Raw genomic sequence first — 56,240 nt, 5'->3', positions numbered from 1 at the left:
GTTCGAGCCCGACTCGGCGAACGATGCTGCGCAGGACCGCGACCACGATGATCGCGTCGTCGGCGTACCCGAGGACGGGGATGAAGTCGGGGATCAGGTCGATCGGGATCGCCAGGTAGGCCATCAGCAGCACCAGCCTGATCCGGACGCCGCGCGGCTGACTGCTGTCCGTGGCGAGGTCCTTGAGCAGCCTGATCAGGTCGGGCAGGATGCGCAGCGCTTCGCGCAGCACGTTGCCCTTGGGGCGGACAAGCAGCAAGGCAATCACCAAGGCGAGCCAGGCAACCACGATCGCGGCGCCGAGCCCGACCAGCAGGTCCTTCCACATCCTCGAACGCTACTTCGGGCCCGCTACGGCGTGTGGACGTACGGCGTGGTGGTGGTGACCGGGAGGAAGCCGAGGCGCTGCAGGATCGGGGAGCTGTCGTCGGAGGCGTCGACGTGGAGATACTTGTAGCCGCGGGCAACGGCTTGGGCGGCGCGAACGGCGACGAGGGCCTTGTAGATGCCCTGGCCGCGCCATTCGGCCAGGGTCGAGCCGCCCCAAAGACCGGTGAACTCGGTGTTCTGCTTGTAGACCGCCCAGGCGGCCGAGACGACCTGGCCATCGGCTTCGGCGACATAGATGTCGGTGCGGCCGGTCTCGTGCCGGCGCTGCAGGTCGTCGGTGAGCCAGGACCAGTCGTCGTTCCAGACCGTCGACTCCATCGCGGTGATCCGCTCGAAGTCGGCACGTTCGGAGACCAGGCGAATCGTCACGCCGTCGACAACATCGCGCCCCTGCAGGCGGTTCGCGATGTCCGCGCTCTCTGCGATCAGGACCGTCTCCTGGTCCTCCGGCTCGAAGCCGGCCGCTCGCAGCCGCTCGGGCAGATCCGTCGGCAGGTCGTGCGCGCGGAACTTCCACTCCACCGGCTGGCCCTTGGCCGCGAAGAAGTCCCGCTGCCGGGCAATCAGCGCGTCGAGCTCAGCGCCGTCGAGTCCCGCGACGGAGCGGTAACTCACGAAGCCGCGATTCGGGTACTCGACCCGGATCACCGGCCCGTCGGTACTCGTCGGAACGCCGGCGGTCTCGTTGGTGCCGCGCAGTTGATCGTCGTACGCCGCGAGTAGTCGGGCGAGCTGCTGGTCATCAGTCACAGGAGGACTCTGTCACGAAGTGGCTTGCAGAAGGATTCGGAGGAGCGATTCGAGCTGATCCTGCTGAGCTTCCGGGAGAGCCCTCACCAGGGATTGCTCGACGTCCTGGATGTCGCCGATACCGCGTTGCCAGATGTCGAGCCCGGCCGGGGTCAGGCGGGCGAGCACCTTGCGGCGGTCGTCGCGGTCGTGGTGGCGCTCGACGTACCCGCGACGCTCGAGCGCGTCGAGCCGGTTGGTGAGCGCGGCGGGCGACATCGAGAGGTGCTTGGCGAGCTCACCGGGAGTCGCCTGGTACGGCGAGCCGTTGCGGCGCAGCAGGTGCAGGGTCTTGAACTCCCACCACTGCATCTCGTACTTCGCCAGCACGGCATCGCGACTGCGGTCGAGGTACTGACCGAGCGACTGCAGCCGGACCGCGATGCCCTCGACGCGGCGATCGAAGCCGGGGATCTCGCGCTCCCACTGGTCGACGTGCCAGGCCACGAAATCTTCTTTCACCCGATTGATCTTTCACCGGCTGAAGCTTAGTTGTCAAACATTTCGACGTCGAAGTACTTTCGGTGCACCAGTTCGGGATCGGTAAGGGGACTTCACATGGTGCAGGTCGAGGTATCGGCGGTAGTCGCTGCGGCGCGGCAGTTGATGTTGGCGGGTCAGTGGGGTGTGGCCCGCGGGTTGCTGGCGGCGACCCAGGCTGCGGAGCCGGCGGACACTCGGAGGGTCGCGCTCGCCCTCGCCGAGGTGTCGGTGGACGAGGACTTCGCCCGGCAGACGCAGTCCGGGACGGCCGCGTTGGAGGCACTCGGCCGCGCAGTGGAGACGTTGCCTGATGCAACGACTCGCTGGGACGCCGCCCTGCTGCAGCTGCGGTCCGACTATGCACCGGCGCTGTTTTCCGGAGCGGCTGAGCTTGGGGACTCGTTACTGGCTCAGGCGCTCGTCCTGCGAGACACCGCTCCTGACGACGGCCGGGCCGGTATGGCGGCGTTCTACGCCGGCGCGATCGCCGACAACCTGCTCGCCGATTCGGCGACGGCCTTCACGCACTACACCGAGGCGCTGAAACGGGGAGAGACCGCTGCCGATGATCTCGTCATCTCTCTCGCGCTGCGGCACCTCGGCGATCACGCCCACACTGCCGGCGACCTGGAGCTCGCGCGGGCGCAGTGGGAGCGGTCGACGGAGTTGCGCCAGAAGATCGGACATCTCCTGGGAGCGCTTGCTCAGCAGGTCCTGCTGTCGGTGCTGCTCAAAACCGAGGGCGACGAGGCCGGAGCGCGTGCGCTGGCCACGGAGGTCAACCGGTGGGCGGGCCAGGCCGGCATCCCGTTCATCGAGAAGCAGACCGCCGCAATGCTGGATTGACTGGCAGCCCGAACTCCGCCGGTACGCCGGGGCTGTACAGCACGTGGTCGGGTGGCCCGGCCGGATCGGGCAATCCGACCGACGGGAACAGACCCGGCATGTGCAGCTTGGTGAGCGTCGCGGAGTGGAGCTCCCACGTGGGATGCCAGTTCGGCAGGTACCACGTGCGGCCCGCTCGGTAGGTGTGCAAACCCCAGCGGGCCGTGAGGAAGTCAGCCAGCGGGTCGGTGGAGACTGCCGGCCCGGTGTCGACCGCGATCTGGGCGGCCGCGGAAACACCGGGCCGGCGCAGTGTCGAGGCGTAGGTGTGCGTGTCCCCACTGCGAGTGTGGGTCATCCGGGCCCAGCGATACGGGAGCGCGAAGACCGCGCGAGCGATCGAGACCACGGCGAGCCGGTTCGCATCGAGGCTGAGGAAGACGACACCGCGGCGGCCGGCGGTGTCGACCGAGTAGAGCCGGATGTTCGTTTCGAGGAACGTGCCGAAGTACGGGACGGCGGGACCGTGCGGAAGCCCGGTACCAACCATGCGGAACGGGACAAGACCGACGTACGTGCGTCCCTCGAAGACATCCAGCCTAGTGCCGGGCGGGAAGAAGTGCGCGACCGCGGCGGGATCGACCGCCCAGTGCAGGAAGGTCAGATCCAGCCACTGCTGCCGGAGGATCCGGGGACGCCGGAGCGCGGGCGCGTCCGGCCAGACGACAGCCATGCAACGAGCGTAGCCGCCCTGGAGGCCCCCGACCTGGTCGCCGGTGACCTCCAGGACTTCTTCACCAACTAGGAGGAGAAGGCCGCGTCGAAGGATGCGGTGGGTGGGTCGAAGGCCAGGGTCTTGACGAACTGGAGGGCTTCGGCGGCGCCGACCAGGCGGTCCATGCCGGCGTCTTCCCATTCGACCGAGATCGGGCCGGTGTAGCCGATCGTGTTGAGCATCCGGAAGCAGGCTTCCCAGGGGACGTCGCCGTGGCCGGTGGAGACGAAGTCCCAGCCGCGGCGGGGGTCGCCCCAGGCGAGGTGGGAACCCATCCGGCCGTTGCGGCCGTTGCCGACCTGGCGCTTCGCGTCCTTGCAGTCGACGTGGTAGATCCGGTCCTTGAAGTCCCAGAGGAAGCCGACCGGGTCGAGGTCCTGCCAGACGAAGTGGGACGGGTCCCAGTTCAGGCCGAAGGCCTCGCGGTGGCCGATGGCGTCCAGGGTCGCGGTCGTCGACCAGTAGTCGTAGGCGATCTCGGACGGGTGCACCTCGTGGGCGAACTTGACGCCGACCTCGTCGAAGACGTCGAGGATCGGGTTCCAGCGGTCCGCGAAGTCGCGGTAGCCGGCCTCGATCATCGCCGGCGGGACCGGCGGGAACATCGCGACGGTCTTCCAGATCGACGAGCCGGTGAAGCCCACCACGACGTCGACGCCGAGTGCCCGCGCGGCGCGGGCGGTGGTCTCCATCTCCGCGGCGGCCCGCTGCCGGACGCCTTCGGGATCGCCGTCGCCCCAGATGTGCGCCGGCAGGATCGCCTGGTGCCGCTGGTCGATCGGGTCGTCGCAGATCGCCTGGCCGAGCAGGTGGTTGGAGATCGTCCAAACCTTGAGGTTGTACTTCTCCAGGATGTCCAGCCGGTTCCGGACGTAGCCGTCGTCCTCGGCGGCGCGGCGGACGTCCAGGTGGTCACCCCAGCAGGCGATCTCCAGGCCGTCGTAGCCCCACGACGACGCCAGCCGGGCGACTTCCTCGAACGGCAGATCGGCCCACTGGCCGGTGAACAGGGTGATCGGTCGTGCCATCACAAACTCCTCGTTTCAAGGGATGGTGTCCCCGGCGACACCGGAGCGCGAGGTGCCGCCGGGGACGGGGACCGGATGGTCCCCCGCCGGCCGTGGGAGAGCGCTTGTGTCCCGTTCCCGGGTGGGGCCGAACCACCCGGGGCGGAAGCGCTCTCTCACGGCGACGTCTTGGGTCCCGCTCCCGCGGGACAGCTAGCGGATCTTGCTCCTCAGGTCCTGGCCGACGGCGGTCAGGAGCGTCCGGGTCGGCACGTCCTTCACCGACTTGGCCTGGGTGAGGTACAGGTCCATGGCGATCCGGGCGACCAGAGGCTGCTTCCGCGCGACAGCGCGTTCCGCGAGCCCGAGTTGCACCTTCATCACCGTGGCCTGCGCCTGGGTGAGCTTCCCGGCGGCACGGAAGCGCTCGACGAGCTTCACCGCCTCCGGGTACGACGTGACGACGGTGAACGGCACCGTGGTCGACGACTTGTTGCCTGCGGCATCCAACGCGGTCGCGGTCAGCTTGTGCGCGCCGAGCCCGAGCACGGCACCGTCGAGCTTCCCGCCGGCCGGCACCGGCTTCCCGTCGATCGCCAACGTGACACCGGCCGGACCGGAGCCCGCATCGGCGGCCTTGGCACTGACCGTCGCGAACGACGCGACCCCGAGCGATCCGCCCGACTCCAGACCGCTCACTGTCGCGGTCGGCGCCGTACGGTCGATCTTCACCGTCACCGACACAGGCTCCGACACATTGCCGGCGGTGTCCGAGGCTCGCACCTGCAGCGTGTGCGTGCCATCAGCTGAGAAGGTCACCGGAGCTGTGTACTCGGACCAGTTGCCGTCGCCGACCTTCTGCTCCAGGTACGTCTGACCACCTTGGTCATCGGTCCCGAGAGCGGTGGCAACCACCGGATCGATCCACCAACCGGCTTGTCCCGAAGGAGCCGACGGGTTCAGCGACAGCGCCACCGTCGGCGCGGTCGTGTCCCGAACCAGCTTGAAGTAGTCGAAGCGAGCCGTCTTCGACGCCGCCTGATCCACCCCGAACGCATAGACCCCGAACTTCGCCCCGGTCGCCAGCGCAGCGTTCGCCACCGACTGCATCGCCGTCCAGGTCACGCCGTCCGAGCTGTAGGACCCTGTGAAGCTCGATCCCTTCTTGGCCAGCCGGAACCACCACACACCCTGGGTCGCCCCGGCACCAGGCTGCGGCTGCTGCAGGACGTCGCCGACCTCACTTCGCAGTTCCAGACCCCGCGCGACCGTAGAACCCGGCGGGTTCGTCGTCAGGTAGTCCAGCTTCACGTAGTTGGCGTCGTCCTTGTAGACCATCAGTCCGGCCTGCTGGAACGCCTCGTCGAACGTCGACGCATCGACCTTCGTCTCGATCGTCCAGTCGCCGTCCGGCGCCGGCTGCAGCATCAGGTTCTTCGGGTTCGTCGCCGTCCCCTGGTAGATGTCGCCCTTGCTGGTGTCGATCTCGAGCTTGTCCCCGGTCACCCGGTACGCCGCCGGGTCCGGCCGGACGACGTCCGACCAGCGGCACGCGTCGAGCGTCGTACCGGTGAACTCGTCGTCCGGTGCCGGCTGCTCGGCGGTGTCGTCCGGCGTCAGCTGGAAGTAGTCGAACGACGCGGTGATCGGCAGTGCTTCGGTCCGGTTCGCCAGCCCGAAGACGCCGATCCGCGGGTTCGTGATCCCGGCCAGCTGCTTGGTCTCCGGCATCTCGGTGAAGGTCGCACCATCCGCCGAGTACGCCGCCTTCAGGTTCGCGCCGTCGGACGTGAACCGCACCCACACCGTGTCCGGGTACGCCGCACCCAGGCTGGCCGTGTTCGACCCGGTGACCTCGTTCGGTGCGCCGTTCTCCTCGCGAATGAACTGGAAGATCCGATCGGCGGCCGACGGCGCACCGGTGGACCGGCCTTGGATCACCATCTTCGCGTAGTTGTCGTCGTCGCCGTAAAGCAACAGACCTGCCTGCTGGTAGGCCAACCGCGCCGGGAACGTCAGCTTGGTGGTCGCCTGCCACGGGCCCGCCGGCAGCGGCTGCAGCACGAGGTTCGGAGTGCCGGTGTTGCCGGTTCCGTAGATGTCCGTTGCGGTCAACGGGATCGACAGCTTGCCGTCGGCAACCGAGAGCTCCTGGTTGCCACGGACAACCGACGACCAGCGGCTGGTGTTCAGCGCGGTGCCGTCGAATCCGTCGGACCGTCCGGTCAGACAGGTCGGCAGCGACGGCGAGTCCACCGTCACCACGACCTTCGCCGTACCGGCTGCTCCTCGGGCGTCCGTGACGGTCGCGACCGCGGTATGCGTCCCGGCCGTCGTGTAGGTGTGACTGACCGAGGCTCCGGTCGCCGTACCACCATCACCGAAGCTCCACGTGTAGGTGAGCGGCAGATCGCCTTCCGGATCGGTCGCAGCCGCCGTGAAGTCGACCTTCAGCGGCGCCTTGCCCTGCGTGGTCGAAGCCTCGACAGTCACCGCCGGGCGCTCGTTGTCCGTGACGCCCTTGCCGATGAACTTCACCCAGTTGACGTTGAGCTGCCCGGTCGTCTTGACGAAGTACAGCGGGCCGCTCGCCAGCGACGCACCACTCACCGACGCGGTGAAGTTGCCGTACGTCTGCCAGCCGCCGGTCGGCGTGACCTGAATGGTCGCGATCACCGGACCGTCGGTCGGCGACCCCTGCCGCACCTGCACGGTAGCGCCGAGGTCCGGCGATGCAGCCCGCAGCTGGATCTGATTGATGTTGGTCAGGTTGGTGGGCTTCCAGCCCCACCAGTCGCCGTCCTCGATGAAGCCGATGTTCTTGCCGCCACCGGCAGTGTCACCGGTGTCCTCGACCTGTACGCCGCCGCTCGCGCCCGGACCGCCGGTCTCACTGAAGAACTCGGCCTCGCGCGTCTTCGGCTGCAACTGCAGGATCTTCTGCGTGGTGATCCGGCCGGTGCCCGGCGCGCCCTTGTCGGTGTAGGTCACCTTGACGACGCCGAAGATGTTCGCGCCGACATGGCCCTGGTCACCCGGCAACGGGAACGTGCCCGCACAACCGTGGTACTGCTCGTAGTCGTGCGCGTGCTCGTCATGGCCGAGCCCCGGCTGGGTGACGACGTCGTTGCAGTCGATCGTCCCGTCCTCGGGATCGGTGACCGTCACCTTGTAGCGGATCGTGTCGCCGAACTCGAAGAACCCGCCGTCGACCGGCGCCTCGATCGTGATCGTCGGTGCGGTGTTGCCGGCCGTGATCGTCTTGTTCGAGACTGCGGTCCGCCCGTCCGAGTCCGTCACCGTCAACCGCGCCGTGAAGACGCCCGCGGCCGTGTACGTGTACGACGGCTTGGGATCGGTGCTGTCCGTCGTACCGTCACCGTTGAAGTCCCAGGCCAGTGTGATCGGCTGCCCGTCCGGATCGCGCGACCCGGTGGAGTCGAAGGCAACTGTCAGCGGTATCGGCCCGGAGGTCTTGTCCGTCGAGAACTGGGCGAGCGGAGCCCGGTTCCCTTGCACGTAGTCGATGCGGTAGAGCCCGGAGTCGGCGTTGTTACCGCCGAACCCGCTCCCCCACTCGATGACGTACAGAGCACCGTCCGGTCCGAACTGCAGCGCGTGCGGCCGGATGAAGTTCAGCTTCTCCAGCATCCGCGACACGTCGCTGACACCGGTCCGCTCGTCGTTCAGCTGGAGCGAGAACAGCCGGCTGTCGTTCCAGTCGGCGAAGACAGCCTTCCCGTCGAAGTACGCCGGCCACTTGCGGTCCGAAGTACTGGCGGCGTCGAACTGGTAGGCACCACTCGTCATCGGCGCGCCGCTGCCGCCGATCTCCGGGACGCCGGTGGTGGATTTGCCCATCCACAGCGAGGCCGGGATTGCTGCCGGCAACTGGTTGATCCCGGTGTTGTTCGGCGAGTTGTTGACTGGCGCGTTGCAATTGAAGGTCGCGCCCGACGTACCGGTCGCGAAGTCGTAGTCGTTGTACGGCGTGTTGGCGCCGACACAGTACGGCCAGCCGTAGAAGCCGGGCTTGTCGAGGACGTTCCACTCGACCCGGCCGTCCGGTCCGCGCGTGGGCGAGACCTGACCGGCGTCCGGACCGTAGTCGGCGACGAAGAGGTGGTTGGTGGTCGGGTCGATGCCGATCCGGAACGGGTTGCGGAAGCCCATCGCATAGATCTCCGGCCGGGTCTTCGCGGTCCCAGGGGCGAACAGGTTGCCGGTGGGGATCGTGTAGCTGCCGTCGGCCTCCGGGTGGATCCGCAGCACCTTGCCGTTCAGGGCGTTGCTGTTCGCGGCGCTGCCCTGGGAGTCCCAGGCCGCGCGGCCGGCGCGCTCGTCGAGCGGCGAGTAGCCGTCGGAGTCGAACGGGTTCCGGTTGTCGCCGGTGGCGACGAAGAGGTTGCCGTTGCCATCGAACTCGAGGGCACCGCCGGCGTGACAGCACTGGTCGCGCTGCGTGTCGATGCGCAGGACCTGCTTCTCGCTGGCGAGGTCCAAAGTGTCACCAGTCACCTTGAACCGCGAGACGCGGTCGTGCGGATCCGCCGCGGCCGGCGAGTAGTAGAGATAGATGAAGCCGTTGCTGTCAAAGGCCGGGTCGAGGGCGATCCCGAGCAGACCGAACTCCTGACCGGTGTAGACGTTCAGCGTCGCCGCGGTCACCACGCTGCCGTCGGTCTTGACGATCTTCACGGCGCCGTTGCGGTCGATGTAGAAGACCCGGCCGTCCTTCGCGATCGTCAGCTCCATCGGGTTCGACGTGTTGTCGTCGAGCGTGACCTTCTGGTAGCTGTCGCTCAGCGAGGCGCCGCAGTCGGCCGGCTGCACACCGGCGGCGGTCTTGATCCCGCCCAGCAGGACCTTCTGGAACGCCGGGTCGGCAAACGACTCGATCGTGTGCCCCATGCCCGTGTACCAGGCGCGGCCGCCGTCGTAGTCCTGGCACCACGTGATCGGGTGCTCGACGCCCATGTTCCCGCCGCTGTACGTCGATTCGTCCAGCGACTCGAGCACGTGGACGGTGCCGCGGGGGTTGGTCTTGTAGTTGTACCACTCGTCGGTCCGCGTCCACCTGGTCGGCGCCTCGGCCGTCGACGGGTGCGCGTGGTCCTCGGTCTTCACGGTCGCCGTCGGCGTACCGGCGGGGTGGCTGTCGAAGTAGCTGCCGACGAGCTTGCCGTACCACGGCCAGTCGTACTCGGTGTCGGAGGCCGCATGAATACCGGCGTACCCGCCGCCACCGCGGATGTAGCGCTCGAACGCCGCCTGCTGGTCGGCGTTGAGGACGTCACCGGTCGTGGACAGCCAGATCACGACCTCGTACTTGGCCAGCTCGGTGTCGTTGAACAGCGAGGCGTCCTCGGTCGCGGTGACCGTGAAGTTGTTGCCGGCAGCAAGATCCTTCACGGCCTGGATGCCGGCCGGGATCGAGTCGTGCCGGAAACCGGCGGTCTTGCTGAAGATCAGGGCGTTGAAGGTCTCGTCACCGTGGCCCGGATGGGCCTGGGCGGGTAAGGGGGCCAGTAACGCCCCGAGCAGGGCGAGCACGAGAGCACACACAGCGGTGCCGTGCCTGCGTAGCTGGATCATGCGGAGCTCCTCATGGGTCGGATAAGGTGCGCGCTCCATCGATTCCCGTGCTCTGCCCTGCGCGGGATGTGGGTACTGCTACTGCTACGCGATCAGCGAACGCCGAGCAGGTGCTCCATCGCCAGCTGATCGAGCTTCTCGAACCCGAGACCACGCTCGGCCAGCGCCTCCCGGTCGTACGTCTGAGCCCGGAGATCGGCCAGTGACTCACCCTCGGCCAGGGTGGGCTCGGCCAGCTCCGGCACGCGCGCCGCGGCCAGCGCCTCGGCAACCTCCGGGTCGGCCCGGAACGCGGCCACCTTCTCCTTGAGGATCAGGTAGTTGCGCATACAGCCCCGAGCGGTCTCCCAGACGCCTTCCTCGTCCTCGGTGCGCGGCGGCTTGTAGTCGAAGTGCACGTAGCCGTCGTAGCCGGGCTGGCCTTCGCCGCCCTGCAGGACGTCGACGGTCCAGAACGCCTCGCGCAGGTTGCCGGCGCCGAAGCGCAGGTCCTGGTCGAACCGCGGACCGTGCTGCCCGTTGAGGTCGATGTGGTACAGCTTCCCGTGCCACAGCGCCTGGGCGATCCCGTGCGCGTAGTTCAGGCCGGCCATCTGCTCGTGCCCGATCTCCGGGTTGATGCCGACCAGTTCGGGGTCCGCGAGATCGTTGATGAACGAGATCGCGTGCCCGATCGTCGGCAGCAGGATGTCACCGCGGGGCTCGTTCGGCTTCGGTTCGAGTGCGAACCGGATGTTGTAGCCCTGCTCGCGGACGTACGCGCACAGGATGTCCATCGACTCCTTGTACCGGTCCAGCGCGGACCGGACGTTCTTCGAGCCGCCGGACTCCGCGCCCTCCCGACCACCCCACAGCACGTACGTCGAGGCGCCGAGCTCGGCGGCCAGGTCGACGTTGCGGAGGATCTTGGCCAGCGCGTACCGCCGGACCTGGCGGTCGTTGGCGGTCAGGCCGCCGTCCTTGAAGACCGGGTGGCTGAACAGGTTCGTGGTCGCCATCTCGACCACGATGCCGGTGTCGGCCAGGGCCTTGGTGAAGCGTTCCAGCGTCTGGGTCCGGGTCTTGTCGTCCGAGACCAGGTCGTCGTCGTGGAACGAGATCGCGGCCGCGCCGAGCTCCGCGAGCTTCTCCACGGTGTGGACCGGGTCCAGCGCGGGACGGACCGCCGTACCGAAGACGTCGACGCCTTCCCAGCCGACCGTCCAGAGACCGAACGAGAACTTGTCGTCTCTCGAAGGGGTATATGCGTTCATGCGGGAATCTCCTGCCATTGTCGGGACACCGAACTGGCCTCCACCGCGGCCAGCACACGCTGGACTCGCAGGCCGTCCGCGAACGACGGCGCCGGATCGACGCCATCGGCGATCGCGGTGACCAGGTCGACGACTTGATGGGTGAATCCGTGCTCGTAGCCGAGCAGGTGGCCGGGCGGCCACCACGCCTCGACGTACGGGTGGGTGGGCTCGGTCGCGAGGATCCGGCGGAAGCCGGCCGTGCGGGAGTCCTCGCCGGCGTCGTAGAAGTGCAGGACGTTCATGTCCTCGAAGTCGAACGCGAGGCTGCCCGCACTGCCATTGATCTCGATCCGGATCGCATTCTTCCGGCCGGTCGCGAACCGGGTCGCCTCGAATACGCCGAGGGCGCCGGAGGCGAACTTCGCCAGGAAGACGGCCGCGTCGTCGACGGTGACCGGTCCGCGCTCGGCGCCCGCCGTACCGGACAGGCCGGAGTGCTCGGCGGCGATCGGGCGCTCCTTGACGAAGGTCTCGAGCTGACCGCTCACCTCGGCGATGGTGTCACCGGTGATGAACTGGGTCAGGTCGATGATGTGCGCGCCGATGTCACCGAGCGCGCCGGAGCCGGCCTTGTCCTTGTCGAGGCGCCACGACAGCGGCGCCTCCGGGTCGGCGATCCAGTCCTGCAGGTACTGCGCGCGGACGTGCCGGATGGTTCCGAGCTTGCCCTCGGCCACCAGTTGCCGGGCCAGTGCGATCGCCGGCACGCGGCGGTAGGTGAAGCCGACCATCGACCGGACGCCCTTGGCTGCGGCTTGTGCAGCAGCCTCGGTCATGGCTTCGGCCTCGGCGACCGTGTTGGCCAGCGGCTTCTCGCAGAGCACGTGCTTGCCGGCTTCGAGGGCCGCGATCGCGATCTCCGCGTGGCTGTCGCCCGGCGTACAGATGTCGATCAGCTGGACGTCGTCACGAGTGAGCAGCTTGCGCCAGTCGGTCTCGGTCTCCTGCCAGCCGAGCTTGGTCGCGGAGGCCTGTACGGCGTCAGCGTTCCGGCCGCAGAGTACGTTCATCGTGGGGTTGATCGGCAGGTCGAAGAACCGTGGTGCGCTTCGCCAGGCTTGCGAGTGGGCGGCGCCCATGAACGCATAGCCGATCAACCCGATACCCAAATTTGTCATGTGTCAGCTTTCGAAGGCAGTAGGCAGGTACTGGTCGACGTTGTCCTTGGTGACGACCGGCGCGAACAGCTGGACCTTGCGCGGCACCTCGACCTCCACCAGGTCGCCGAGGGCCTTCTTCTGGACCAGCAGCCGGGCCAGCCGGACACCGTCGGCGCCCTGCGTGGACGGGTAGACGACGGTGGCCTTGACCAGCGACGTCCCGCTCTTGATGTCGCGCATGACGTTCGCGGAGCCGGCGCCGCCGACCAGGAAGAAGTCCTTGCGGTTGGAGTTCTTGATCGCCGCCATCACGCCGACACCCTGGTCGTCGTCGTGGTTCCAGATCGCGTCGATCTTCGGCGCCGCCTGCAACAGGTTGGCGGCCGCCTTCTCACCGGACTCGACGGTGAACTCCGCCGCGACCCGGTTGTTCACCTTCAGGCCGCAGTCGGCCAGCGCCGTCTTGAATCCCTTGCTGCGGTCCTGAGTCAACGGCAGCGAGTCGATCCCGGCGATCTCGGCGACGATCGCGTCCTTCTTGTCCTTCAGCTGGCTGCACACGTACGTCCCGGCGGAGACGCCCATGCCGTAGTTGTCGCCCAGCACGGTGGTCCGGGAGGCGTCCGGGTTGTCGAACTCGCGGTCGACGTTGACGACCGTGATCCCGGCCTCCATCGCCTTGGTGGCCACCGCGGTCAGCGCGGCGCCGTCGAAGGGCAGCAGCACGATCGCGTCGACCTTCTGGTTGATGAAGGTCTCCACCTGGCTGATCTGCAGGTTCACATCGTTGGTGCCTTCGGCAACGATCAGCTCGACGTCGGAGTACTTCTTCGCCTCGGCCTGGGTGGCCTTGGTGATCGCACCCATCCAGCCGTGGTCGGCGGCGGGCGCGGAGAAGCCGATCTTGACCTTCTTGCCGGGCTCGTCGTTCTTGCCGGCCGCCGCGGCCTGCGGTGCCGGGTTGTCGTTCGTCTCGGCCTTCGGGGTGTTGCTGGTACACGCGGCCAAGGCGAGGACTCCGAGTCCGGCAATGGCGATCGTACGGGCGGAACGGGACATCTTTGTCTCCTTGGCTATGAACCGGTGGTGCGACTCGCCAGCCGCTGCTGGAGCAGGACCGCGATCACGATGATCAGGCCCTTCGCGACGGACTGGGCGGAGATGCTCAGGTTGTTGAGGGTGAAGACGTTGTTCAGGGTGGTGAAGATCAGCACGCCGAACACCGTGCCGACGATCGTGCCGCGGCCACCGGACAGCAGCGTGCCGCCGATCACCACCGCCGCGATCGCGTCGAGTTCGTACAGCTGACCGTGGGTCGCGCTCCCCGTCGTCGTGCGCGCCATCAGCATCACCGCGGCGATGCCGCAGCACAGACCGGCCAGCACGTACAGCGCCACCGTGTGCCGCTGCACCTTGATGCCCGCCAGCCGGGCCGCCTCGGCGTTCCCGCCGACGGCGAAGGTCCGCCGGCCGAACGTGGTCCGATTGAGGACGATCCACCCCGCCGCGGCGACCAGCAGGAAGATCCAGACCAGCACCGGTACGCCGATCAGCGAGCCGCCGAAGAAGTCGACGAACGAGTGGTCGGTGATGATCTGGGTCCGGCGGTCGGAGATGATCTCGGCCAGACCGCGCGCCGCCGCGAGCATCGCCAGCGTCGCGATGAACGGGACGATCTTGCCGTAGGCAACCAGTAGGCCGTTCACCAGTCCGCAGGCGGCGCCGACCACGAGCGCCGTGCTGACCATGAAGATCCAGTGATAGTCGGTAGCGAGTTGCTGGGTCGCCAGCGTGGTCGCCCACACCGAGGACAGGGCGACCAGGGCCCCGACCGACAAGTCGATACCGCCACCGGTGATGACGAACGTCATTCCGACGCTGACGACGCCGATGACCGCCGCGAGCCGCAGGATCGTCAGCACGTTGGGTCCGGTCGCGAACGTGTCCCCCGCGGTCACCGCCCCGACGATGCACAGCACGACGAGAGCGACCACCAGGCCGAGGTTCCGGCCGATTCCAGTGCTCAGCAGACTCGTCGAACGGGGCGCCGTCGGCGGGACGACCGTTGCCTGAGTCGATGCTGTTGTGTCCGAAGGTGCCTCACTCACACTGAACTTCCCTCCATCACCAGGTCGAGGACCTGGTGTTCGTCAATGTCTTGCGCGGGCCCCGTGTGGACGGCTCGCCCCTCCCGCAGTACGACGACCCGGTCGGCCAGACCGAGCACTTCTTCGACCTCGCTGGAGACCAGCACGATCGCGACGCCACTGGCGGCCAGCGTGCGGACCAGGGCGTAGATCTCGGAGCGGGCGCCGACGTCGACACCGCGCGTGGGCTCGTCGAGCAGCAGCACCCGGCACTCCCGCAGCAGCCAGCGGGCGAGCACGACCTTCTGCTGGTTGCCGCCGGACAGGTTGCGTACGGGCTGATCGACACCGGGCGGACGAACGTCGAGCGACTCGGCGAGCTTGGTGGCGGCCGCTCGCTCGGCGTGGTTGTTCAGGAAGCCAGCGCTGGCGAAGCGCTGCATCGTCGAGACGGTGATGTTCTTGTAGACGGCTTCGTCCAGGAGCAGTGCCTGGCTCTTGCGCTCCTCCGGGGCCAGCCCGACTCCGGCCTTCACGGCCGACTGGACCCAGCCGGGGCGCAGCACGGTGCCGTCCACCCGGACCGAGCCGGTGGCCGCTCGGCGCGCGCCGTACACGGTCTCGAGGACTTCGGAGCGGCCGGAGCCGACGAGGCCGGCCAGGCCGAGGATCTCCCCGGCGCGGACGCTGAAGCTGATCTCGGCGAACTCGCCGGGGCGGGACAGGTCGGTCACCTCGAGGACAACCGGGGCAGTGCTCAGGATCTCCGCGCGGGGCGGGAAGACGTACTCGATCGAGCGACCGGTCATCAGCCGGATCAGCTCGTTGGTCGGCGTCTCGCGGGCATCCAGACCGGTCGCGACGGTCGCGCCGTCCTTCAGCACGGTGACGCGGTCGCCGATCTCGCGGATCTCCTCGAGCCGGTGCGAGATGTAGACCACGGCCACGCCGCGAGCGGTCAGTCCGCGGATCACGCGGAAGAGGTTCGCGACCTCTTCGGGATCGAGGACCGCCGAGGGCTCGTCCATCACGATCAGGCGGGCATCCCTGGACAGCGCTCTCGCCATGCTCACGACCTGCTGCCCGGCGGCCGGCAGGGAGCCGACTTCACGCCGTACCGGGATCTCGCCGTGGCCAAGGCCCTGGAGGATCTCGCGGGCCCGGTCGGCCGCCTCGTGGCGACGGCTGAAGCCGAACCGGGCCGGCTCGTGGCCGAGGAAGATGTTCTCGGCCACGGACAGACCGGGGACGAGGTCGAGTTCTTGGTAGATCGCGGCGATCCCGCGCTGGATCGAGTCCGTCGGGCTGTTCAGCTGGACCTCGTCGCCGTTGATCCGGATCGTGCCGGCGTCGGGCTGGTGGGCACCGGTCAGCACCCGGATCAGGGTCGACTTGCCGGCGCCGTTCTGGCCGAGCAGGCAGTGCACCTCACCCGCGCGGACGTCGAGGTCGACGCCGTCCAGGGCGCGCACGCCGGGGAACTCCTTGACGATCCCGGTCATGGTGAGGAGAGCAGTTGCGGTTCCCGCACCGGCTGGCGGCAGTGGGGTGACCTGACTCATGGGGCCTCCGGACCTGGACTGAGGAGCGTAGGGAGCGAAGCGACTGGAGCGACGAGGGAAGGGACGGAGTCACAGCCCCATGAGCCGCGGCGCGGAGCGTCGCAATGTGTACAGCTCATGGGGTGACTCCTGATTCGACGCGGCCGATCATGGTGGGGTCGACGAAGACCTGGTCGAGCGCGATCTGCGCACCACCCCGTACGGCGGCGGCGAAGCCGAGCTCGGAGCGGACTACGCGGCAGCCGCCGCCGTCCGGTGCGATCACGCGATCGCGGAGTGCTTGTTCGAGCGGCTCCTTCAGCCAGGGGCCGAGGGCCGCGAAGTACCCGCCGAGTACGAGGACGTCGGGGTTCAGGATGTTGACCAGGATCGCGCCGCCGATGCCCAACCAGGCACCGACGTCCTTGAGTGCGGCCAGGGTGCGGGCGTCACCGTCCTCGGCGCGCTGGGTGATCGCGGCCAGCCGCTGCTCGACATCCAGCGTCGGGTTCCGGACCGGGTCGTCCTGCTCTGTTGCCTGATGCAACAAAGCGCTCAGGCCGACGACGGTCTCCCAGCAGCCGGTGCGACCGCAGCCGCAGACATGGCCGGGCGGGGCGACCGGCATGTGCCCGACCTCACCGCTGAAGCCGTGGCCGCCGCGGAGCAGGTGCCCGTTCGACACGACGCCGCCACCGACACCGACGGCGCCGGTCAGCAGCACCAGGTCCTGAACCGGCTTGCCGTCCTGGGCCGGCGTGTCCTCGTGACGCAGCTCCGAGTAGGCCGCGAGCGCCGCGAGGTTGGCCTCGTTGTCGATCAGCAACGGGTACGAACCGCCGCCGAGCCGCTCGCGCATCTCGGCGGCGACCTGCAGCTCGCCCCAGCCGAGGTTCGGCGCGAGGCTGAGATCGCCAGTGTCGCTGCGCACCAGACCGGGGACGGCCAACGCGACACCGGCGAGCTGGCCGGAGCGCGCTTCCACCGCGACCAGGGCTTCCCGGACCAGGTCGGCCAGCCGGTCGAGCGTCGTACCGGGATCGAGGTGGGCGACGTCGACGGGGACGCGGCGCTCGAAGACTGTATCGCCGGAGAGGTCGAGTGCGGTGATCGCGAGGTAGTCGACGTTGATCTCGGCGCCGACACCGCAGACGCCGCTGCCGTCGAGCTCGACGAGTTGGCCGGGCCGGCCGAGTGCGCGAGTGGAGTCGGCGGAGCCTTCGCGAAGCAGACCGCGCTCGACGAGCTCGGCGACCAGGCTGCTCACGGTCGCCTTGTTCAAGCCGGTGTCGGCAGCGATCCGGGCCCGGGACTTCGGGCCTGATTCGCGGACGTGGCGCAGGACGACTGAAAGGTTGTTGCGGCGCAGCGACACGTGGTCGGCGGCGACCGCGCGATCGCCGGGACGGCGTCCGTCAGTCAGTGCCATGCCGCCCTCCCCCACGCCCAGTTGTGAGCCCCATCACAGACTTTGTCTGTTGAACCAACAAACTAAGTTTCCGCGAAGTTCGCGTCAAGGGGTTGTCACGATCGATTTTTTGCAACACTCTGTTCGCAATTTGCTACTCTCCGCCCCTTTTGGAGACCTCGATGAAGCTCTCCCGACGTACCCTGCTCGCTTCGGCCGCCGCGACTGCCGCCGCCGGATCCCTTCCACAGTTCAGTTATGCGGCCAGTCCGCCCGGTGATGTCGTCGGCAAAGTGACTGTCGGCTACCAGGGTTGGTTCGCTTGCCCTGGCGACGGCGCGCCCATCAACGGCTGGTGGCACTGGAGTAACAACTGGGGTCAGCCGCCATCCCCCGGTAACACCGCGATCGTCAGCTGGCCGGACGTGCGCGAGTACAGCGCGACGTACCAAACGGCGTACTCGAATCTCGGGAATGGACAGCCGGCGCGACTGTTCTCGTCGTACGACCAGCAGACGGTGAACACGCACTTCCAGTGGATGCAGCAGAACGGCTGCGACACGGTCGCCCTGCAGCGGTTCAACCCGACCGGCGGCGAGGGACCGACCCGGGACGCGATGGCGGTCAAGGTGCGCCAGGCCGCGGAACAGTACGGGCGCAAGTTCTACATCATGTACGACGCCACCGACTGGACGAACATGCAGTCGGAGATGAAGACCGACTGGATCAACAAGATGCGCACGTACACGTCGTCGTCGGCGTACGCGTATCAGAACGGCAAGCCGGTCGTCTGCATCTGGGGCTTCGGCTTCAACGAGGCCAACAAGGCCTGGCCGGCGTCGGTCTGCCTGGATGTCGTGAACTGGTTCAAGTCCCAGGGCTGCTACGTGATCGGCGGCGTACCGACGCATTGGCTGCCTGGTAACGAGGATTCACGTCCCGGGTATCTCGAGGTCTACCACGCGTTCAACATGTTGTCGCCGTGGATGGTCGGCCGGATCAGCGACATCGCGGGCGCGGATCACTACTACAACAACGTGAATCAACAGGACCAGGCCGACTGCAACGCGCACGGGATCGACTATCAGCCGTGCGTGATTCCGGGCGATCTGTCGTCGGGACACCGCCGGCACGGCGACCTGATGTGGCGGCAGTTCTACAACCTGACGCGGGTCGGCGTACAGGGTCTCTACATCTCGATGTTCGACGAGTACAACGAGGGCAACCAGATCGCGAAGACCGCGGAGAGCGCCGCCTGGGTTCCGGCCGGATCGGGGATCCGCGCCCTCGACGAGGACGGTACGGCGTGCACGTCGGACTACTACCTGCGGTTGACGAACGACGGCGGGCGGATGTTCAAAGGCCAGGCACCGTTGACGGCAACCCGGCCGACGGTGCCGTGGCCCGCTCAGGGCGGCAGCGGCGTGATCTTCTACGAACACGTCGACTACCTGGGCGCGGCCGGCGCAATGCTTGCTAAGGGCAACTACACTCGGGCGCAACTGGTGGCCGCCGGGGTGCAGGACAACTGGGCGTCGTCGGTGCGGGTGCCGGCCGGCTGGACCGTCACGATCTACGCCGAGGACAACTTCGGCGGCCAGAGCTGGGTCCGGACCGCCGATACGCCGAACTTCACCACGCTGTCCCCGAACGCCAACGACCAGTTGACGTCGGTGCGGATCACCTAGAACAGTTCCAGGCTGTCCTCGGCCGCGGTGATGACCGGGTTCTCCAGGTACAACCGGCAGGCGATCGCATGCCCGGCGCAGGTGAGCAGCGCCGGGCCTGCGGCGTCGACGACGCGGTAGGCGACCGGGTGCTCGCAGCGCTCGACCGCGCCCTCGTTCGGCCGGTTGCAGCCGAGGATGTGGCAGCTGACGGTCTCCCCGACGTTCATCAGCGTGAGGCCGTGCTCGGGGCAGACACCCCAGCCGACGCCGCAGGTCTCGCCGTCGTTCGCGGCCAGGCGGACCAGGCTGCCGGCGGTCTCTTCGAGCCTGCCCGCGAGCATCCGGAAGGTGCTCGCGGCCTGGTCGAGTTCACGGCGGAACTCGCGCAGGGCAACGGATTCCGGCATCCCGCGGGTGGCGGCGTCGAGGTTCTCGGACAGCGCCATCGCGGCGACCGCGATCTCGTCGACGCGGACCGGCGTACTGAACTCGCCGAGCGGTGGCACCTCGACACGGGCGATCGGCCGCTCCGACCAGTGCGCGCTCTCCGGGGCGGCTGCCTCGGGTTGCCCGTTCGCTTGGTCGTTCGGCCGGCCGTTCGGTTGGCTGTTCGTTGCCGGGTGGCCGTTGGTCGCTGTGCCGGTCTTACCGTTCTTGCTCCGGTCCGTCGTGCCTTCCGTTTCGTCAGCCTCATCGGCTGGGTTCGCCGGAAGCCGGCTGTCCTGTGCTGTCCGCCCGTTCATAGAGCCTCACTCGTCAAGTGCCTGGCTTGCGCCATCCCCGCCCCCTGGAAGTGCCCCTAGGTGTGCACCGGGCCGATCGTCCCACGTCATCGTCGCTTCAACCAGAGGAAATCACCGAGCGTCACCCACCGCTCTTCCTCCTTTGCACACCGCAACGAACGCGGTGTCTTCCCCAGGCCCTTTCTGGTGCCCACCGCGGGCCCGGGGCAATCACATCCAGGAGATTCCTCAACGCTGCTTTAACATTTCCGCACGCAGGGTGAGGGAGACCGGACAGTCCGGTGACATCGGGTGCCGATGATCAGCTCAGTCGCTCCCGGAAGAACTCGATCGTGCGGGCGCGGGCGCGGAAGGCCGAGTTGGGTGGGTTCTCCTGGATCTCGCGCGTCAGCACCGAGTGCGCGGACCGGCCGTAGCCGTCCGGGTTGCCAGGTCCGGAGTCGAGCTCGATCACCTCGAAGGCCTCCCCCAGCTCGGCACGCAGCGTAGTGAAACGGTCGGTCGGCGCCATCCGGTCGTTGCTGAAGCGCAGACCGAGGACACAGAGGCCGTCGGTCTGGGTGCGCTCTTTGACGATTACAAGCTCGCGGCGAGACAGCCCGGGGTCTCGGCGCAGCTTCGCGGTCAGCGGGAGCGGAACCGACGGCTGGCTCAGAACCGGTGCCCGCACCACCTCGTCGACCGCGGTCGCGAGCCCGAAGCCGCCGGTGAAGCACATGCCGATCACGCCTACGCCCCGGCCGGGGGTGCGGGCGGCGAGATCTGCCGCTACCGCCCGGAGGTACTGGGTGATCGGGCGTTCCGCGTCGGCCGCGAACGCCCGGAACTCTTTCGAGACACAGAGCCGAGACAGCGTGTTCAGAACGTAGAGAGCGGTCTCGGGCTTTCCCGGCGTACCGAAGGGTGAGGCGATGACCACGGTGAAGCCCGCGTCTACCAGGTGTTCGGCGTACCCGAGGACCTCCGGGGTGAGACCGGGGATCTCCGGGATCACGAGGATGCCCGGGCCGGCACCCTTCTCGAAGCAGTCGTAGGTCAGCCCGGCGCCGGTGAACGGCGCGCGCCGCCAACCGGCCTCCTCGGGACTCGTTGCCATGTCAACTCCCTGCATCGATGTAACACCTAGGTCGAAAGGCTTGAGGTCGGTCGTGCTGGGCAGTGCACTGAGACGACCTACTCCCGCCCCCGAGGAAGTGCCCATGCTCCGTCCTGTCACCCTACTCACCGGCGCCGCGCTGATACTCACCGCAGCCACCGCCGTCGGACCGGCCCAGGCCACGCCGGACGAACGGACTGTCAGCTACCACGGGTACCAGGTCGCCGTACCGAAGTCGTGGCAGGTCGTCGACCTGACCAAGGACCCGTCGGCCTGTGTGCGCTTCGACCGCCCGGCGGTCTATCTCGGCCGGCCCGCCGAGCAGCAGAACTGCCCGGCCCACCTGGCCGGACGCACCGCCGGTCTGATCCTGGAACCGCTCTCCGGCTCCGCTCCCCGTGCTGCCGCGGTCGCAGCATCCACGAGTACGGCGGTCGCCGCGGCACCGTCGGTCGATCACCAGATCCAGGTCGGCGTCGAGGAGGCCGGCGTACTGGTGACGGCTGTGCATGGTGCTTCCGAGGAGGGCGTCGTACGTCAGATCCTCGGCCGCGGACGCGTCACCTCGAAGGCCGCCGGCGCTCAACTCGTCCGGCCGAAGGCAGCCGCGATGGCGCCCGCCGCATCGATTGTTGCCCCCGGCACCATGATCAACCAGCAGGCGTTCGACCAGTGCACCGCGCCGTCGCTCGGTGCGATGAACGCTTGGAAGGCGTCGCCGTTCAAGGCCGTCGGCATTTACATCAGCGGCTCGTCGCGGTCCTGCACGCAAGCGAATCTGACCGCGTCCTGGGTCGCGTCGAACGCCGCCAACGGCTGGTCGTTCATCCCGATCGACGTCGGCTATCAGGCACCGTGCGGCAGCCGGAACCCGAAGATGTCCTTCGACCTCGGCACCGCCCGCAGCCAGGGCGCAAGCTCCGCGAACGTCTCGGCCGACGCGGCGAGCGCGCTCGGGATCGGCCCGGGGAGCGCTCTCTACTCCGACGTCGAGGCGTACACGAGCACCGTCGCGTGCCGCGACGCGATCATGTCCTACATCTCCGGCTGGACCGAGACCCTGCACTCCCGCGGCTACCTCAGCGGCGTCTACAGCAGCGCCGGCTCCGGCGGCCGCGACCTCGCCAACTCCGCCGGTGACAGCCGCTGGCTGATGCCCGACCACCTCTGGTTCGCGTGGTGGAACGGCGCCGCCGACACCAACGGTGGTCAGTACATCCCGGCCGGCCTCTGGACCAACCACCAGCGTCTGCACCAGTACAAGGGCGACCACAACGAGACCTGGGGCGGCGTCACGATCAACATCGACAGCAACTTCCTCGACGTCGCCGGCAACCCGCCGCCCCCGATGACGGACGGCGTCTACCGGATCAAGGCCGAGGTCGGCGGCTTCGACCTCGACGTCCAGGACTGCCAGTCCCAGAACGGCGCCAACATCCGCATGTGGGACCGCATCCTCACCAGCCCCTGCCAGCAGTGGCACGTCGTCCGCACCACCGGCAACACCTTCAAGATCGTCGACGGCAACACCGGCAAACCCCTCCAGGTCTCCGGCTGCTCCACCGCCGACACCGCCCCCGTCGACCTCTCCGACGACGTCAGCGCCGACTGCCAGACCTGGACCATCGAACCCATCACCGCCGGCGCCTACAAGATCATCGGCACCGGCTCCGGCAAGTCCCTCGACGTAGCCGGCTGCTCCGCCGATCGCGGCGCCGACGTCATCATCTGGCCCTTCCACGGCGGCTCCTGCCAGCGCTGGTACTTCACCGCGGTCTGACCGTGTGTGCGGCCGCGATCCCGGCCATCCGCCGGGATCGCGGACCACAGCCTCACCGCGGGTTCTTGTCCTTCGCGCACAGCGCCGCCAGCAGCCCGAAGGGGCCGAGCACGAAGTACTGCGGGTGGTACACGTTCTTGCGGCGGGCCACGCGTTCAGCCCAGACACCGCAGCGCCACCAGAAACCGATGATCAGGGCTGTGCCGACGGCGCCCAGCGCCCAAGCGAGGACGCCGTCGACCGCTCGGACTGCGAAGCTCTCGACGACCAGCGCACCGATGATGAGTGCTATCTCGACCCACATGGCCCATGGCTTCCGGGCTGTGGCGTTCTGCGTTGTAGACATCTCCGGGTCCATCGCCCAGCGCACCCTGTTCGTTACAGACCCTCAAAATTGCACGTTTTGTCATCGGAGTCATAAAGCGGCGTGGACCGAAATGCTGTAATACTCCGCCTACTGACACTCTGAGACCCTTGGGGGGGTCCCCTTGAAGTTCCGCCCTGCCCACTTGCTGCGTGTAGGTGTTCCCGCGGCCCTGGTCGCCGGCTCGCTCGTCGTGCTGACCAGCTCCTCCGGCTCCGCCGCCGAGCCCGGCCCGTACCGGCCGAAGTTCACGTCCCACCAGCAGCTTGCGAAGAAGGCCGAGTTCGAACCGAACACGGTCATGGTCAAGTTCAAGCCGAACGCGACCAAGTCCGCCCGCAAGGCGGCGCTGACGAAGTTCCGCGCGACCAGCGAGCAGCCCCTGACCGACGATCTCGTCAAGATCACCGGCACCGCGTCCGCGCCCGAGCTGCTGAAGAAGGCGAAGGCCGACCCGACGGTTGCGCTCGCCTCGCTCAACTACAAGCGCCACATCGACGCCGTACCGAACGACGAGTACTACGGCACCGACCAGAAGGCGTACCTGAACACGATCCGGATGCCGCAGGCCTGGGACCTGGCCAAGTCGACCGGTAGCCAGATCGTCGCCGTCCTGGACACCGGCGTCGACGCCGGCCACCCGGACCTCGTCGGTCACCTGGTCGCCGGCGTCAACACCACCTCCCCGAACCGCGGCCCGATCGACGACAACGGGCACGGCACCATGACGCTCGGCATCATCGCCGCCGGCGCCAACAACGGAGCCGGTGTCGCGGGCATCGGCTGGAACGTCAAGGCCATGCCGGTCAAGGTCCTGTCGGCTGACGGCAGCGGCTACGACCTGGACATCGCCGAGGGCATCGACTGGGCGACCGCCCACGGCGCCAAGGTGATCAACATGTCGCTCGGTGGCCCGGGTGACAACGAGGTTCTGCACGACGCCGTGAAGCGCGCCGCCGCCAAGGGCGTCGTGATCGTCGCCGCGGCCGGCAACGACGGCAACAACGTGCTGCACTACCCGTCCGCCTACCCGGAGGTCATCTCCGTCGGCGCGACCGACGCCGCGGGCGCCCTGACCAGCTTCAGCCAGTACGGCGACTCGGTCGACGTGGCCGCTCCGGGCTGGGACATCCTCAGCACCGGCGTGCGCTCGATGACGCCGTCCGGCTACGAGCCCTACTGGTACTGCACCGGCACGTCGTGCTCGTCCCCGATCGTCGCCGGTATCGCGGCGCTGGTCCGGAACAAGTGGCCGTCGTACACGTCCGCGCAGGTGACCGCCCGGATCAAGAACCTGGCCCGGGACGCCGGCCCGCGCGGCACCGACCCGTACTACGGCGCCGGTATCGTCGACGCGTACGCCGCCCTCGGCGGCAAGTGGACGACCGACTTCGCCCAGGGTCCCGTGGACAGCGACGACCAGCCGGCTCGGGCTACCGCGATCACGACCTCCGGCACCGGCGCCACCCCGCTCGAGGGTGACGTCGACTGGTACAAGGTGAGCGGTGGAACCGCGCGCCGGATCCGGGTTTCCGTCACCGGCCCGAAGTTCGACGAGTCGACTCGCACCACCAACTTCGCTCCGCGCGTCCAGGTCTACAACGCGGATCTGGGCGCGCTCGCCCTGTCCGAGAAGGCCTACCCGGACCTCGATGGCGCCGGTAACCCGATCTGGGCGCCGTTGACGGCAACGGTCGAGACCATGGTTCCGGACGGCGATGTCTACATCGCGGTGCGCAACGCCAACGGCTCCCGCGACGTCCGGACCTACAGCGTGTCGGTCGGCACCGGCACGAACAGCCTCGGCGAGCTGGGCAAGTCGTACCCGGTGCGGGACGCGCTGCCGAAGGACCAGTCGGCTGGTCAGGCACTGACCACGAAGCCGTCGATCACCTTCACGACCGCCCTGAACGCGGTGACGGTCAACACGTCGACGGTCCAGCTGCTGAACAACAAGACCGGCGCTGTCGTCGCGAGCACGGTCGGCTACGACGCCGACACCAAGACCGCGGTCATCACGCCGGCCGCGCCGCTGCTGGACAACACGCCGTACCGGATCGTGGTGAGCGGCGTCCAGGAGGCCAGCGAGGGCATCACGCTGGAGCCGTTCAGCAGTGGGTTCTCGACGGTGAACACGGATCCGCAGCCGGTCGAAGGGTTCGACGCCAGCGGTTCGTTCCTGAAGGCGAACCTGACCTGGAAGATCAAGCCGACCACCGACATCGACCAGGTCATCGTGCGCCGGTTCAACGGCACGTCGGTGCCGACGCTGACGACCGGGACCCTGGTGTACGCGGGGACGGCCTCGAGCCTGCAGAACACGGGCCTGGCGCAGGGAACGACGTATACGTACGCCGCCTGGGTCAAGGACCGCACCGGCAAGGTCAGCGCGCGGAACTCGTCGCAGCTCAAGGGGATGAAGTCGGGGATCTCTACGACGTCGACGAAGCTGAACATCGGCGGGTCGATCACGCTCAAGGGCAGCACGCTGGGGATCGACGGCAAGGCGTACCCGACGTTGCCGATGAGCATCTACTCGCGGCCGGCGAACGGGACGACGTTCAAGCTGCTGACGACGCTGGGGTCGTCGTCGACGGGGACGGTCAGCTACACGTTCAAGCCGGGGTACTCGGCGGTGTACATGCTGACGTTCGCCGGGAACGGTGACCTGATGGGGACGCGGACCAACGACATCACGGTGCTGGTCACGCCGACCATCTCGTCGACGCTGTCGCCGTCGACGGTCAAGCTGGGTTCGACCACGAAGCTCAGTGGTGTCGTGAACCCGGCGCACTCGGGCAAGTCGGTGCAATTGCAGCGGCTGGTCGGGAAGACGTGGACTGCGGCGGGCTCGGCGAAGCTCAGCACCACGGGTGCCTACGCGTTCGGGATCAAGCCGCCGTACAAGGGGAAGATCGCCTACCGGGTGTACTTCCCGAGCGACGGTGACCACACGCTGGCCTACAGCGCGATCCGGACGCTGACGATCACCTGATCATCAGCTGACATGTGTGCCCCGGTCGATTGCGGCCGGGGCACACGCATGTCGGGCGGACTCCAGCCACTCACCAACCCGCTGGGAGGCGGGGTTGCCGGCTCGACTTGAGCGTGGCGGGGTGGGTGCTCGTGAGGTTGGTGAGTGTTGGCGGTCCGCCGGGCGCCCAAGCCCGGGACCGGGGGCGCTGGGTCAGGGGGCATAGTGCTGGACGGCGCCGCCGCGCGAGAGGTCGACCAGGGTGTGGGCCAGAGAGCGGGCGTCGGCCAGTACTTCGGCGAGGTCGAGGTTGGCGAGTTGGCGGTTGCGGACTACTACCTCGCCGGCGACCAGGACTGTGTGGACGTCGGAGGCTCGGACGGAGTAGACGAGGGCTGCTCGGGGGTCGTGGAGGGGCTGGTTGTGTGGGGCGGAGAGGTCGAGGAGGGCGATGTCTGCTTGACGGCCTGGTTCTAGGGCGCCGAGGGTGTCGGGGCGGTTGGCTGCGGCGGCGCTGTGGCGGGTGGCCAGGCGGAGGATGTCGGAGAGGGGCATCGATTCCGCGTTGTTTTGCTGGTGTTTCTGGGTGAGAGCCAGCAGGCGGAGGGACTCCCAGACGTCGAGGGTGTTGTGGACGGCGGCGCCGTCGGTACCAATGCCGGTGCGGATGCCGATCGCGTGGAGTTGCTCGATCGGCGTGCCGTTGCCCATGGCAAGCTTCAGGTAGACCTTGGGGCAGGTGGCGACGGTGGTGCGGTCGGCGTGACGGGCGAGGATCGGGAAGTCGGTGTCGCGGAGGCCGCAGGCGTGGGCGATGAGGGCGCCGGCGTCGAGGATACCGGTGCGGTCGAGGATCTCGATCGGGGTGGCGCCGTGTTTGTCCAGTGTGGCTTGGGTTTCGGCGTCGGTCTCGGCGGCGTGCAGGTGGACGCGGAAGCCCTCGGCGCGGGCGAGGTCCGCCGTACGGCGGAGGTCTTCTTCCGAGACTGTGTACGTCGCGTGCGGGCCGAAACTCGCGGTGATCCGCGGATGGATCGTGGCGAGGTCGCGGGTCGTGGCGATGGCGGCGTCGATGCCTTCCGGGCCGGCGGAGGAGAAGTACGTCGGGGCGAGGTCGGCACGGATGCCGGACTCGATGGCGGCCTGGGCGATCTGGTCGGCGTGGAAGTAGTGGTCGACGAAGGTGGTCACGCCGGCGAGGAGCATCTCAGCGCAGGCCAGGCGGGCGCCGACGCGGACGCGCTCCGGCGTGAGGTTGACCTCCATCGGCCAGATGCGCTGGTTGAACCAGTCGTTGATGGAGAGATCCTCCGCGGCGCCGCGCATCATCACCATCGGGCTGTGCGTATGCGAGTTGATCAGCCCGGGCACGGCGAGCAGCCCAGTGCCGTCAATCACCTCAACCCTGGCGGTCGAGTCGAGCGGGGGCGTGCCGGCGGAGTGGGCGGTGGTGTCGGCCGACGGCGTGCCGACGGAGGCCGCCGTTGTCGCGGGCGGGGGTGTGCCGGTGGGGACTATGGCGGTGATGACGGCGTTGGCGACGTGGATGTCCTGGGCCTCGTGTACTTGGCACTCCCCTGTTTCGGGGACGATCAGGACGTCGACGTTGCGGATCAGCGACTGCCCCATACCGGAGCCTCTCACGGGTGGCGGCCGGCGAGGACGCAGAACTCGTTGCCTTCGAGGTCGGCGAGAACGACCCAGGTCACGTCGGGGCCCTGGCCGACGTCTACGTGGCGGGCGCCGAGGGCGAGGAGGCGCTCGACCTCTTCGGCTTGGTTGCGGTCGGTGGGATTGACGTCGAGGTGGATCCGGTTCTTGACGGTTTTGCCTTCCGGGACTGGCCCGAAGGTCAGGACCGGCGGCACCGGGCCGGGGTGCTTGCGGCCGTCAGCGGCCGCCGGGGAACCGATGGTGATCGCACCGTCCTCGTCGATCAGTTGCACCTCGTAGTCGAGGACCGCGCACCAGAATTCGGACAGGGCGCGGGGGTCGGCGCAGTCGATCGCCAGCTCGGTGAGCTTGCTCGCCATGTCGGAACCTCCTGGTGGTGGTGGAGTGCGGCAGCGGACATTTTGCCATCGAACCCATGGGAACAAGTGTTCGAATCTCGGGTATGGTGGGTCGCATGGGTGCTGATCTTCAGGGCTCGTTGCTGGATGCGTTCGAGGATCCTGGGTTGGGATCGCTGGACGGAATCACACGGGCGGAGCTTGGGCAGGGCGCTTGGGTCGACGTGCTTCCGGGCTGGTTGAGCGGAGCAGACCAGGTGTTCGAGCGGCTGGTGCGCGAGGTGCCGTGGTATGCGGAGAAGCGGCAGATGTACGACCGGGTGGTGGATGTGCCGCGGTTGCTGTGTTTTTACGAGGAGAGCCAGGATCTGCCGCTGCCGATTTTGGATGAGGCTCGGGATGCTCTGAGCGAGCACTACGGCGAGGAGCTTGGTGAGCCGTTCCGGACGGCTGGATTGTGCTACTACCGCGATGGGCGGGACAGCGTTGCGTGGCACGGCGACCGGATCGGTCGCGGGAATCACGAGGACACGATGGTGGCGATCCTTTCTGTGGGTGAGCCGCGGGTGCTGGCACTGCGTCCGCGGCCCGGTGGTCTGAGTAGGCCGGTGAGTTCGGCGCTGCGGTATCCGCTTGGGCACGGCGATTTGATCGTGATGGGCGGTTCCTGTCAGCGGACCTGGGAGCACGCCATCCCGAAGGCCAGCGGTCGGGTTGGGCCGCGGATCAGCATTCAGTTCCGGCCCCGCGGAGTCCGCTGAGCCGGCCACTGCTCGTGGCTACTGACGAGCCAGGGCGGCCGGGTCCAGTTGCATCCGATACGGCTCCTCGATGGTGGCGGGGGCTCCCCCACGCGCTGTAAGCGTCTGGCGGTACCTGCCGTTCCTGAGCTTGGAGGCGATCAGGTGCGGCTGATCCTCCAGCTCGAGGCGCCAGTAGTGCTCGATACCGCCTTCGGCGTAGAGCTGGGGTTTGATGATCCGGTCCTGCGGCTGAGTGTGCGGTGAGACGATCTCCACCGCTAGCAGCACGGAGGCACTCTGGCAGCGGGTGGCGTCGGTGGCCGTGGCAGCTTGGTCGATCACCACGAGGTCCGGCGCTGCCAGCCGACCGCCGGGGAACTCGAGGTTGATGACGGCGAGAACCTCGTAGGGCGTCTGAGCCGCTTGAACCGCCGCATCCAGCAGGTTGGCGAGCCGGCGTGACGCACGCTGATGAACGGATCCATCGAGGGCCGGGGTCACGGTCAGGACACCGGGGGTCAGGAGTTCGTAGCGGGTGTGGTTGCCGTCGTCAGGCAGTGCTTCGACGTCTTCGATCGTCCACTGGCCGGTGGTCCACGAAAGCGATGCTCATCGATCGATCCTCCACCTCAAGATGCTCGAGTCAGTTTTCCATGGTCAGGCCGCGATCGGCTGGGCCAGTTCGGGTTGGTAGATGTGGGTGTGGGTGGCTATGTAGAAGCCGAGGAGGGGGACTTGGGCGGCTCGGCAGAGGTGGGTGGCGGCGGTGGACCATTCGTTGTCGATGGCGGGTGAGGTGGGTGGGCCGGGGCGGCCCAGGGCTAGGAGAAGGGTGGAGGCTGGGTCGGTGCGGAGGGCGGCGACTATCGGGTGCAGGGCGGTGGCGCAGAGGTCGGGGGCATCTAGGGGCGGGGAGAGGTTGGGGGCGTCCTGGAGTGTGTGGTGGTTAAGGGCATCCTGGGGTGGGCGGAGGTTGGAGGCGTCCTGGGGGCGGCGGTGGTTGGAGGCGTCCTGGGGGCGGCGGTGGTTGGGGGCGTCCTGGGGTCGGCGGTGGTTGGGGGTGTTTTGGGGTGGGGGGTGGTTGGCGAACTCTGTGCGGAGGTCGATGGTTATGACGGCGCGGAAGCGGGCGGTGGGGTCGCAGAGGATGGCGGCGAAGGTGCCGCGGGAGCGCTGGCCGTGGGTGAGCATGAGGTCGATGACGTCGGTGGCGAGGGCGGGGTCGGTGAGGGGGCGGTCGGTCCAGGAGGGGGCTAGGTCGAGGTAGCTCATACCAAGAAGGTGCCGTGGTTTCCGGGCCCGAACGGGGTTATCCACAGGGCAATGTGCCGAGGACCAAATGGCCCAGCTAAACAGCAGAGAAGTGGATCTTCGGGATGGGCCGGTGGGGCCTTAGGCTCAAGCCATGATGACGAACAAGTTCTTGCCGCCCGCGGGGGCGCCGCGCGATCTGTCGATGGCTCAGCTGGCGAACTCGGTGGGCGACGGTGCGTTCGTCGTCACGTCGGCGTTGTTCTTCACGCGAGTGGTCGGGCTTTCCGAGGCGCAGGTTGGCCTCGGGCTGACGATCGCTTGGCTGATCGGGTTCCTGACCGGGGTGCCGCTGGGCAACCTGGCCGATCGCAAGGGGCCGCGGGTGGTCGCCATCCTGCTGGCACTCAGTACGGCGGTCTCCGTCTCCGCGTTCCTGTTCGTGCGGAGCTTCCCGCTCTTCCTGGTCGCGGCGATCGCCTACGCCTGCAGCCAGACCGGCCTGACGGCGGCTCGGCAGGCGTTGCTCGCCGGGTTGATCGCGCCGGCTGAGCGCACGCGGATTCGCGCCTTCCTGCAGGCCACGGTGAACGGCGGACTGGCGGTCGGCGCGCTCCTTGGCGGGATCGCGCTCCGGTTCGACACAGAGACGGCGTACCTGGTGGTCTTTGCGCTGGATGCGGTGAGCTTCTTGATCGCCGCGGCGCTGATCCGCCGGGTGCCCGCGGTCGCGGTGACTGTCCGGGTGCAGGGTGAGCCGCGGCTCGCCGTACTGCGGGATCGCCCGTACGCCGTCCTGGCGCTGCTGAACTCGATCATGCTGCTGTTCATGCCGCTGATCAGCCTGATCGGCCCGCTGTGGATCGTGACGCGGACCGATGCCCCGAGCTGGGCGGTCGCGTCGCTGATGATCGTGAACACGCTCGGCGTGATGGTCTTCCAGGTGCGGGTGGCTCGCAAGGTTCGCGATCTGCGCACTGCAACGAAGTCGATCCGGTACGCCGGGATCGCGATGCTGGCGGCCTGTGGCGTGTTCGCCTTCACCGCGATGGACATGCACCCCGCGGTCGCTGCCGGCGTACTTGTGCTGGCCGCATCGTTGCTGACGCTGGGCGAGATGAAGCTGGCCTCGGGCGCCTGGGAGATCAGCTTCGGACTGGCGCCGGCCGACAAGCAGGGGCAGTACCAGGGCTTCTTCGGTACCGGTCCGGCGATCGCCAGAATGCTCGGCCCGGCGCTGCTGACCACGGTCGTCCTGGGCTGGGGTCCGATCGGCTGGATCATCGTCGGAGCCCTGTTCCTTGGGACCAGTGTGGGAACTGGTCCCGCCGTAAAATGGGCTGCTCGGACGCGGGCCGTCAGCGTGGACGGCCCGGCCGTGGTTGCCTGAGGAGCCTGATGGAGATTCCCGGTCTGGTCGAGGTCACGACGTACGAGGAACTGCGCGAGATCGTCCCGCTGCCGCTGGGGGCCGCGGTGGACAAGGAACGCAAGGAGCTCCACCCGCTGGATCGCAAATGGCTGGCCGCCTCACCGTTCGTGCTGATCGCCACCTCGGCGGCCGACGGCACCTGTGATGTCTCGCCGAAGGGCGATCCGGCCGGGTTCACCCTCGTCCTCGACGACACCACGATCGCGATCCCGGACCGCGCCGGCAACCGGCGGGTGGACGGCTTCGAGAACATCCTCAGCAACCCGCATGTCGGCCTGATCTACTTCCTGCCGGGCCGCACGGACACGCTGCGGATCAACGGGCGGGCCCGAATCGTCAAGGAAGCGCCGTTCTTCGACGACATGATCGTCAAGGGCAACCGGCCGCAGCTCGCGTTGCTGGTGGAGATCGAGGAGGTCTACCACCACTGCTCGAAGGCGTTCCTGCGCTCGAAGCTGTGGAAGCCGGAGACCTGGAACGTCGACGCGGCACCGAGCCGGGCGGAGCTCTCGCAGGCGCTGGAGCGCAAGGACGCCAGTATCGAGGAGCTGGAGAAGTACTACGGCGCCGAGTACGAGGCCAAGATCTACGACGTCAAGTACTGACTACCCCACCCGGCGTACGGCGAGCTACTCCGTGCCGACGATGACACCGCGGGGTCGAGCGCCGTACGGTTCCGTACTGTGAGCACCACTGACCACTACCCCGGGGTACGGCGGATCGCCCTGCCGCTGGCGATGACGGTGCTCACCGTGGCCGGGTCGATCGGCGCCTCGCGGCACATGCAGCTCGATCACCGCCCGGCGGACTGGTTCATGGTGCTGCTGCTCCTGAAGGCTTCGCTGTCGCTCTACTGGCTGCGGACCCACGTGATTCCGGTGCTGTGGGCAACGGTTGCCGCGACGCTGATCTACATGTTGATGCAGTACCCGTACGGTCCGGTGATCCTGCCGTTCATCATCGCGGTGTTCACCACCATCCGGCTGGGGCACCGGCTGAGCGGATGGTCGGCCCTGGCCGCGCTCTACATCGGTCACGTCGGCGGGCGGATGTTGCTCGGCATCAACGAGCAAGGCGTCTATCAGATCCTGCTGGTCGGCTTCTGCTTCGTGCTGCTGGGCACAGTGTCGGAGCTGGCCCGCGCTCATCGGGATCGAGTGACAGCCGCCGATCGCACTCGGCGAGAGGCTGAGCTGCGGCAGGCCAGTCAGGAACGGCTTCGGATCGCGCAGGAGCTGCACGACGTGGTGGCGCACCACATCTCGCTGATCAACGTGCAGGCGTCCACTGCGCTGCACCTGGCCGACAGACAGCCCGAGCAGGCCGTACCGGCGCTCGCAGCGATCAAGGACGCCAGCAAAGAGGCACTGGTAGAGCTGCGGTCGATTGTCGGCATCCTGCGGCAGGAGGACGAGACCGCACCGCGCCAGCCGGTGGCAGGTCTCGATCGGCTCGAGCAGTTGGTCAACCGCACATCCATGGCCGGTCTAGAGGTGCACACCGTCATCCATGGTGAGGCGCGTCCGCTTCCGACCGGACTGGATCGTGCTGCGTTCCGCATCATCCAGGAGTCGCTGACAAACGTCGTACGGCATGCCAAGGCGACCGCTGCGACCGTGCGGATCCAGTACGGCGAGGAATCGCTCGTGGTGCAGGTCGACGACAACGGGCAGTCGCTGACCGGTCCGCCCACCGAAGGCAACGGGCTGGTCGGCATGCGCGAGCGGGCCACAGCGCTCGGCGGGACGCTGGCGACGACCCGCACACCGGCCGGCGGTCTGCGAGTCGTCGCGACGCTGCCGCTAGCCGGGCAGACGCACGTGTGACGGGTTGAGCTCCGCCACGCTGGAGACGCCGAGCAGCGCCATCGTGCGGCGGACCTCCTTCGTGAGGATGTCCGCGGCGCGGGCGACACCCCGCTGGCCGCCGGCCATCAGCCCGTACAGGTACGCACGGCCGACCAGGCAGGCGTCGGCGCCGAGTGCGATCGAGGCGACGATGTCTGCGCCGGACATGATGCCGGTGTCGAGGTAGATCTCGGCGTCCGTGCCGATCGCCTTGCGGACGTCCGGGAGGATGCGCAGCGGCGTCGGCGCCCGGTCGAGCTGGCGACCGCCGTGGTTGGAGAGCACGATCGCGTCCGCACCGGCGTCGACCACGCGGCGGGCGTCGTCGACGGTCTGGATGCCCTTCACGATCAGCGGGCCGTCCCAGATCGACCGCAGCCAGGTCAGGTCGTCGATCGTCATGGTCGGGTCGAAGAGCTTGTCCAGCAGCTCGGCGACCGTGCCGTCCCAGCTGGAGAGCGACGCGAAGGTCAGCGGGCGCGTGGTGAGCAGGTTGGCCCACCAGGCCGGGTGCATCGACGCGTCCAGGACGGTCTTGACGGTCAGCGACGGCGGGATGGTGAAGCCGTTCCGTACGTCGCGCAGCCGTGCTCCTGCAACCGGTACGTCGACTGTCAGCATCAGCGCCTCGTAGCCGGCCGCTGCGGACCGCTTGACCAGGTCCTCACCGGAGTCGCGGTCCTTCCACACGTACAGCTGGAACCACTTGCGCGCGTCCGGGGCGGCCGCGGCGACGTCCTCGATCGAGGTGGTGCCCATGGTGGAGAGCGCGTACGGAACGCCGAGCTGCTCGGCGACCTTGACCACCGCGCTCTCGCCCTCGTGGTTCATCATCCGGGTGAAGCCGGTCGGCGCGAACGCGAACGGCAGCTCCGAGCGCTTGCCGAGGATCGTCGTACCGAGGTCGATGTCGGAGACGTTGCGCAGGATCGACGGCTGCAGCTCCATCTCGGCGAACAGCCGGCGGGCGCGGCTCAGGCTGATCTCGGCCTCGGCGGCGCCGTCGGTGTAGTCGAAGACCGAGCGCGGCGTCCGGCGCTTGGCGATCGCGCGCAGATCCGCGATGGTGAGCGCCTTCTCGAGGCGGCGCTCGGTCGGGTTCGCCGTGATCGGCTTGGCCCGCAGCAGCGGCTTCAGCTCGGACCATTTGGGTAGCTGACGATCGGTCATGGGGGCTCCGGAGCAGGCGGTCCTTCTGTGGTCGGACCACAGCCTACCCTGTGGTCCGACCACACGGGTAGAGTCGTCGGGTGAAGAACTACGAGCTGGTGCTGCATCGGGTCGAGGCCGATCTCGCCGCCGGGCGGCTACGGATCGGCGGGCGGCTGCCGGGAGAGCGTGTGCTCGCCGAGCAACTCGGGATCAGCCGACCGTCGGTGCGGGAGGCGGTTCGGGTGCTCGGGGCGATGGGCGTGGTGCGGACCGCGACCGGGTCCGGGCCGGAGGCGGGCGCGGTGATCGTGGCGGAGCCGGTGTCGCCGTTGACCGCTGTACTGCGGTTGCATCTGGCAACGAATCACCTGCCGATGGGTGATGTGGTGCAGACGCGGGTGCTGCTCGAGTCGTGGGCGGCGCGCGAGGCGGCCGGGCGGTCGCCGGAGTTGGCGCCGGTGCTGGAGTTGCTGGATCGGATGGATGCGCCGGGGTTGTCGCCGGACGAGTTTCATCGGCTCGACGCGGAATTCCATGTGGCGTTGGCGGGGCTGGCCGGGAACGTGTTGATCGCGGCAGTGATGGAGTCGTTGCGGTCGGCAATTCACGGGTACGTGCTGGCGGCCGTGCCGAATTTGCCGGACTGGGAGGCGACAGCGGTCGGGTTGCGGAACGAGCATCGGGCGATCGTCGCGGCGCTCGCCGCCGGAGATGCGGATGGCGCGGCCAAGTTGGTGACCGCGCATATCCAGGGGTTCTATCAGGCGGCCCGGTTGTCCTCGTAGCAGCGCTCGATGGCGGAGCGCGCGGTCCGGCGCAGGCCGAGAACGATGATCGCGCCGACGAGCAGGTGGAAGGACGCCAGACCGAGCTTGGCGCCGAGGCCGATGCCGCCGGTCAGCGGGCCGCTCAGGGAGAGCAGGCAGGAGATCGTGGCAACGATCGTCCAGGCTCTGCGGGCGCCGACGGCGAAGCGCTCGAGGACCGCGAGGAGTCCCCAGGCAGCGAACGCCATCAGGGCGGCGGAGATCACGATGGCGGGAGCGCCGACGTGCTGCAGTACGCCGCCTCGGCGGGCGTCGAGGGTCAGTCCGGCGACGGGGACGAGGATCGCCCACCAGGACGCGGCGGCGATGGTGGTGACGCCGACCACCAGCAACCTGCTCCGATCGGTACGGCGCTTGGCCGGCTTGGTGGTGGGAACGGTCGCGGTGATGGTCTGCATTGTGAGCCTCCGGAAGTGGTTGGTGGGAACACAGTGGCTGAGGGATCGGGGTCGGGGCATCGGCCGGAGGGTTGCGGGGGTTCTACTTTGGTCGGTGGTGGGTGGGAGGCGGGCGGCTTAGGGTCTGGGCATGGAGCAACAAGACTGTTCACCGGCGGGGCGGCGGCGGATCTGGGACGTTTGGGTTGTTGTCGCGATCGGGGTTCTGACCGCGACGACGGTGCTGGGGCGGATGGCGGATACGAGTCATCCGCGGCGGATCGGTCTGGACATCGCGGTGGCGGTGGTCAGTACGGGGCTGATGGTTTTCCTGCCTCGACGGCCGGTGCCGACGGCGTTGGGGTTGGCGGTGCTGGCGGTTCTGTCGCCTGCGGCGACGCCCGCCAGTACGGCGGCGACGCTCGGGATCGCCTTGCGGATGCCGCAGCGGACGGCGATCGCGGTGACTGTGCTTCAGGTTGTGGCGCATTTGGTGCAGGGGGCTTGGCGGCCGATTGCCGGGTTGCCGTTCTTGTGGTTCGCGGTACTGGATGTTGCGGTGCATGCGGCCTTGCTGGGTTGGGGATTGTGGATGCAGGCTCGGCAGCAACTGCTGGACTCGTTGCTGGATCGAGCGCGGCGGGCCGAGGCTGAGCAAGGGCGCCGGGTTGCCGAGGCACGGACGCTGGAGCGGACGAAGATGGCTCGGGAGATGCACGACGTACTGGCGCATCGATTGTCGTTGCTGGCAACGTATGCGGGGGCGTTGGAGTATCGGCCGGACTCGTCGCCGGAGAAGCTCGCACAGGCTGCCGGCGTGATTCGGACCGGCGTGCACCAGGCGCTGGAAGAGCTGCGTGAAGTGATCAGCGTGTTGCGTGACACCGAGGCCGAGGAGGGGCCGGGCGGGCGGCCGCAGCCGACCTTCGCGGATATGGAAGGTCTGGTGGCGGAGTCACGGGCCGCTGGGACGACTGTCTTGTACGACGATCAGGTCACCGAGGCAACGTCGTTGCCCCCGGCAACCGGGCGGACGGCGTACCGGATTGTGCAGGAAGGGCTGACCAATGCGCGGAAGCACGCGGCCGGGCATCCGGTGACCGTGACCGTAGCCGGTAAGCCTGGGGGCGGGCTGCGGATCGAGCTGTTGAATTCCGGATCGAACGGCGTACCGCTGGCGCCGGGGAGCGGCACCGGGCTGGTCGGGCTGACCGAGCGGGTGCACTTGGCCGGCGGCACGCTGGACCATCAGCGGGAGCCCGATGGCGGGTTCCGGCTCGCTGCCTCGCTACCGTGGCCGCTATGAGTGAGCCGACGATCCGGGTCCTGCTAGTGGATGACGATGCGCTGGTGCGGGCGAGCTTGGAGATGATGCTCGACGGGGCGCACGGGATCTCGGTCGTAGGCCAGGCGACCGACGGGGATGAAGTACAGGCGGCGGTTGACGCGCACTTTCCGGATCTGGTGTTGATGGATCTGCGGATGCCGCGGGTGGACGGGATTGTGGCGACCCGGCGAGTGCGGGCGCGGCCGAATCCGCCGGAGGTCGTGGTGCTGACGACGTTCGACACCGATGAGAACGTGCTGCATGCGTTGCGCGCAGGGGCCAGTGGGTTCTTGCTGAAGGACACGCCGCCGGCGCAGATCGTCGACGCCGTACGGCGGGTGGCGGCGGGTGACCCGATCCTCTCCCCCGCGATCACCCGGCGGCTGATGGACCGGGCCGCCACTCAAGCCGACGCACACACGGTCGCGCAGGAGTCGCTGAAGCGGCTCTCACCCCGCGAGTACGACGTGATGCTGGCGGTCGCGCAAGGGAAGGCGAACGCGCAGATCGCGGCCGAGCTGTACATGAGCCTGGCGACGGTGAAGGCGCACATCTCGCACATCCTGACCAAGCTGGAGCTCGGCAACCGCACGCAGATTGCCCTGCTGGCGCATGATGCCGGTCTGGCGTGATCGTCATGGCCCGCGGCAAGCACTAACGTGACCGCATGATCAGGGTGCTGCTGGCGGACGACCAGGCGTTGGTGCGGGCCGGGTTCCGGGCGTTGCTGAACGCCGAGGACGACATCACGGTGATCGGCGAGGTGGCCGACGGCGCGGAGGCTGTCGCGGTGGCGCGGGCCGAGAAGCCTGACGTGGTGCTGATGGACATCCGGATGCCGGGGACCGATGGACTCGCCGCGACACGGATGATCGGCGCGGACGAGACGCTGACGGATGTCCACGTGGTGATTCTGACGACGTTCGATCTGGACGAGTACGTGTTCGAGGCGTTGCGGGTCGGGGCGAGTGGGTTCCTGGTGAAGGACACCGAGCCGGTTGAGCTGTTGCAGGCGGTTCGGGTCGTTGCGCGCGGGGATGCGTTGCTCTCGCCTGGTGTGACTCGTCGACTGGTGGCCGAGTTCGCGAGCCGGAGCCGGCAACCGCATGCGAGCAAGGAGCTCGACGTACTGACCGAGCGCGAGAAGGAGATCGTCGCGCTGGTCGGTGAGGGGTTGTCGAACGACGAGATCGCCGAGCGGCTCGTCGTCAGCCCGGCGACGGCGAAGACGCATGTCAGTCGGGCGATGATCAAGCTGGGTGCGCGCGACCGGGCGCAGCTGGTTGTTGTCGCCTATCAGACAGGGCTTGTGCGCCCGGGGTGGCTCGGCTAACTACAGCGCCAGGGTCGGTGCTTGGTGGGACCAGCGGGAATCTTCTAGTTCGGTGACTATGAAGCGGGCCACGTTGGCTCGGGGTATCTGCCAGCCGCCCTTCGGGGTTTGGGCGTTCTCGGCGCGGATGGATTCGGCGGCCGGAGTGTCCAACAGGCGGGTGGGGCGGACGAAGGTCCAGTCGAGAGCACTCTCCCGGATGATCTCCTCGCCGTGGCGCATGTCGGCGTACAGCTCCTTGACGAGGGTGTGCGCGAGGACGCGGTACCAGAGGGAGAAGTTGGGGTCGTCGGGGCGGACACCGCTGGACGTGATGACGATCAGGCGGCCGTGATCCATCGCGGCGATGAAGGCGCGGGCCGCGTCGGAGTAGAGGTTCAGAGACTTGCGGCCGGGCGCGCCGATGGCTGAGATCACCACGTCCTGACCGGTGACGGCGGCGGCAACCGATTCCGCGTCCCGTACGTCGGCCGCGATCTCGCCGGGGCCCGTCGGACGACGGACCGCGGCGGTGACGTCGTGACCGGCCTGGCGTGCTTGCTCGACGATCAGGCGGCCGGTGCCGCCGTTCGCGCCGAAGACGACTACTTTGCTCATCACATCTCCTGGAAGACGAACAGTGTTCGTTCGACGAACAGTGTACGACATACTCCCGGGGCGGTAGCGCCGATGCCTCCTCCGACCCGACGCGGAGAACGCTCCCCGACCAGCACTGTTGGGGTATGGAAGCGCTCATTGAGGTCACAGAACTGACCAAGCGGTACGGCGACACCCTCGCGGTCAACGGTGTCGACCTGACCGTCCGGCCGGGTGAGGTCTACGGGTTCCTGGGCCCGAACGGCGCCGGCAAGACGACCACCCTGCGGATTCTCACCGGCCTGATCCGGCCGACCAGTGGAGCCGTGCGAGTGCTCGGCGGCACGCCGGGCAGCCCGGACGTCCTCGGGCGGACCGGGTCGATGATCGAGTCGCCCGCGTTCTATCCGTATCTGTCCGGCCTGGACAACCTGCGGTTGCTCGCCGAGTACGCCGAGGTGTCGCGGCAGCGAGTCGACGAGGTGCTGGAGCTCGTCGACCTGAAAGAGCGCTCCAAGGACCGCTTCTCGACGTACTCGCTGGGGATGAAGCAGCGGCTCGGAGTGGCAGCGGCACTGCTGAAGGATCCCGAACTGGTGATCCTGGACGAGCCGACCAATGGTCTCGACCCGGCGGGGATGCGGGACATGCGCCGGCTGATCCGCGAGCTCGGATCCGACGGACGCACCGTGCTGCTGTCCAGCCACCTGCTCGGCGAGGTCCAGCAGATCTGCGACCGGGTCGGCATCATCGACTCCGGCCGGATGGTTGCCGAGCACAACGTCGACGAGCTGCGCGGTGAGCAGGAACTGCTGGTCCGCGCCGAACCACAACAGCAGGCGCAGGCCGTGCTCAGCAGCTTGCTGGGCAGCGGCGCCGTACATCGGTACGACGAGACGCTGCGGGTGCAGGTGGATCCGACCCGGGCGGCCGAGATCAATCGCGTCCTGGTCGAGGCCGGGATCGCGGTCTCCGAACTCCACAGTGCTGAGCGTGCACTGGAGGATCTGTTCTTCGAGTTGACCGCCAATGAGTAGCTACCGGGCGGAGATCCTGAAGCTCCGCAAACGATCCGCGGTCTGGGTACTCTTCGGCGCCGGTCTGATCCTGAGCCTGATCTTCGGCTACCTCCTCCCCTACCTCGGCTACGTCACCGGCGACGACAACCCGCAGACGACCGGCGTTCCGAGGGACGCAGTCCTCGCCGGGATGCTGCCGGCCCGGGTCATCGACAACACGATCGGCGGGTACCCGATCTTCGCCGGTGCGCTCGCGCTGGTCCTCGGCGCGATCGTGATCGGCGGCGAGTACACCTGGGGCACGCTGAAGACGATCTTCACCCAGCGCCCCGGCCGCGCCAAGATCCTCGGCGCTCAGCTGCTCGGCCTCGCCACGATGACCGCCCTGTGGGTACTCGGGATCTTCGCCGCCTGCGCCCTGTGCAGTATCGGTATCGCGGCAGCCGAAGATGGGGCCACGAACTGGCCGGGCGCCCTCGATCTGGTCAAAGGACTCGCCGGCGGCTGGCTGGTCCTGATGACGTGGTGCCTGGCCGGTGCTGCCCTGGCCGTTGCCTTCCGCAACGTTGCACTCCCCATCGGGCTCGGCGTCGTGTGGATCCTTGGCATCGAGACCCTGCTGGCCGGAGTGGTCAACAGCCTGCTCCCCGACCTCAAGTTCCTGTCCAACGCACTCCCCGGCGCCAACGCGGGTTCGCTGGTGTTCGCGGTGACCGGCATGGCCACCGGCGACGCACCTCCCGGCGTACGGGATGCGGTCAGCGGCGGCCGAGCCCTCGCGACCTTGCTGGCCTACTGCCTGATCTTTGCCGGACTCGCCGCATGGATGACCAGGCGGCGAGACGTCACTTGATGCCGGCGTGCACCAGCGCGAGCTCACAGAACATCGCGTTCGCCCAGGAGAACCACTCGCGGGTGAACTGCGTCGGGTCGTCGACATCGAACCCTTCGTGCATGAGCCCCGTGCCACCCGTCGTGTCGCGGAGGAGCTCGAGCAACTGTTGCCGCTCCTCCGCGGACGTGCTCGAAATCCCCTGCACAGCAAGGGCAATGTGCCAGATGTAGCGCGGCGGCGTGTGCGGACTACCGATGCCGGCGGCCGCCGTACCGCTGTAGTAGTACGGGTTCTCCGGGCTCAGCAGCAACTTGCGCGTCGCCAGGTACGTCGGGTCGTCGGGCGCGGCGAAGCCGGACAGCGGCGCGCTCAGCAGCGACGGCATGTTGGCGTCGTCCATCAGCAACGACTCCCCCATCCCGTCCACCTCATAGGCGTAGACCCGCCCGTACGTCGGGTGGTCGACCGTCCCGAACAGCGCGATGCCTTCCTCGATCGCGGACTTCAGCTCCTTGGCGCGCGACGCCAGCGACTCGTCGTCGAGGACCTCGGTCGCGATCTCCTGCAGATAGCCCAGCACCACCGACGCGAACATGTTGCCGGGCACGTTGAACCCGAGATCGGTCGCGTCGTCGCTCGGCCGGAACGCGCTCCACGACATCCCGGTCGGCTTGGTCAGCCGCCCGAGGCCGCCGCGCACCAGGCTGTCCGACGGCCGATCGTCGTGCCGCTGGAACCGGTACGGCGACCGCGCCTCGTGATCCTGCTCGACGGTCCACAGCTCCAGGATCGCCTCGGCCGCCGGCCGGAAGCGCGCATCGATCACGTCGGACCGCCCGGTGATCCGCCACAGCTTGTAGGCCAGGTCGAGCGGGAAGCAGAGCGAGTCGATCTCGTACTTGCGTTCCCACACCCACGGCGACATCTCGGTCTCGTCGGTCGTGTGCCCGGCGCCGTTGGCCTCGCGGTTGAAGGCGTTCGCATACGGATCCAGTACGACGTACTCGAGCTGGCGATGCAGTACGCCGATCAGCACGTCCTGCAGGCCCGGATCGTCCTTGCACAGCAGCAGGTACGGTCGCAGCTGAGCCGCGGAGTCGCGCAGCCACATCGCCGGGATGTCGCCGGTCAGCACGAACGTCGTACCGTCCGGCAGCCGCTCGGCCACGGCCGGCAGGTTCTCGGCCATCGACCGCCGGAACATCTCCGCGATCACGTCGTCCCCACTGGCCGCGCGGACCTTCTCGGTGGCACGGGCCAGCACGTCGGGATCGATCATCTTTGTCCATCTACCTTTCAGCAACGAGTTCGCGTTCCGGCGAGAACGTGTGGTCCAGCACCAGGCTGCCGGCGCCGATCGCGCCGGCGTCCGCACCGAGCGCCGTACCGGTGACTTCGACGCCGTGGATCGTGCGGAGGGTGAATCGGCTCCGCAGCGCGGCCCGGACCCGGTCGGTCAGCAGCGGGGCGAGCTGCTCGAAGTACGGGCCGCCGAAGACCACGCGGTCCAGGTCGAGCAGGTTCGCCACGTCCTCGACCACTTTGGCGATCCGCTCGGCGAGTGCCGTGATGATCTCGGCCGCGGCCCCGGGCCCGGCGGCGGCCAGCGTACACAGCTCGGTGAAGGCGGCGTCCACCGCCTGGCGATCGTCGAGGTCGATGCTCTGGGCAAGCACTCCGGCGGCGACGCCCTGCTCGACCAGGTAGCGCGGCCGGCTGCTCTCGCCGACGCAGCCGCGACGTCCGCAGAAACAGACCGGGCCATCCGGGTCGGCGATGACGTGGCCGATCTCGCCCGCGTTGCTCGATGAGCCGCGGACGACCTCGTCGCCGAGCACCACCCCGACGCCGACGCCGGTCCCGAGGTAGAAGAAGACGAAGTTGCCCGGTCCGCTGATCCACTTCTCGGCCGCGGCCGCCGCGGTGACGTCCTTGTCGAGGAGCACGGGCATCCCGGTGCGTTCGCGCAGCTCGTCGCGGAGCGGCACGAGGTGCCAGGCGGACAGGTTCGGTGGGTCGACGACCACTCCGCGCTCGACGTCGATCGGCCCGGGTGCGGCGATCCCGACCCCGATCACTCGGCTGCGCAGCGCCGCGGACTCCTCGATGATGGCTTCGACCGTGTCCGCGATCGCGTCGATCAGCACCTTTGGATCGTCGTTCTCCGGAGGTGCGAGCTGTCGGCGTGCGGTCACCTGACCGGTGAGATCAAGCAGTACGACGGTCACGACCGCGGGATCGAGGTGGACGCCGACGGCGTACTGGCCGGTGGGCTCGAGCTCGAGGAGCGTGCGGGGTTTGCCGAGGCCGGCGCTCTTCTGCCGCCCAGCCTCGCGAAGCAGGCCGGCGTCGAGCAGCCGGCGGGTGATGTTCGAGATCGCCTGCCCGGACAGGCCGGTCGCAGTGGCGAGCTCGACCCGGCTGAGCTGCGCGCTTCGGCGAATCGCGTCCAGGACCACTGCGTCGTTGTACCCACCGACGCGATCCAGATTCGTCCCGCGGCGAATGCTCATCCGGAGACCGGGTCGGCGCCCCAGGGTCGCGCCCAGTCGTAGTGGATGGTCTCTGCCCCACTGCGCCAGGCCGTCGGCGTGGTGTTCACCAGCCAGTCCGCTGGCTCGATCCCACCCCGGTCGCCGCCGTCGAGGGCCAGCCGGATCCCGGCCCGCAGTGCGCGATCCGTGCGCTCGGTGCGGGCTGCCGGATCGATCGACAAGAACAGCGCGGTCCCCGATCGGGCGACCAGATCGAGGAACCGCTCGTTCAGCTCCCAGGGGGTCTGCGGAGTGCACGGCACACAGTCGGCGTCGACGGTGAAGAACCGCCCGTGCTGCGGCAGGCGGAACGCGAGCGTGTTGACGCCCATCTTGCGCGTCCGCTCCCAGTCCCGCCCGGAGGTGTCGTCACCAGTGCGCTGGACGTCGACCAGCCCGGCCGCGAGATGGCCGACGGTGTTGCACCCAATCAGTACGACGTCCTGGGCGGCGCTGCGGATCTCGCGATAGAAGGCGAGCAGGATCTCGGCCGTGGTCCGGCTCGGGTCGTGCAGTTGCCAGCCGCTCGCGGTGAGCCGGGAGCCCATCGCCGGTCCGAAGGCGCCGAACACGTCGTACGTGCTGAAGTCGTGCTTGACCAGCTCGAAACCCCAGTCCTTGAACCGGGTCAGGTCGTTGCGCACCAGGTCCAGGACCTCCGGGTACGACGGGTCGAGCGCTCGGCCCGGCTTGTCGTGCGGACCTTGGCGTCCCCACGGACCGGCTTCGCGCACCAGCAGTGGGCGGAACCACAGTCCCGGACGGGCGCCGATCGCGCGGATCGAGGCCGCCGTACCGGCTAGGTCGTCGAAGATACCGGGAATGCCTTGATCCCAGGGTCCGCCGGAGGCGATGCCGCCCGGGTACCAGCCGTCGTCGACCACGCTGAACGGTTTGACCGGGTGCCCGTCGGCGAGCTCGACGATCGTGGCGGCGTCGGTGAGGACGGCCTTCTCGTCGAAGTTCTCGCCGTACGCGTAGTACCAGTTGTTGGCCCCGACCACCGGCGCGGGCTCAGGTCGCGCCGGCAGTCGGGAGCTCATGGTGGCGACCGCTGCGTCGAGGGTCTGCCAGGGAGTGCCTGCATCGTCGAACGATTGGACGGTAGCCGCTCGGAGGGTCCGGCCGTTCAGGTGGGTCGGGCCGCCGCCGTTGCGGAGGTCGAGCCAGAGCGTGCAGCCACCCGCGTCGACGGTCCACGCCGCGAAAGCGCTTGGCTGGACCTCGACCCCGGCGCCGGTTGTGCGTCCGGTGGCCGGGTCGTGGACCAGGAAGTACCACGGGAGCAGACGGTCGGGCTGCTGATGCCGCCACTGGAGGTCGCCGTACGAGCGTTCCCAGGCGTCGCCGAGGATCAGGGCGCCGGACGGCAGCGGTTCGGACCAGCGGAGCGCGACGCGGGTGACCGAGTCCGCGGTGACCTCGACCGTGCCGTCGGTCCAGCCGACCTCGACGCCGCCCGCCGACCAGAGGCCGTTGCGGCGGGCCTCGATCAGGTCGTCGCCGCTCTGGACGAAGACCGCGCTGGGTTCTCTCACCTGACCCCCTCGACTTTCCCCATTGACTTTAGTTAGTGGGTCGAAGGAGCGTCAAGACGGCCTCCACGAGGCGGTCGACATCGGATTGATCTGTGTACGGCGCGAGTCCGGCGCGGACTGCGCCCTCGGTGAGGCCGAGGTGGCGGGCGGGTTCGTAGGCGTAGAAGGTGCCGGCCGGGGCGTTCACTCCGGCCTTGGCGAGGTGCTCGGCGACCGCTTGTGGTGAGTGACCGGCGACTGTGAAGAGCAGGGTCGGCGTGCGGAGAGCGGCATGGCCGTAGAGGGTGATTTCGGGGATGGCCTTGAGGCGGGCTTCGAGGTCGTCGCGGAGGGCGTCCTCGTGCTCCTCGATCAGGCGGAGGGAAGCGTTCAGCCGCTCGCGGCGGGTCGTGCCCTCGCCGCCTAATCCGGCGATGAAGTCGACGGCGGCCGTCGTACCGGCTAGCAGCTCGTAGGGCAGCGTGCCCAGCTCGAAGCGCTCCGGTACGACGTCGGACGAGGGCAGGAGCTTGTCCGGGCGGAGGGTTTCGAGCAGCTCGGGGCGCGCGGTCAGCACGCCGAGATGCGGGCCGAAGAACTTGTACGGCGAGCAGACGTAGAAGTCGGCGTACGACGTATCGGCCGGGGCGTGGGCGGTCAGGTGCACGCCGTCGACGTACAGGAGCGCGCCGGCCTCGTGGACCTGCGCTGCGATCGCCTCGGTGTCGGGCCGGGTGCCGAGCAGGTTGGAGGCGCCGGTGACGGCGACCAGCTTCGTGCGCTCGGAGAGTAGCGGCGTCAGGTCGTCGAGCTCCGACGTCTCGCGGTCGAACCCGAGCCAGCGGACGGTCGCGCCGACTGCCTCCGCGGCCTGGACCCAGGGGCGGATGTTCGCGTCGTGATCGAGGCGGGTGACAACGATCTCATCGCCGGGTCCCCACGACTTGGCGAGCGTCCGGGAGAAGTCGTAGGTCAGCTGGGTCATGCTGCGGCCGAACACGATTCCTTCGGGCGTCGACCCGAGCAGGTCGGCCATCGCCGTCCGGGCGTCTCGGACGATGCCGTCGGCGCGACGCTCGGCCGGGGTGAGCTGGCCGCGGTTCGCCAGCGCTGAGGTGAGGGTGGCCGCGACCGCGTCGGCGACCGCCTGCGGGGTCTGCGAACCACCGGGGCCGTCGAAGTGCGCTGCACCCTCACCGAGTGCAGGGAACTGCTTGCGGACCGCAATGACATCGAAGGCACCCATGCCGGCCATCCTCTCCCGCCGAACCGGTTCTGAGCCAGGGTCTGCCCGGAGCCGGACAAACCTGTGCCCGGATCCGGAAATCGCAGTACGAATTGTCGGCGGGGTGGTGCAGGATGTCAGGAGTGAGCACCCCGACGACTACTGACACCTCCGCGATCCCCTTGCGGGCCTGGCTTCCGACCATGCTGACCCTGGCCGCCATCTGGGGTTGCAGCTTCCTGTTCATCTCGGTCGGCGTGCGGGAACTGCCGCCGCTCTACCTCGCCCTCGGCCGGGTCACCGCGGGCGCGATCGTGCTGCTGCTGTTCCTCGCGGTCAAGCGCGAAGCACTCCCCCGCGACCGGCGACTGTGGGCGCACTCGTTCGTGGTCGGCGCGGTCGGCTCGGCGATCCCGTGGACCTTGTTCGGCTACGGCGAGGAGCGGATCCCGTCGCTGCTGGCCGGCATCTGGAACGGCATCACCCCACTGGTCGTGCTGCCGATCGCCGTACTGATCTTCCGGACCGAGCTCTTCTCACTGCAGCGCGGACTCGGCCTGGTGATCGGGTTCGTGGGCATGCTCGTCGTCCTCGGCGCCTGGAACGTGAACGCCGGCGCCGACCTGACCGGTCAGCTCCTCTGCATGCTCGCCGCCGTCTGCTACGGCATCGCCGTCCCGTACCAGAAGCGCTTCCTTGCCGGCAGCAACGTCTCCGGCACCGCGCTGTCGGCCACCTTGTTGCTGTGCGCAATGGTCCAGCTCGCGATCGTGGCCCCGATCGTCACCCGGCAGGCTCCGCCCGCACCGTGGTCGCTGTCGATCGAGGTGCTCGGCAGCGTGCTGGCCCTGGGCGCGCTCGGCAGCGGCATCGCCTTCGTCCTGAGCATGCGCAACATCCGCCTCATCGGCGCCAGCCGGTCCTCCATGGTGACCTACCTGATGCCGGTCTTCTCGATCCTGGTCGGCGTGATCATCCTCCGCGAGCACCTCACCTGGTACCAGCCGGTCGGCGGCCTCGTCGTCCTGCTCGGCGTCGCCATCTCCCAAGGCGTCTTCAACTCGTTCAAGCGCAAGCCAGTGGTCGTCACCCCGGAACCCGCAGCCGAGGTGCGGTGAGTTAGCGGACCGCCCCCACTCACCAACCTCGGAGTCCGCAGCGGCCGCACGCTCAGCAGAGCCTTCAGGCAGCACGCAGGAGCGAGTTGGTGAGTGGGGGAAGTCCGCTCGCCCGCTCGATCGCGGAGACCACCCACTGTCCGTCGTACCGGATGTCCTCCCAACTGAAGCGGAGGATTCGCCAGCCGCGGACCGTCAGACCGACCTGCCGTCGGCAGTCTCGGGCGAACGCCCGCCGACTGCCGTGGAACTCGAACCCGTCCGCTTCGATTCCGAGCCGAAGTCCGGGGTGCGCGAGATCGATCCGGGCCGAGAACTCCAGGTCCCGAACCTCCCACTGCGGCACGAAGCCCTCGAGGCCCGCCTCGATCAGCAGCGACCGTACTCCCGACTCGAGCACCGACTCGGCACGAAGGTCGGCAAGCCCCGCGACGTAGAGAATGCGCCGCCGATGAGGGCCGCGAACCGAGGCTGCGGCCTGCAGCAGTTCGTCGTGGTCGAAGGCACCCATGCGCAGGGCCGAGTCGGCCACAGCGAGTGCCTCCGCGAGGGGCAGGGTGCGAATGCAGTCGAGCACAGTCCGGACCGGAGTAGTGACGTCATCGATGGCGGCGACGTCGGCCCAGTGCAGCGTGCACGGAAGGCCGGTCAGACGCCGGACCCGACCTGGCGGCAGAGTGACGTGTGGGAGTACTGGGCGGTCGATCACCCCGAACCCCCAGTGCTCTGCTGCGCTCAGGTGGGACACCACGCCGCCGTGACTCCGGGCCGCGGTCAGCGCGGCCGGCGACGTCGGCAAGGCGTAGACACCTTTGGCGACCCGACGGATATCACCACCGGCCAACGCGGCGCGGACGGCTCGTCCGGACATCACGGCGCGAAGGTCGCTGAAGGTCGCGACTCCACCCCGTCTACTGAGTAGTTCGGCAACTTCTGTCATGCCTTCATCGTGATTGCTCGCGCCGATGAGCGTCGGGCGTTATCCACAGGCGGACCGCTAACACTCACCAACCCTCTCAGAGGGGTGGCGCGGCGAGTCGGCTGAGCGTGCGGCGACCCTTTCCGGCGAGGTTGGTGAGTGGGGGCGGTCCGCCCTTCACCGACGACGAAGGTTCGGGAGCGCGGCGACGACTACGGCGACGAGGGCGAGGAAGGCGCCGGCGACGACGGTGAAGGTGACTGGTTTGTCGGCGGCGGGGGCCAGGAGGTCGATTGCGAGGCTGGCGATGAGTTGGCCGGCGATCGTGCCGAGGCCGAGGACGAAGACGCCGACCACGCGGACTACGGCTGCGGCCACGCTCATGAAGATCACGCCGCAGGCGCCGCCGAGGTAGAGCCAGGGGTTGCCGGGCAGGGCGTTCGGGGCGCCGCGGAGGGCGAGATCGACGCCGAACACGATCAGCAGGGCGACGAAGCCGACGCCGAAGTTGACTGTGCCGGCCGCGACGGCGCCGTAGTGGCCGCCGGCGGCGGTTTGTGCGACCCGGCCGTTGATGGCCTGCTGGACTGCTGTCGCGACACCACCGAGGGCCGGGAGGATCGCGAGCAGCAGACCGCTCGGGTGGCCGAGTTGGTCGGAGACTGCGAGGACGACGGCCACCACGGCGAGTCCGGCGCCGACGATTCGCAGGGTGCTGAACTCCTGACGACCGGCCGGGCCGAAACCGAGGCGGTCGACGATCAGGCTGCTGCCCGCCTGTCCGGCGACCACCGCAACGATGAAGACCGCGACACCGAGCACCTGCACGGTGATCGACTGGATCGCGACCAGCCAGGCGCCGCAGAGGCCGCCGACGCACTGCCACCAGCGCAGGCCTCCGGCGTTCAGCGGATCACGGATGGCGTGCCAGACGTTGGCGAGCGAACGACGGATTCCTGGCACGAGCGCCGCTGCGATCGCCAGGATCACCGAGCCGGTGCCGAAGGAGATCAGTGCGGCGAGGATCCCGTCGCCGAGCAGTTTGCCCAGTCCGCCGTTCAGCCGGGACTGGATGGCGAACAAGGCTCCGATACCGAAGGCGGCGGCCAGACCGGCGGCCTGCTGCCGACGGGCCGAGACTTCGGGTCGGTGAGCGGTAACAGTCACCTAACCATCATGACCGTTCCACCTGATGCACCTGACACCAGGTCCAGCTGCTGAACGCTAGCTGCGCCGGATCAGCGCCAGGTACATCGCGTCGGTGCCCTGGCGGTGCGGCCACAACTGCACGTCGGGACCGTCACCGAGCGCGGGCACGTCGGGGAACAGCTCCCGGGCGTCCTCGAGCGTGGCATCGTCCCGCTTCGCCAGGACGGCGTCCACGACCGCGCGAGTCTCGTCATGGTGCGGCGAACACGTCACGTAGGCAACGACTCCGCCCGGACGAACCGAGGTGATCGCCGAGTCGAGCAGGTCCTCCTGCAGCGGTCGCAGCTCCTCGATGTCCTCCGGTGTACGGCGCCAGCGCGCCTCCGGTCGACGTCGAAGCGCGCCGAGCCCGCTGCACGGGACATCGGCGAGGACGCGGTCGAACGAACCCTCAGGCCAGGTCGGCTTGGTGCCGTCGCCGACCAGCACCTTGTGATCGCCGGGGATGGCACGCAGGTTCGCGCGAACGAGCTCGGCGCGGTGTTCGAGCGGCTCGACTGCCGTCAACGCTCCGTCCCGCTCCTCCACCAGGGCCGCGAGCAGCGCCGACTTCCCGCCAGGACCGGCGCAGAGGTCGAGCCACTCGGTGTCCGAACCCTCGATCGGCGCGTTCGCCAGCGCGAGCGCGACCAGCTGCGAACCCTCGTCCTGCACCCCGGCGCGGCCGGTTGCCACGGCCGCGATCCGGCCCGGATCACCGCCGCTCTGCAGGACAGCGGCGTACGGCGAGAACTTGGCGCGACTGGCGCCGGCCTCGATCAGCTCGTCCACCGTGGCGAGGCCGGGGCGGGCGACCAGCGTGACGCGCGCCGGTTCGTTGTCGGCGTCGAGGAGATCTTCCAGCTCGTCGTCGTCCAGCAGTTGCGCGAACGCCTCGACTTCCCAGGTCGGGTGCGCCTTCGCGACCGCCAGGTGCAGCAGCCGGTTCTCCTCGATCGACGGGGCGACCGTGTCGATCCATTGGTCGAACGTGCGCTGGCTGATCTTGCGCAGTACGGCGTTCACCAGGCCGCTGCGCTTGTGCCCGATCTCGGCGCGGGTGAGCGTGACCATCTCGTTGACCGCGGCGTACGAGTCGACGCGCATGCGGAGCAGCTGGTGGGTGCCGAGCGTGAGGATGTCGAGCAGTTCGGGGTCCAGCTCGTTCAGCGGGCGATCGACGCAGCGGGCGAGGAACGCGTCATACGTGCCTTGCCAGCGCAGCGTGCCGTGGACGAGCTCGGTGCAGAACGCCGCGTCGCGGCCGGCGAGGTGGGCGTCACGCAAGGCACGGTTGAGCACCAGGTTCGCGTAGCCGCCTTCGGAGGTGACCTGGCGGATCACCCGATAGGCGACCTGCCGCACCTTGTCGGGCCGCTTCTGCGGCTCGCGGTTACGCGGAGTGCGGTCACTCACCGAGCTTGTCCTCTTCGGTGATACGAATGCCACGGGCCCAGTCGGCGGCGGCCATCGGCTTCTTGCCCTGCGGCTGGACGGTCAGCAGCTCGACCGCCTTGCTGCCGGTGCCGATCACCACGCTCGATTTGGTTGCCCGCAACTCCCCTGGCTTCAGTTCGTCGTCGGTCAGCCGGACCGCGAGCACCTTCAGCCGCTCACCGCGGAACGTCGTCCACGCACCCGGCGCCGGGTTGCAGCCGCGCACCAGCCGGTCCACGCGGAGCGCGGGCGCGGTCAGATCCAGCTCGGCGTCCTCGACGTTGATCTTCGGCGCCAGCGAGACGCCCTCGGCCGGCTGCTCCTGCGGCTGCAGGATGCCGTCCTCGATGCCGTTCAGCGTGTCCACCAGCAGCTTCGAGCCGGACTCGGCCAGCCGGCCGAGCAGGTCACCCGCGGTGTCGGTCGGCCCGATCGGCTCAGTCAGTACGCCGAACACCGGGCCGGCGTCGAGCGCCTTCACAATCCGGAACGTGCTGGCTCCGGTCACGTCGTCGCCGGCGATGATCGAGTGCTGCACCGGCGCGGCACCCCGCCAGGCCGGCAGCACCGAGAAGTGCAGGTTGACCCACCCGTGCTCAGGAATGTCCAACGCTGCCTGCGGCAACAAACCGCCGTACGCGACGACCGGGCAACAATCCGGGGCGATCTCGGCGAGCTGGGCCAGGAAGGCGGGATCGCTGGGTTTGGCCGGCTTCAGGATCTCGATGCCGAGCTCCTCGGCGTACTGCGCGACCGGCGACGCGACGAGCTTGCGCCCGCGCCCGGCCGGGGCGTCCGGACGCGTGACCACGGCGACAACTTCGTGGCGGCTGGCAACGATCGCGCGCAGTGCGGTGACCGCGGGTTCCGGCGTACCGGCGAAGACGACTCTCACAGCGCACATCCGTTCGCGAAGCTCACAGGCCGAATCCGTTCATGGGGTGGGGCGAGACCTTGATCTGCGGTGGGCCGGACAGGCCGGACCACTCGGCTTCGCGGATCGCCTTCATCGCTTGTTTGCGGGTGGCGGTGTCGAGGCGGTCGATGAAGAGGATGCCGTCGAGGTGGTCAGTCTCGTGCTGGATCGCGCGGGCCAGGTACTCGGAGCCTTCGATGACGACCGGGTCGCCGTACATGTTGAAGCCGCGGGCGATGACGGACTGGGCGCGGCGGCAGTCGAAGGTGAGGCCGGGGATCGACAGGCAGCCTTCGGGGCCGAACTGTTCGTCGTCGGACAGGGTGAGCTCAGGGTTGACGAGGTGCCCCAGCTCGCCGTCGACGTGGTACGTGAAGACGCGCAGTCCGACGCCGATCTGCGGTGCGGCGAGGCCGGAGCCGGGCGCTGCCTGCATGGTGTCCGCGAGGTCCGCGACCAGGCGGCGCAGCTCGGCGTCGAAGTCGACGACCGGCACCGCCTTCGTGGTCAGGACGGGGTCGCCGAACAGACGGATGGGTTGGACCGACACAGACTCTCCACAACGTTCACTGACCAGGACTGAGCAAGTCTAGTGCGCCTGCGGCGGCGGTCCTGAGCGGGAGGGGGCTGCCAATTGTTGCCTCAGACACGTACTGTGGTCTCAGGCGTACCTACAGTCACTGTCGTCCCACGCCTCACGGGAGTCACAATGCCCACAGCAGCACGGGGGGCCACTGCGTTCGTCCTGGGTGCACTTCTGGCCCAGGCGCCCCTCACCGCGTTTGCGTACCAGCCTCGCGAGACGGAGCCGGCCGTCGTACCGGCCGCGGAGTCGTGGAGTGAGTTGCGCCAGCAGGTGATCGAGACGTCACCGGACGAGCTGGAGGCTTCGGACACGGAGACGCAGGCCGCATCGGTGCTGCGGTGTTTCAAGCTCGAGGAGGAGCACTACTGCCTCGGGCTGGGGTTCGTGGACGAGCTTCCGACCGGCGCGCAACTCCAGGACGTCGTGAGTACGCCGGATGTCTCGGCGGACGAGGCGGACGGGGTCGAGCAGGACATCGACACCGGCGACCAGGCGCCGCAGGACTTCGTCGCCGAGCGGGCGGCGATGCCGAAGGACGCGCGGGTGGAGGTCGAGCTCGACGAGATGCGGACCGCGTGGGAAGGCCGCGAGAAGGCGCGGGCGCTCCGGCTGCTCGAGGTCTCGCCGGATGAGCGGACCTCGGCTGACGCAACGCCGGCTCCGACCCCCACGCCGACGGCGACGCCGACTCGTACGACGCCGACGGCCGGCCCCGGCACACCGACCCCGGCTCCGCAGCCGCCGGTGCAGGTGGTGAAGCCGCCGAAATCGTCGTACATCATGAAGGGCTTCCAGACCTCGCAGGAGAAGGGGTACTGGTGCGGTCCGGCGACGTTCCAGTCGATCGACTGGGCCGACGACCAGCAGAAGGACACCCAGGCCTCGTGGGCCAAGGACCTCGGGTCGACCAGCTCCGGCACCGGCATCACCGCGATGGTCAAGCAGACCAATCTGAAGACCGACTGGGACGTTGCCGCGGGCACCTACGTCGTGCAGAACGTGTCGCACTGGAACGCGCAGAAGTTCTTCACCGTCCACCAGAACCACCTCGGGGACGGCAAGCCGGCGCCGGTGATCGAGCATGTGCAGCTGCTGAAGCGGTACTTCCCGTACCTCGCCTTCAACCACAGCGGGCACTACCAGGTCGGCCGCGGATACGACCGGACCAAGGGCACCATCGCGATCTTCGAGGTGTTCAACGAGCGCCGGTTCAACAGCCGCGGCAATACGACTGACGGGCCGAAGAACATCCCGGCGTCCGCGCTGTTCAACGCGACGCTGGCCAACTCCTTCCAGAACATCGGACTGTGACCTGAATGCGTCGTACCACCGTTGCCGTCGGCATCCTGATTCTCCTCGGTGTGGCCGGCTGTTCGTCCTCCAGCGACTCGTCGAAGCCCTCCGCGCCGGGCACGACCAGCACTCCCGCGCCGAGTTCCGCGACACCGCCCGCGCAGACCAACACCGCCGTACCGGTCTGGGCGAAGGTGTTGCGGCAGCCGGTCGACGGGCAGCATCTCGTCACCCAGCAGCGCAAGTGGGTCGTGACGCGGAGCAGCGACGAGACGGGCATCACGACAATCGTCGACAAGGCGAGCAAGAAGGTGGTCGTGCGGCACGTCCCGGCCACCGGATTCGTCGCGCAGTCGCCGGTGGTGATCGACGATCGGTGGGCGCTGGTCGAGGACATCCGGTCCGAAGGCTCCGACCCGCAGATCAACCTCGTCCGGTATGACCTGAGCACCGGCCGCAAGACCGCGCCCGGCGGGTTGCCCAAGATCTCGGAGCCGGAGATCGGCGCGTACGACGGGACGTTCGCCTACAGCTCGACCGACGCGAAGAACCGGTCCTGCCTGATCGTCGCGTCATTGGCGGCATTGTCGTCGCGGACGGTCGGGTGCGTGGCCGCGCCCGGGTACGTCGCTGATCCGGTGGTGTCGGCGGATTCGGTGACCTTCAGTGAGATCGCTGCGCCGGAGACTGCCAAGCGCTGCAAGCGGGTGCTGACTGCTTCGTTGTCCGGTGGGCCGGCGCGCCCGGTGCCGGCGGCAACCAAGTGCATCCAGTGGAGTGGCGCCTCGGTGGGTGGCGCGACCGTCTGGTCCGAGGTGGCCGCGTCGGATCCGGATCAGTACCAGAGCAAGGCTTATCTGCGGGAGTCGGCGGACGCACCGGTCCGCGCGCTCGGCGCCGTGGCGACCGACACGATCCTTGCCTGCGGCAACTGGATTCTCTGGGAGACGCGGACGGTCGGCAGCACCGGCGAGGAGTCGTTCCAGATCAACCGGTGGACCGCGGGGCTGGACAAGCCGCAGCGGATCTACAGCGGCAAGCCCGGGATCGCGCTCACGCCGATGACGTGCCAGGACAACACGGTGTACGTCGAAGCCGCCGACCTGTCCGGGAGCCCGACGTACACCGAGGCCATTGCCGCTACTGCGAGTTAGACCGTGAGCCCACGGTCGCGCAGGTGCGCGCGGAGATCGGCGGCGCCGGTGAAGAGTTCGGCGTCCATCCCGACCGCGCGAGCGCCGTCGACGTTGTACTGCATGTCGTCGGTGTAGAAGGTGCGCGCCGGGTCGAGGCTGTAGCGCTCGAGCAGGATCCGGTAGATCTTCTCGTCAGGCTTGACCGTCTGCTCGGTCCCGGAGACCACCTCGCCGTCGAAGGAGGCCAGCACCGGGAACGCCTCCTGAGCCACCGCCCACTTCTCGTGCGAGAAGTTGGTCAACGCGTACGTCGGCAGTCCGAGCGCCTTGAGATCGCTCAACAGTTCGACGGTGTCCTCGAAGACGCCCTTGACCATCTTCAGCCAGCCGGTGTCGTACGCCTCGATCCACTCGGCGTGCTCCGGGTGCTGACCGGCCAGCTCGGCAACCGCCTCGGACCAGGTCCGGCCGGCGTCCTGCTGCCCGTTCCAGGCCGGTGTCGCGACCTCGGTCAGGAACCGCGTCCGTTGCTCTTCGTCCGGGATCAGCTCGGCGTAAAGGTAGTCCGGACTCCAGTCCAGCAACACCCCGCCGATGTCGAACACCACCACGTCGATCGTCCGCTCAGTCATGCCGACAACCCTACGTGGCACGGTTCGGAGCGGCGGCCTTGATGGTTCGCAGGATGGGCACGGTCTCGAGCGCGGTGATGTGTTCGATGGTGCTGATGCGGTTGGTCAGATAGGCGTGGAGGGCGTCGGGGCCTGCGCAGAGGGCGTGAGCAACGAGGTTGGTGCGGCCGGTGGTGGCGGCGACGAAGGCGAGTTCGTCGTGAGTGGCGAGGGCGCGGGCGACGGCTTCGGTGTGGGCGGGTGGGACGGAGAGCCACAGCATGGCGGCGGTGGTTGCGCCGAAAGCGGTCGGGGCTACGTCGACGTCGAAGAAGATCGCGCCGCTTGCCTCGAGGACGGCGAGGCGGCGCGCGACGGTGGCGGGCGCCCAGCCGGTTTCGCGGGCCAGGTCTGTGAGGGTGGCGCGGCCGTCGTTGCCGAGGGCTGCGAGCAGCTTCTGGTCGGTAGGGAGGATCTGCGCGGTCGATAACTCGGCGAGCCGCTCAGAGAGTGCTTTCTCCTGTTCCCGGGTGAGCGTTGTCGCGCGGGCACCCCAGGCGGCCGGGCCGCCGACGTACAGGTGAAGGAGATAGTGCGCGGAGACGGACGTGACGCCGGCCGTGCGCGGGATGTCGTGCAGGAGGAGGGCGTTGCCGTCGGTCGGTGTGGTGTGGACGATGGCCATGATCTCGGTGCCGCCGGAGGCGAGCTTGATCCAGCTCGTGTCGGTACGGCGAGAGAGCGCGCTCGCGAGGTCTTGCGCGGCGCGCGGAGTCGCCGTCAGCCGGACCAGCCACTGGGATCGGCCGGCGCGATGCGGATCCGGCAGCCCGATCACGCGCAGTCCGGCCTCCGTACGTAGCCGTTGGTAGCGCCGCGCCACGGTCTGGGTGGAGACGCCCAGCACGGCACCGATCCGGCTGTACGGCGCTCGCCCGGCGACCTGCAGCGCGTGGATCAGGCCACGATCGATCTCGTCCAGCATGGAAGGATCATGACGCAAGGCGCTCTCTGATGGAAGATCACTGCACGCTCAACCCTCCAGCTGGAACCACGACCGGCCGGTCCGCGACCGTACTGCCACCGACACTTTGGAGGCAGTGATGC

The 56,240-nt window shown here is 68.4% G+C and carries 51 protein-coding genes (2 of these 51 cut by a window edge); 18 read left to right on the top strand and 33 right to left on the bottom strand.

The annotated features are described in order from the left end of the window. The 3 genes in view from ABZS29_RS18950 to ABZS29_RS18940 are tightly spaced (at most 23 nt apart) and all read right to left on the bottom strand, a layout consistent with a single transcriptional unit that may run on beyond the window. Window positions 1-328, bottom strand: the 5' portion of a protein-coding gene (locus ABZS29_RS18950; protein ID WP_355463542.1) for a YkvA family protein. It extends 137 nt beyond the left edge of the window; 328 of the gene's 465 nt are visible here — the first part of the coding sequence; it begins with the start codon at window positions 326-328; the stop codon falls past the left edge of the window. A 23-nt stretch (window positions 329-351) separates the two neighbouring features. Next, window positions 352-1,140 (bottom strand): GNAT family N-acetyltransferase, encoded by a 789-nt coding sequence (locus ABZS29_RS18945; protein WP_355463541.1) that lies wholly within the window; start codon window positions 1,138-1,140, stop codon window positions 352-354. A gap of 12 nt (window positions 1,141-1,152) precedes the next feature. Beyond that, a complete protein-coding gene (locus tag ABZS29_RS18940; protein WP_355463540.1) occupies window positions 1,153-1,641 on the bottom strand; it encodes a MarR family transcriptional regulator in 489 nt (162 codons plus the stop codon). A 96-nt stretch (window positions 1,642-1,737) separates the two neighbouring features. Here ABZS29_RS18940 and ABZS29_RS18935 point away from each other — a divergent pair, with 96 nt between their 5' ends. Then, window positions 1,738-2,508 (top strand): hypothetical protein, encoded by a 771-nt coding sequence (locus ABZS29_RS18935; protein WP_355463539.1) that lies wholly within the window; start codon window positions 1,738-1,740, stop codon window positions 2,506-2,508. Here ABZS29_RS18935 and ABZS29_RS18930 read toward each other — a convergent pair. From ABZS29_RS18930 to ABZS29_RS18890, 9 genes are all read right to left on the bottom strand, one after another. Next, window positions 2,474-3,220, bottom strand: coding sequence for a DUF2071 domain-containing protein (locus ABZS29_RS18930; RefSeq protein WP_355463538.1), 747 nt, complete (start codon window positions 3,218-3,220; stop codon window positions 2,474-2,476). The genes ABZS29_RS18935 and ABZS29_RS18930 overlap by 35 nt on opposite strands. A 68-nt stretch (window positions 3,221-3,288) precedes the next feature. Then, complete coding sequence (locus tag ABZS29_RS18925; RefSeq protein ID WP_355463537.1) at window positions 3,289-4,290, bottom strand: sugar phosphate isomerase/epimerase family protein; 1,002 nt, start codon at window positions 4,288-4,290, stop codon at window positions 3,289-3,291. A 192-nt stretch (window positions 4,291-4,482) separates the two neighbouring features. Further along, window positions 4,483-9,864 (bottom strand): ThuA domain-containing protein, encoded by a 5,382-nt coding sequence (locus ABZS29_RS18920; protein ID WP_355463536.1) that lies wholly within the window; start codon window positions 9,862-9,864, stop codon window positions 4,483-4,485. Between the two features lie 92 nt (window positions 9,865-9,956). Next, a complete protein-coding gene (gene xylA / locus ABZS29_RS18915; RefSeq protein ID WP_355463535.1) occupies window positions 9,957-11,117 on the bottom strand; it encodes a xylose isomerase in 1,161 nt (386 codons plus the stop codon). After that, a complete protein-coding gene (locus ABZS29_RS18910; protein WP_355463534.1) occupies window positions 11,114-12,277 on the bottom strand; it encodes a Gfo/Idh/MocA family oxidoreductase in 1,164 nt (387 codons plus the stop codon). Before ABZS29_RS18910 ends, xylA begins: the two co-directional genes overlap by 4 nt. Window positions 12,278-12,280: 3 nt before the next feature. After that, window positions 12,281-13,318: a substrate-binding domain-containing protein gene (locus tag ABZS29_RS18905; protein ID WP_355463533.1), complete on the bottom strand. Its 1,038-nt coding sequence runs from the start codon at window positions 13,316-13,318 to the stop codon at window positions 12,281-12,283. Window positions 13,319-13,332: 14 nt separating this feature from the next. Next, complete coding sequence (locus ABZS29_RS18900; RefSeq protein ID WP_355463532.1) at window positions 13,333-14,367, bottom strand: ABC transporter permease; 1,035 nt, start codon at window positions 14,365-14,367, stop codon at window positions 13,333-13,335. After that, window positions 14,364-15,908 (bottom strand): sugar ABC transporter ATP-binding protein, encoded by a 1,545-nt coding sequence (locus tag ABZS29_RS18895; RefSeq protein WP_355463531.1) that lies wholly within the window; start codon window positions 15,906-15,908, stop codon window positions 14,364-14,366. Before ABZS29_RS18895 ends, ABZS29_RS18900 begins: the two co-directional genes overlap by 4 nt. A gap of 115 nt (window positions 15,909-16,023) precedes the next feature. Then, window positions 16,024-17,316, bottom strand: coding sequence for an ROK family transcriptional regulator (locus ABZS29_RS18890; protein WP_355463530.1), 1,293 nt, complete (start codon window positions 17,314-17,316; stop codon window positions 16,024-16,026). A gap of 161 nt (window positions 17,317-17,477) precedes the next feature. Between ABZS29_RS18890 and ABZS29_RS18885 the strand changes: the two genes are divergently transcribed. Next, entirely contained in the window at window positions 17,478-18,983 is a 1,506-nt protein-coding gene (locus ABZS29_RS18885) for a glycoside hydrolase family 71/99-like protein (protein ID WP_355463529.1), read from the top strand. Here ABZS29_RS18885 and ABZS29_RS18880 read toward each other — a convergent pair. Continuing rightward, window positions 18,980-19,708 carry a hypothetical protein gene (locus ABZS29_RS18880; RefSeq protein WP_355463528.1) on the bottom strand — a complete coding sequence of 243 codons (729 nt, stop codon included), beginning with the start codon at window positions 19,706-19,708 and terminating at the stop codon, window positions 18,980-18,982. The genes ABZS29_RS18885 and ABZS29_RS18880 overlap by 4 nt on opposite strands. Window positions 19,709-20,009: 301 nt before the next feature. Next, complete coding sequence (locus ABZS29_RS18875; RefSeq protein ID WP_355463527.1) at window positions 20,010-20,804, bottom strand: dienelactone hydrolase family protein; 795 nt, start codon at window positions 20,802-20,804, stop codon at window positions 20,010-20,012. A 103-nt stretch (window positions 20,805-20,907) separates the two neighbouring features. Between ABZS29_RS18875 and ABZS29_RS18870 the strand changes: the two genes are divergently transcribed. After that, the gene (locus ABZS29_RS18870) at window positions 20,908-22,584 is read left to right on the top strand and encodes a glycoside hydrolase domain-containing protein (RefSeq protein WP_355463526.1); all 1,677 of its coding nucleotides are present in this window, start codon (window positions 20,908-20,910) and stop codon (window positions 22,582-22,584) included. A gap of 52 nt (window positions 22,585-22,636) precedes the next feature. On the opposite strand, the gene ABZS29_RS18865 is transcribed toward ABZS29_RS18870, so the two are convergent. Continuing rightward, window positions 22,637-22,930 carry a hypothetical protein gene (locus ABZS29_RS18865; RefSeq protein ID WP_355463525.1) on the bottom strand — a complete coding sequence of 98 codons (294 nt, stop codon included), beginning with the start codon at window positions 22,928-22,930 and terminating at the stop codon, window positions 22,637-22,639. 163 nt (window positions 22,931-23,093) lie between these two features. Between ABZS29_RS18865 and ABZS29_RS18860 the strand changes: the two genes are divergently transcribed. Continuing rightward, on the top strand, window positions 23,094-25,943 hold the full coding sequence (locus ABZS29_RS18860; protein ID WP_355463524.1) for a S8 family serine peptidase: 2,850 nt from the start codon (window positions 23,094-23,096) through the stop codon (window positions 25,941-25,943). A 192-nt stretch (window positions 25,944-26,135) separates the two neighbouring features. On the opposite strand, the gene ABZS29_RS18855 is transcribed toward ABZS29_RS18860, so the two are convergent. After that, window positions 26,136-27,551: an amidohydrolase gene (locus ABZS29_RS18855; RefSeq protein ID WP_355463523.1), complete on the bottom strand. Its 1,416-nt coding sequence runs from the start codon at window positions 27,549-27,551 to the stop codon at window positions 26,136-26,138. Between the two features lie 11 nt (window positions 27,552-27,562). Next, window positions 27,563-27,955 carry a VOC family protein gene (locus ABZS29_RS18850; protein WP_355463522.1) on the bottom strand — a complete coding sequence of 131 codons (393 nt, stop codon included), beginning with the start codon at window positions 27,953-27,955 and terminating at the stop codon, window positions 27,563-27,565. Between the two features lie 95 nt (window positions 27,956-28,050). On the opposite strand from ABZS29_RS18850, the gene ABZS29_RS18845 reads away from it, so the two are divergent. Beyond that, complete coding sequence (locus tag ABZS29_RS18845; RefSeq protein WP_355463521.1) at window positions 28,051-28,695, top strand: alpha-ketoglutarate-dependent dioxygenase AlkB; 645 nt, start codon at window positions 28,051-28,053, stop codon at window positions 28,693-28,695. A gap of 18 nt (window positions 28,696-28,713) precedes the next feature. Here ABZS29_RS18845 and ABZS29_RS18840 read toward each other — a convergent pair whose 3' ends face one another. Together ABZS29_RS18840 and ABZS29_RS18835 are read right to left on the bottom strand one after the other, a co-directional pair. Then, window positions 28,714-29,253, bottom strand: a complete 540-nt coding sequence (locus ABZS29_RS18840) for a Uma2 family endonuclease (protein ID WP_355464403.1) — start codon at window positions 29,251-29,253, stop codon at window positions 28,714-28,716. 81 nt (window positions 29,254-29,334) lie between these two features. After that, a complete protein-coding gene (locus ABZS29_RS18835) occupies window positions 29,335-29,949 on the bottom strand; it encodes a hypothetical protein (RefSeq protein WP_355463520.1) in 615 nt (204 codons plus the stop codon). Between the two features lie 133 nt (window positions 29,950-30,082). Here ABZS29_RS18835 and ABZS29_RS18830 point away from each other — a divergent pair, with 133 nt between their 5' ends. The 3 genes from ABZS29_RS18830 (at window position 30,083) to ABZS29_RS18820 (ending at window position 33,186) form a co-directional block, all read left to right on the top strand. Further along, on the top strand, window positions 30,083-31,318 hold the full coding sequence (locus ABZS29_RS18830) for an MFS transporter (protein ID WP_355463519.1): 1,236 nt from the start codon (window positions 30,083-30,085) through the stop codon (window positions 31,316-31,318). 8 nt (window positions 31,319-31,326) lie between these two features. Further along, complete coding sequence (locus ABZS29_RS18825) at window positions 31,327-31,965, top strand: pyridoxamine 5'-phosphate oxidase family protein (protein ID WP_355463518.1); 639 nt, start codon at window positions 31,327-31,329, stop codon at window positions 31,963-31,965. Window positions 31,966-32,043: 78 nt separating this feature from the next. Next, window positions 32,044-33,186, top strand: a complete 1,143-nt coding sequence (locus ABZS29_RS18820; RefSeq protein WP_355463517.1) for a sensor histidine kinase — start codon at window positions 32,044-32,046, stop codon at window positions 33,184-33,186. On the opposite strand, the gene ABZS29_RS18815 is transcribed toward ABZS29_RS18820, so the two are convergent. Beyond that, window positions 33,163-34,377, bottom strand: coding sequence for an alpha-hydroxy acid oxidase (locus tag ABZS29_RS18815; protein WP_355463516.1), 1,215 nt, complete (start codon window positions 34,375-34,377; stop codon window positions 33,163-33,165). The two genes, ABZS29_RS18820 and ABZS29_RS18815, sit on opposite strands and share 24 nt — an antisense overlap. A gap of 80 nt (window positions 34,378-34,457) precedes the next feature. Here ABZS29_RS18815 and ABZS29_RS18810 point away from each other — a divergent pair, with 80 nt between their 5' ends. Next, a complete protein-coding gene (locus ABZS29_RS18810) occupies window positions 34,458-35,144 on the top strand; it encodes an FCD domain-containing protein (RefSeq protein ID WP_355463515.1) in 687 nt (228 codons plus the stop codon). Here the strand turns inward: ABZS29_RS18810 and ABZS29_RS18805 are convergent. Continuing rightward, entirely contained in the window at window positions 35,120-35,584 is a 465-nt protein-coding gene (locus ABZS29_RS18805; protein WP_355463514.1) for a DUF6069 family protein, read from the bottom strand. The two genes, ABZS29_RS18810 and ABZS29_RS18805, sit on opposite strands and share 25 nt — an antisense overlap. A 130-nt stretch (window positions 35,585-35,714) precedes the next feature. Between ABZS29_RS18805 and ABZS29_RS18800 the strand changes: the two genes are divergently transcribed. From ABZS29_RS18800 to ABZS29_RS18790, 3 genes are read left to right on the top strand one after another with little or no spacing between them, the layout of a single operon-like run. Continuing rightward, window positions 35,715-36,869: a histidine kinase gene (locus ABZS29_RS18800; protein WP_355463513.1), complete on the top strand. Its 1,155-nt coding sequence runs from the start codon at window positions 35,715-35,717 to the stop codon at window positions 36,867-36,869. After that, the gene (locus ABZS29_RS18795) at window positions 36,866-37,522 is read left to right on the top strand and encodes a response regulator transcription factor (RefSeq protein WP_355463512.1); all 657 of its coding nucleotides are present in this window, start codon (window positions 36,866-36,868) and stop codon (window positions 37,520-37,522) included. The genes ABZS29_RS18800 and ABZS29_RS18795 overlap by 4 nt, the downstream gene beginning before the upstream one ends. 35 nt (window positions 37,523-37,557) lie before the next feature. After that, window positions 37,558-38,223 (top strand): response regulator transcription factor, encoded by a 666-nt coding sequence (locus ABZS29_RS18790; protein ID WP_355463510.1) that lies wholly within the window; start codon window positions 37,558-37,560, stop codon window positions 38,221-38,223. Here the strand turns inward: ABZS29_RS18790 and ABZS29_RS18785 are convergent, their stop codons facing one another. After that, complete coding sequence (locus ABZS29_RS18785) at window positions 38,224-38,820, bottom strand: NAD(P)H-binding protein (protein WP_355463508.1); 597 nt, start codon at window positions 38,818-38,820, stop codon at window positions 38,224-38,226. 125 nt (window positions 38,821-38,945) lie between these two features. Between ABZS29_RS18785 and ABZS29_RS18780 the strand changes: the two genes are divergently transcribed. Beyond that, a complete protein-coding gene (locus tag ABZS29_RS18780; protein ID WP_355463506.1) occupies window positions 38,946-39,836 on the top strand; it encodes an ABC transporter ATP-binding protein in 891 nt (296 codons plus the stop codon). Beyond that, window positions 39,829-40,671 carry an ABC transporter permease subunit gene (locus ABZS29_RS18775; RefSeq protein ID WP_355463504.1) on the top strand — a complete coding sequence of 281 codons (843 nt, stop codon included), beginning with the start codon at window positions 39,829-39,831 and terminating at the stop codon, window positions 40,669-40,671. The genes ABZS29_RS18780 and ABZS29_RS18775 overlap by 8 nt, the downstream gene beginning before the upstream one ends. Here ABZS29_RS18775 and ABZS29_RS18770 read toward each other — a convergent pair. From ABZS29_RS18770 to ABZS29_RS18755, 4 genes are read right to left on the bottom strand one after another with little or no spacing between them, the layout of a single operon-like run. Continuing rightward, the gene (locus ABZS29_RS18770) at window positions 40,664-41,932 is read right to left on the bottom strand and encodes a glycoside hydrolase family 125 protein (protein WP_355463502.1); all 1,269 of its coding nucleotides are present in this window, start codon (window positions 41,930-41,932) and stop codon (window positions 40,664-40,666) included. The genes ABZS29_RS18775 and ABZS29_RS18770 overlap by 8 nt on opposite strands. 10 nt (window positions 41,933-41,942) lie before the next feature. Next, entirely contained in the window at window positions 41,943-43,166 is a 1,224-nt protein-coding gene (locus tag ABZS29_RS18765; RefSeq protein WP_355463501.1) for an ROK family transcriptional regulator, read from the bottom strand. Then, the gene (locus ABZS29_RS18760; protein WP_355463499.1) at window positions 43,163-44,725 is read right to left on the bottom strand and encodes a hypothetical protein; all 1,563 of its coding nucleotides are present in this window, start codon (window positions 44,723-44,725) and stop codon (window positions 43,163-43,165) included. The genes ABZS29_RS18765 and ABZS29_RS18760 overlap by 4 nt, the downstream gene beginning before the upstream one ends. Before the next feature lie 28 nt (window positions 44,726-44,753). Continuing rightward, window positions 44,754-45,950, bottom strand: a complete 1,197-nt coding sequence (locus ABZS29_RS18755) for a cysteine desulfurase-like protein (RefSeq protein ID WP_355463498.1) — start codon at window positions 45,948-45,950, stop codon at window positions 44,754-44,756. A 122-nt stretch (window positions 45,951-46,072) separates the two neighbouring features. Between ABZS29_RS18755 and ABZS29_RS18750 the strand changes: the two genes are divergently transcribed. After that, window positions 46,073-47,047: a DMT family transporter gene (locus ABZS29_RS18750; protein WP_355463496.1), complete on the top strand. Its 975-nt coding sequence runs from the start codon at window positions 46,073-46,075 to the stop codon at window positions 47,045-47,047. A 64-nt stretch (window positions 47,048-47,111) separates the two neighbouring features. Here the strand turns inward: ABZS29_RS18750 and ABZS29_RS18745 are convergent, their stop codons facing one another. From ABZS29_RS18745 to def, 5 genes are all read right to left on the bottom strand, one after another. After that, window positions 47,112-47,987 (bottom strand): type IV toxin-antitoxin system AbiEi family antitoxin domain-containing protein, encoded by an 876-nt coding sequence (locus ABZS29_RS18745; protein WP_355463494.1) that lies wholly within the window; start codon window positions 47,985-47,987, stop codon window positions 47,112-47,114. A gap of 156 nt (window positions 47,988-48,143) precedes the next feature. Beyond that, the gene (locus ABZS29_RS18740; RefSeq protein WP_355463492.1) at window positions 48,144-49,133 is read right to left on the bottom strand and encodes a DMT family transporter; all 990 of its coding nucleotides are present in this window, start codon (window positions 49,131-49,133) and stop codon (window positions 48,144-48,146) included. 57 nt (window positions 49,134-49,190) lie between these two features. After that, window positions 49,191-50,570: a transcription antitermination factor NusB gene (locus tag ABZS29_RS18735; RefSeq protein WP_355463490.1), complete on the bottom strand. Its 1,380-nt coding sequence runs from the start codon at window positions 50,568-50,570 to the stop codon at window positions 49,191-49,193. Further along, window positions 50,563-51,486, bottom strand: a complete 924-nt coding sequence (fmt, locus tag ABZS29_RS18730; protein WP_355463488.1) for a methionyl-tRNA formyltransferase — start codon at window positions 51,484-51,486, stop codon at window positions 50,563-50,565. Before fmt ends, ABZS29_RS18735 begins: the two co-directional genes overlap by 8 nt. Window positions 51,487-51,508: 22 nt before the next feature. Next, window positions 51,509-52,057 (bottom strand): peptide deformylase, encoded by a 549-nt coding sequence (gene def, locus ABZS29_RS18725; protein WP_355463486.1) that lies wholly within the window; start codon window positions 52,055-52,057, stop codon window positions 51,509-51,511. Between the two features lie 159 nt (window positions 52,058-52,216). Here def and ABZS29_RS18720 point away from each other — a divergent pair, with 159 nt between their 5' ends. Together ABZS29_RS18720 and ABZS29_RS18715 are read left to right on the top strand one after the other, a co-directional pair. Further along, a complete protein-coding gene (locus ABZS29_RS18720) occupies window positions 52,217-53,404 on the top strand; it encodes a C39 family peptidase (protein WP_355463484.1) in 1,188 nt (395 codons plus the stop codon). Between the two features lie 5 nt (window positions 53,405-53,409). Continuing rightward, entirely contained in the window at window positions 53,410-54,540 is a 1,131-nt protein-coding gene (locus ABZS29_RS18715; RefSeq protein WP_355463482.1) for a hypothetical protein, read from the top strand. Here the strand turns inward: ABZS29_RS18715 and ABZS29_RS18710 are convergent. Both ABZS29_RS18710 and ABZS29_RS18705 read right to left on the bottom strand, forming a co-directional pair. Then, a complete protein-coding gene (locus ABZS29_RS18710) occupies window positions 54,537-55,154 on the bottom strand; it encodes an HAD family phosphatase (protein ID WP_355463480.1) in 618 nt (205 codons plus the stop codon). The genes ABZS29_RS18715 and ABZS29_RS18710 overlap by 4 nt on opposite strands. A 10-nt stretch (window positions 55,155-55,164) precedes the next feature. Continuing rightward, window positions 55,165-56,118: an AsnC family transcriptional regulator gene (locus ABZS29_RS18705; protein ID WP_355463477.1), complete on the bottom strand. Its 954-nt coding sequence runs from the start codon at window positions 56,116-56,118 to the stop codon at window positions 55,165-55,167. A gap of 118 nt (window positions 56,119-56,236) precedes the next feature. On the opposite strand from ABZS29_RS18705, the gene ABZS29_RS18700 reads away from it, so the two are divergent. Further along, window positions 56,237-56,240, top strand: partial view of an MFS transporter gene (locus tag ABZS29_RS18700; protein ID WP_355463475.1) — the start only. 1,319 nt of this gene lie beyond the right edge of the window; only the first 4 of its 1,323 coding nucleotides appear in the window; the start codon lies at window positions 56,237-56,239; its stop codon lies off the right edge, out of view.

It is taken from the genome of Kribbella sp. NPDC005582 (assembly GCF_040605415.1).
In the GTDB taxonomy this organism is placed as follows: domain Bacteria; phylum Actinomycetota; class Actinomycetes; order Propionibacteriales; family Kribbellaceae; genus Kribbella.
The sequence above is the reverse complement of the archived record's forward strand: the minus strand, read 5'-3'. Positions and strand labels throughout refer to the sequence as shown.

What these genes read in the sequence shown, in the direction of transcription:
- ABZS29_RS18775 (WP_355463504.1), top strand. Translation starts at nt 39,829, where the DNA reads ATGAGTAGCTACCGGGCGGAGATCCTGAAGCTCCGCAAACGATCCGCG.
- ABZS29_RS18715 (WP_355463482.1), top strand. Translation starts at nt 53,410, where the DNA reads ATGCGTCGTACCACCGTTGCCGTCGGCATCCTGATTCTCCTCGGTGTG.
- ABZS29_RS18930 (WP_355463538.1), bottom strand. Translation starts at nt 3,220, where the DNA reads ATGGCTGTCGTCTGGCCGGACGCGCCCGCGCTCCGGCGTCCCCGGATC.
- ABZS29_RS18765 (WP_355463501.1), bottom strand. Translation starts at nt 43,166, where the DNA reads ATGAGCATTCGCCGCGGGACGAATCTGGATCGCGTCGGTGGGTACAAC.
- ABZS29_RS18935 (WP_355463539.1), top strand. Translation starts at nt 1,738, where the DNA reads ATGGTGCAGGTCGAGGTATCGGCGGTAGTCGCTGCGGCGCGGCAGTTG.
- ABZS29_RS18815 (WP_355463516.1), bottom strand. Translation starts at nt 34,377, where the DNA reads ATGACCGATCGTCAGCTACCCAAATGGTCCGAGCTGAAGCCGCTGCTG.
- ABZS29_RS18705 (WP_355463477.1), bottom strand. Translation starts at nt 56,118, where the DNA reads ATGCTGGACGAGATCGATCGTGGCCTGATCCACGCGCTGCAGGTCGCC.
- ABZS29_RS18875 (WP_355463527.1), bottom strand. Translation starts at nt 20,804, where the DNA reads ATGGCAACGAGTCCCGAGGAGGCCGGTTGGCGGCGCGCGCCGTTCACC.
- ABZS29_RS18905 (WP_355463533.1), bottom strand. Translation starts at nt 13,318, where the DNA reads ATGTCCCGTTCCGCCCGTACGATCGCCATTGCCGGACTCGGAGTCCTC.
- ABZS29_RS18880 (WP_355463528.1), bottom strand. Translation starts at nt 19,708, where the DNA reads ATGAACGGGCGGACAGCACAGGACAGCCGGCTTCCGGCGAACCCAGCC.
- ABZS29_RS18870 (WP_355463526.1), top strand. Translation starts at nt 20,908, where the DNA reads ATGCTCCGTCCTGTCACCCTACTCACCGGCGCCGCGCTGATACTCACC.
- ABZS29_RS18845 (WP_355463521.1), top strand. Translation starts at nt 28,051, where the DNA reads ATGGGTGCTGATCTTCAGGGCTCGTTGCTGGATGCGTTCGAGGATCCT.
- ABZS29_RS18770 (WP_355463502.1), bottom strand. Translation starts at nt 41,932, where the DNA reads ATGATCGATCCCGACGTGCTGGCCCGTGCCACCGAGAAGGTCCGCGCG.
- ABZS29_RS18785 (WP_355463508.1), bottom strand. Translation starts at nt 38,820, where the DNA reads ATGAGCAAAGTAGTCGTCTTCGGCGCGAACGGCGGCACCGGCCGCCTG.
- ABZS29_RS18780 (WP_355463506.1), top strand. Translation starts at nt 38,946, where the DNA reads ATGGAAGCGCTCATTGAGGTCACAGAACTGACCAAGCGGTACGGCGAC.
- ABZS29_RS18890 (WP_355463530.1), bottom strand. Translation starts at nt 17,316, where the DNA reads ATGGCACTGACTGACGGACGCCGTCCCGGCGATCGCGCGGTCGCCGCC.
- ABZS29_RS18745 (WP_355463494.1), bottom strand. Translation starts at nt 47,987, where the DNA reads ATGACAGAAGTTGCCGAACTACTCAGTAGACGGGGTGGAGTCGCGACC.
- ABZS29_RS18830 (WP_355463519.1), top strand. Translation starts at nt 30,083, where the DNA reads ATGATGACGAACAAGTTCTTGCCGCCCGCGGGGGCGCCGCGCGATCTG.
- ABZS29_RS18865 (WP_355463525.1), bottom strand. Translation starts at nt 22,930, where the DNA reads ATGTCTACAACGCAGAACGCCACAGCCCGGAAGCCATGGGCCATGTGG.
- ABZS29_RS18910 (WP_355463534.1), bottom strand. Translation starts at nt 12,277, where the DNA reads ATGACAAATTTGGGTATCGGGTTGATCGGCTATGCGTTCATGGGCGCC.
- ABZS29_RS18895 (WP_355463531.1), bottom strand. Translation starts at nt 15,908, where the DNA reads ATGAGTCAGGTCACCCCACTGCCGCCAGCCGGTGCGGGAACCGCAACT.
- ABZS29_RS18795 (WP_355463512.1), top strand. Translation starts at nt 36,866, where the DNA reads ATGAGTGAGCCGACGATCCGGGTCCTGCTAGTGGATGACGATGCGCTG.
- ABZS29_RS18800 (WP_355463513.1), top strand. Translation starts at nt 35,715, where the DNA reads ATGGAGCAACAAGACTGTTCACCGGCGGGGCGGCGGCGGATCTGGGAC.
- xylA (WP_355463535.1), bottom strand. Translation starts at nt 11,117, where the DNA reads ATGAACGCATATACCCCTTCGAGAGACGACAAGTTCTCGTTCGGTCTC.
- ABZS29_RS18755 (WP_355463498.1), bottom strand. Translation starts at nt 45,950, where the DNA reads ATGGGTGCCTTCGATGTCATTGCGGTCCGCAAGCAGTTCCCTGCACTC.
- ABZS29_RS18835 (WP_355463520.1), bottom strand. Translation starts at nt 29,949, where the DNA reads ATGAGCTACCTCGACCTAGCCCCCTCCTGGACCGACCGCCCCCTCACC.
- ABZS29_RS18925 (WP_355463537.1), bottom strand. Translation starts at nt 4,290, where the DNA reads ATGGCACGACCGATCACCCTGTTCACCGGCCAGTGGGCCGATCTGCCG.
- ABZS29_RS18710 (WP_355463480.1), bottom strand. Translation starts at nt 55,154, where the DNA reads ATGACTGAGCGGACGATCGACGTGGTGGTGTTCGACATCGGCGGGGTG.
- ABZS29_RS18790 (WP_355463510.1), top strand. Translation starts at nt 37,558, where the DNA reads ATGATCAGGGTGCTGCTGGCGGACGACCAGGCGTTGGTGCGGGCCGGG.
- ABZS29_RS18885 (WP_355463529.1), top strand. Translation starts at nt 17,478, where the DNA reads ATGAAGCTCTCCCGACGTACCCTGCTCGCTTCGGCCGCCGCGACTGCC.
- ABZS29_RS18920 (WP_355463536.1), bottom strand. Translation starts at nt 9,864, where the DNA reads ATGATCCAGCTACGCAGGCACGGCACCGCTGTGTGTGCTCTCGTGCTC.
- ABZS29_RS18825 (WP_355463518.1), top strand. Translation starts at nt 31,327, where the DNA reads ATGGAGATTCCCGGTCTGGTCGAGGTCACGACGTACGAGGAACTGCGC.
- ABZS29_RS18805 (WP_355463514.1), bottom strand. Translation starts at nt 35,584, where the DNA reads ATGCAGACCATCACCGCGACCGTTCCCACCACCAAGCCGGCCAAGCGC.
- ABZS29_RS18720 (WP_355463484.1), top strand. Translation starts at nt 52,217, where the DNA reads ATGCCCACAGCAGCACGGGGGGCCACTGCGTTCGTCCTGGGTGCACTT.
- ABZS29_RS18850 (WP_355463522.1), bottom strand. Translation starts at nt 27,955, where the DNA reads ATGGCGAGCAAGCTCACCGAGCTGGCGATCGACTGCGCCGACCCCCGC.
- ABZS29_RS18855 (WP_355463523.1), bottom strand. Translation starts at nt 27,551, where the DNA reads ATGGGGCAGTCGCTGATCCGCAACGTCGACGTCCTGATCGTCCCCGAA.